This window comes from Paenibacillus algorifonticola (assembly GCF_050481745.1).
Classification (GTDB): Bacteria; Bacillota; Bacilli; order Paenibacillales; family Paenibacillaceae; genus Pristimantibacillus; species Pristimantibacillus algorifonticola_A.
Window position 1 is genome coordinate 57672 of record NZ_JBCNGR010000021.1, and the last position, 56807, is coordinate 114478.

The 56807-nt window shown below is 49.9% G+C and carries 57 protein-coding genes (2 of these 57 cut by a window edge); 28 read left to right on the forward strand and 29 right to left on the reverse strand.

Annotated features, from left to right (window positions below; translation table 11 throughout):
* The 5 genes from ABEW34_RS19070 to ABEW34_RS19090 form a co-directional block, all read left to right on the forward strand.
* On the forward strand, window positions 1-124 hold the 3' portion of the coding sequence (locus tag ABEW34_RS19070; RefSeq protein WP_430160818.1) for a carbohydrate ABC transporter permease. It extends 758 nt beyond the left edge of the window; only the last 124 of its 882 coding nucleotides appear in the window; its start codon lies off the left edge, out of view; the stop codon is at window positions 122-124.
* Window positions 124-957, forward strand: coding sequence for a carbohydrate ABC transporter permease (locus ABEW34_RS19075; RefSeq protein ID WP_430160819.1), 834 nt, complete (start codon window positions 124-126; stop codon window positions 955-957). Before ABEW34_RS19070 ends, ABEW34_RS19075 begins: the two co-directional genes overlap by 1 nt.
* A 144-nt stretch (window positions 958-1101) precedes the next feature.
* Window positions 1102-2400: an ABC transporter substrate-binding protein gene (locus ABEW34_RS19080; RefSeq protein WP_430160821.1), complete on the forward strand. Its 1299-nt coding sequence runs from the start codon at window positions 1102-1104 to the stop codon at window positions 2398-2400.
* Between the two features lie 145 nt (window positions 2401-2545).
* Entirely contained in the window at window positions 2546-3532 is a 987-nt protein-coding gene (locus tag ABEW34_RS19085; protein ID WP_430160823.1) for an EamA family transporter, read from the forward strand.
* Between the two features lie 31 nt (window positions 3533-3563).
* Window positions 3564-5933, forward strand: a complete 2370-nt coding sequence (locus ABEW34_RS19090) for a beta-glucosidase (protein ID WP_430160960.1) — start codon at window positions 3564-3566, stop codon at window positions 5931-5933.
* 116 nt (window positions 5934-6049) lie between these two features.
* On the opposite strand, the gene ABEW34_RS19095 is transcribed toward ABEW34_RS19090, so the two are convergent.
* The gene (locus ABEW34_RS19095) at window positions 6050-6808 is read right to left on the reverse strand and encodes a CPBP family intramembrane glutamic endopeptidase (protein WP_430160825.1); all 759 of its coding nucleotides are present in this window, start codon (window positions 6806-6808) and stop codon (window positions 6050-6052) included.
* Entirely contained in the window at window positions 6771-7337 is a 567-nt protein-coding gene (locus ABEW34_RS19100) for a helix-turn-helix transcriptional regulator (protein WP_430160827.1), read from the reverse strand. The genes ABEW34_RS19095 and ABEW34_RS19100 overlap by 38 nt, the downstream gene beginning before the upstream one ends.
* Window positions 7338-7571: 234 nt before the next feature.
* On the opposite strand from ABEW34_RS19100, the gene ABEW34_RS19105 reads away from it, so the two are divergent.
* The gene (locus ABEW34_RS19105) at window positions 7572-7787 is read left to right on the forward strand and encodes a helix-turn-helix transcriptional regulator (protein ID WP_430160829.1); all 216 of its coding nucleotides are present in this window, start codon (window positions 7572-7574) and stop codon (window positions 7785-7787) included.
* The gene (locus tag ABEW34_RS19110; RefSeq protein ID WP_430160830.1) at window positions 7784-8497 is read left to right on the forward strand and encodes a DUF3169 family protein; all 714 of its coding nucleotides are present in this window, start codon (window positions 7784-7786) and stop codon (window positions 8495-8497) included. The genes ABEW34_RS19105 and ABEW34_RS19110 overlap by 4 nt, the downstream gene beginning before the upstream one ends.
* Window positions 8498-8664: 167 nt before the next feature.
* On the opposite strand, the gene ABEW34_RS19115 is transcribed toward ABEW34_RS19110, so the two are convergent.
* Together ABEW34_RS19115 and ABEW34_RS19120 are read right to left on the reverse strand one after the other, a co-directional pair.
* A complete protein-coding gene (locus ABEW34_RS19115) occupies window positions 8665-8961 on the reverse strand; it encodes a hypothetical protein (RefSeq protein ID WP_430160832.1) in 297 nt (98 codons plus the stop codon).
* Window positions 8962-9074: 113 nt separating this feature from the next.
* On the reverse strand, window positions 9075-9395 hold the full coding sequence (locus ABEW34_RS19120; protein ID WP_430160834.1) for a hypothetical protein: 321 nt from the start codon (window positions 9393-9395) through the stop codon (window positions 9075-9077).
* A gap of 234 nt (window positions 9396-9629) precedes the next feature.
* Here ABEW34_RS19120 and ABEW34_RS19125 point away from each other — a divergent pair, with 234 nt between their 5' ends.
* Both ABEW34_RS19125 and ABEW34_RS19130 read left to right on the forward strand, forming a co-directional pair.
* Window positions 9630-9971: a sigma-70 family RNA polymerase sigma factor gene (locus ABEW34_RS19125; RefSeq protein WP_430160836.1), complete on the forward strand. Its 342-nt coding sequence runs from the start codon at window positions 9630-9632 to the stop codon at window positions 9969-9971.
* On the forward strand, window positions 9923-10147 hold the full coding sequence (locus ABEW34_RS19130; RefSeq protein ID WP_430160838.1) for a hypothetical protein: 225 nt from the start codon (window positions 9923-9925) through the stop codon (window positions 10145-10147). The genes ABEW34_RS19125 and ABEW34_RS19130 overlap by 49 nt, the downstream gene beginning before the upstream one ends.
* A gap of 51 nt (window positions 10148-10198) precedes the next feature.
* Here the strand turns inward: ABEW34_RS19130 and ABEW34_RS19135 are convergent, their stop codons facing one another.
* Window positions 10199-10834: a DUF1361 domain-containing protein gene (locus ABEW34_RS19135; protein ID WP_430160840.1), complete on the reverse strand. Its 636-nt coding sequence runs from the start codon at window positions 10832-10834 to the stop codon at window positions 10199-10201.
* Between the two features lie 802 nt (window positions 10835-11636).
* On the opposite strand from ABEW34_RS19135, the gene ABEW34_RS19140 reads away from it, so the two are divergent.
* Both ABEW34_RS19140 and ABEW34_RS19145 read left to right on the forward strand, forming a co-directional pair.
* Window positions 11637-11924, forward strand: coding sequence for a putative quinol monooxygenase (locus tag ABEW34_RS19140; protein WP_430160842.1), 288 nt, complete (start codon window positions 11637-11639; stop codon window positions 11922-11924).
* 14 nt (window positions 11925-11938) lie between these two features.
* Window positions 11939-12352 carry an organic hydroperoxide resistance protein gene (locus tag ABEW34_RS19145; RefSeq protein ID WP_430160844.1) on the forward strand — a complete coding sequence of 138 codons (414 nt, stop codon included), beginning with the start codon at window positions 11939-11941 and terminating at the stop codon, window positions 12350-12352.
* A 126-nt stretch (window positions 12353-12478) separates the two neighbouring features.
* On the opposite strand, the gene ABEW34_RS19150 is transcribed toward ABEW34_RS19145, so the two are convergent.
* The gene (locus tag ABEW34_RS19150; RefSeq protein ID WP_430160845.1) at window positions 12479-12913 is read right to left on the reverse strand and encodes an Lrp/AsnC family transcriptional regulator; all 435 of its coding nucleotides are present in this window, start codon (window positions 12911-12913) and stop codon (window positions 12479-12481) included.
* Between the two features lie 159 nt (window positions 12914-13072).
* Here ABEW34_RS19150 and ABEW34_RS19155 point away from each other — a divergent pair, with 159 nt between their 5' ends.
* Window positions 13073-13537 carry a VOC family protein gene (locus tag ABEW34_RS19155; protein WP_430160847.1) on the forward strand — a complete coding sequence of 155 codons (465 nt, stop codon included), beginning with the start codon at window positions 13073-13075 and terminating at the stop codon, window positions 13535-13537.
* An 89-nt stretch (window positions 13538-13626) separates the two neighbouring features.
* On the opposite strand, the gene ABEW34_RS19160 is transcribed toward ABEW34_RS19155, so the two are convergent.
* The 4 genes from ABEW34_RS19160 to ABEW34_RS19175 all read right to left on the reverse strand — a co-directional run bounded on the left by ABEW34_RS19160 (window position 13627) and on the right by ABEW34_RS19175 (window position 18027).
* Window positions 13627-15945 (reverse strand): S-layer homology domain-containing protein, encoded by a 2319-nt coding sequence (locus ABEW34_RS19160; RefSeq protein WP_430160848.1) that lies wholly within the window; start codon window positions 15943-15945, stop codon window positions 13627-13629.
* 225 nt (window positions 15946-16170) lie between these two features.
* Entirely contained in the window at window positions 16171-16680 is a 510-nt protein-coding gene (locus tag ABEW34_RS19165; RefSeq protein WP_430160850.1) for a hypothetical protein, read from the reverse strand.
* The gene (locus ABEW34_RS19170; protein ID WP_430160852.1) at window positions 16670-17095 is read right to left on the reverse strand and encodes a YkvA family protein; all 426 of its coding nucleotides are present in this window, start codon (window positions 17093-17095) and stop codon (window positions 16670-16672) included. Before ABEW34_RS19170 ends, ABEW34_RS19165 begins: the two co-directional genes overlap by 11 nt.
* Window positions 17096-17406: 311 nt before the next feature.
* Entirely contained in the window at window positions 17407-18027 is a 621-nt protein-coding gene (locus tag ABEW34_RS19175) for an acetate uptake transporter (RefSeq protein WP_430160853.1), read from the reverse strand.
* Window positions 18028-18305: 278 nt separating this feature from the next.
* Between ABEW34_RS19175 and ABEW34_RS19180 the strand changes: the two genes are divergently transcribed.
* Window positions 18306-18596 (forward strand): hypothetical protein, encoded by a 291-nt coding sequence (locus ABEW34_RS19180; RefSeq protein WP_056036444.1) that lies wholly within the window; start codon window positions 18306-18308, stop codon window positions 18594-18596.
* A gap of 335 nt (window positions 18597-18931) precedes the next feature.
* A complete protein-coding gene (locus ABEW34_RS19185) occupies window positions 18932-21472 on the forward strand; it encodes a glycoside hydrolase family 3 N-terminal domain-containing protein (protein WP_430160854.1) in 2541 nt (846 codons plus the stop codon).
* Between the two features lie 340 nt (window positions 21473-21812).
* Here ABEW34_RS19185 and ABEW34_RS19190 read toward each other — a convergent pair whose 3' ends face one another.
* Entirely contained in the window at window positions 21813-22532 is a 720-nt protein-coding gene (locus tag ABEW34_RS19190) for a 3-ketoacyl-ACP reductase (protein ID WP_430160962.1), read from the reverse strand.
* A gap of 125 nt (window positions 22533-22657) precedes the next feature.
* Between ABEW34_RS19190 and ABEW34_RS19195 the strand changes: the two genes are divergently transcribed.
* Together ABEW34_RS19195 and ABEW34_RS19200 are read left to right on the forward strand one after the other, a co-directional pair.
* Window positions 22658-23590, forward strand: a complete 933-nt coding sequence (locus ABEW34_RS19195) for a helix-turn-helix transcriptional regulator (RefSeq protein WP_430160856.1) — start codon at window positions 22658-22660, stop codon at window positions 23588-23590.
* Window positions 23591-23707: 117 nt separating this feature from the next.
* A complete protein-coding gene (locus ABEW34_RS19200; RefSeq protein WP_430160858.1) occupies window positions 23708-24232 on the forward strand; it encodes a GyrI-like domain-containing protein in 525 nt (174 codons plus the stop codon).
* Between the two features lie 220 nt (window positions 24233-24452).
* On the opposite strand, the gene ABEW34_RS19205 is transcribed toward ABEW34_RS19200, so the two are convergent.
* The 8 genes from ABEW34_RS19205 to ABEW34_RS19240 all read right to left on the reverse strand — a co-directional run bounded on the left by ABEW34_RS19205 (window position 24453) and on the right by ABEW34_RS19240 (window position 34384).
* A complete protein-coding gene (locus ABEW34_RS19205) occupies window positions 24453-25286 on the reverse strand; it encodes a carbohydrate ABC transporter permease (RefSeq protein ID WP_430160859.1) in 834 nt (277 codons plus the stop codon).
* Between the two features lie 26 nt (window positions 25287-25312).
* Window positions 25313-26188, reverse strand: coding sequence for a carbohydrate ABC transporter permease (locus tag ABEW34_RS19210; RefSeq protein WP_430160861.1), 876 nt, complete (start codon window positions 26186-26188; stop codon window positions 25313-25315).
* A gap of 89 nt (window positions 26189-26277) precedes the next feature.
* Complete coding sequence (locus tag ABEW34_RS19215; RefSeq protein ID WP_430160862.1) at window positions 26278-27570, reverse strand: ABC transporter substrate-binding protein; 1293 nt, start codon at window positions 27568-27570, stop codon at window positions 26278-26280.
* Between the two features lie 86 nt (window positions 27571-27656).
* Window positions 27657-29138 carry a DUF5605 domain-containing protein gene (locus ABEW34_RS19220; protein ID WP_430160863.1) on the reverse strand — a complete coding sequence of 494 codons (1482 nt, stop codon included), beginning with the start codon at window positions 29136-29138 and terminating at the stop codon, window positions 27657-27659.
* A 320-nt stretch (window positions 29139-29458) separates the two neighbouring features.
* Complete coding sequence (locus ABEW34_RS19225) at window positions 29459-30691, reverse strand: response regulator transcription factor (RefSeq protein WP_430160865.1); 1233 nt, start codon at window positions 30689-30691, stop codon at window positions 29459-29461.
* Window positions 30669-32492: a cache domain-containing sensor histidine kinase gene (locus ABEW34_RS19230; protein ID WP_430160867.1), complete on the reverse strand. Its 1824-nt coding sequence runs from the start codon at window positions 32490-32492 to the stop codon at window positions 30669-30671. The genes ABEW34_RS19225 and ABEW34_RS19230 overlap by 23 nt, the downstream gene beginning before the upstream one ends.
* A 168-nt stretch (window positions 32493-32660) precedes the next feature.
* On the reverse strand, window positions 32661-33494 hold the full coding sequence (locus tag ABEW34_RS19235) for a carbohydrate ABC transporter permease (RefSeq protein ID WP_430160869.1): 834 nt from the start codon (window positions 33492-33494) through the stop codon (window positions 32661-32663).
* Window positions 33494-34384, reverse strand: a complete 891-nt coding sequence (locus ABEW34_RS19240; protein ID WP_430160871.1) for a carbohydrate ABC transporter permease — start codon at window positions 34382-34384, stop codon at window positions 33494-33496. Before ABEW34_RS19240 ends, ABEW34_RS19235 begins: the two co-directional genes overlap by 1 nt.
* 197 nt (window positions 34385-34581) lie before the next feature.
* Between ABEW34_RS19240 and ABEW34_RS19245 the strand changes: the two genes are divergently transcribed.
* The 6 genes from ABEW34_RS19245 to ABEW34_RS19270 all read left to right on the forward strand — a co-directional run bounded on the left by ABEW34_RS19245 (window position 34582) and on the right by ABEW34_RS19270 (window position 42220).
* Window positions 34582-36447 (forward strand): histidine kinase, encoded by a 1866-nt coding sequence (locus ABEW34_RS19245; protein WP_430160873.1) that lies wholly within the window; start codon window positions 34582-34584, stop codon window positions 36445-36447.
* Complete coding sequence (locus tag ABEW34_RS19250) at window positions 36444-38153, forward strand: response regulator (protein ID WP_430160875.1); 1710 nt, start codon at window positions 36444-36446, stop codon at window positions 38151-38153. Before ABEW34_RS19245 ends, ABEW34_RS19250 begins: the two co-directional genes overlap by 4 nt.
* A 131-nt stretch (window positions 38154-38284) precedes the next feature.
* Window positions 38285-39622, forward strand: coding sequence for an extracellular solute-binding protein (locus tag ABEW34_RS19255; protein WP_430160877.1), 1338 nt, complete (start codon window positions 38285-38287; stop codon window positions 39620-39622).
* A 197-nt stretch (window positions 39623-39819) separates the two neighbouring features.
* Complete coding sequence (locus ABEW34_RS19260) at window positions 39820-39996, forward strand: hypothetical protein (RefSeq protein ID WP_430160879.1); 177 nt, start codon at window positions 39820-39822, stop codon at window positions 39994-39996.
* A 61-nt stretch (window positions 39997-40057) separates the two neighbouring features.
* The gene (locus ABEW34_RS19265; RefSeq protein WP_430160881.1) at window positions 40058-40309 is read left to right on the forward strand and encodes a hypothetical protein; all 252 of its coding nucleotides are present in this window, start codon (window positions 40058-40060) and stop codon (window positions 40307-40309) included.
* 189 nt (window positions 40310-40498) lie between these two features.
* On the forward strand, window positions 40499-42220 hold the full coding sequence (locus tag ABEW34_RS19270) for an ATP-binding protein (protein WP_430160882.1): 1722 nt from the start codon (window positions 40499-40501) through the stop codon (window positions 42218-42220).
* A gap of 200 nt (window positions 42221-42420) precedes the next feature.
* Here ABEW34_RS19270 and ABEW34_RS19275 read toward each other — a convergent pair whose 3' ends face one another.
* Window positions 42421-43434, reverse strand: coding sequence for an LLM class flavin-dependent oxidoreductase (locus ABEW34_RS19275; protein WP_430160884.1), 1014 nt, complete (start codon window positions 43432-43434; stop codon window positions 42421-42423).
* Window positions 43435-43625: 191 nt separating this feature from the next.
* Between ABEW34_RS19275 and ABEW34_RS19280 the strand changes: the two genes are divergently transcribed.
* The 4 genes from ABEW34_RS19280 (at window position 43626) to ABEW34_RS19295 (ending at window position 46384) form a co-directional block, all read left to right on the forward strand.
* The gene (locus ABEW34_RS19280) at window positions 43626-44102 is read left to right on the forward strand and encodes a MarR family winged helix-turn-helix transcriptional regulator (protein WP_430160886.1); all 477 of its coding nucleotides are present in this window, start codon (window positions 43626-43628) and stop codon (window positions 44100-44102) included.
* Window positions 44103-44204: 102 nt separating this feature from the next.
* Window positions 44205-45134, forward strand: coding sequence for a ring-cleaving dioxygenase (locus tag ABEW34_RS19285; RefSeq protein ID WP_430160888.1), 930 nt, complete (start codon window positions 44205-44207; stop codon window positions 45132-45134).
* Window positions 45135-45152: 18 nt separating this feature from the next.
* Complete coding sequence (locus ABEW34_RS19290; RefSeq protein WP_099518058.1) at window positions 45153-45764, forward strand: alpha/beta hydrolase; 612 nt, start codon at window positions 45153-45155, stop codon at window positions 45762-45764.
* Window positions 45764-46384, forward strand: a complete 621-nt coding sequence (locus tag ABEW34_RS19295; protein WP_430160963.1) for a flavin reductase family protein — start codon at window positions 45764-45766, stop codon at window positions 46382-46384. The genes ABEW34_RS19290 and ABEW34_RS19295 overlap by 1 nt, the downstream gene beginning before the upstream one ends.
* A gap of 174 nt (window positions 46385-46558) precedes the next feature.
* Here ABEW34_RS19295 and pepT read toward each other — a convergent pair whose 3' ends face one another.
* Window positions 46559-47794 carry a peptidase T gene (gene pepT, locus ABEW34_RS19300; RefSeq protein WP_430160889.1) on the reverse strand — a complete coding sequence of 412 codons (1236 nt, stop codon included), beginning with the start codon at window positions 47792-47794 and terminating at the stop codon, window positions 46559-46561.
* A 241-nt stretch (window positions 47795-48035) separates the two neighbouring features.
* On the opposite strand from pepT, the gene ABEW34_RS19305 reads away from it, so the two are divergent.
* Window positions 48036-48608, forward strand: a complete 573-nt coding sequence (locus tag ABEW34_RS19305) for a DUF1697 domain-containing protein (RefSeq protein WP_430160891.1) — start codon at window positions 48036-48038, stop codon at window positions 48606-48608.
* A 209-nt stretch (window positions 48609-48817) separates the two neighbouring features.
* On the opposite strand, the gene ABEW34_RS19310 is transcribed toward ABEW34_RS19305, so the two are convergent.
* From ABEW34_RS19310 to ABEW34_RS19335, 6 genes are all read right to left on the reverse strand, one after another.
* On the reverse strand, window positions 48818-50527 hold the full coding sequence (locus ABEW34_RS19310; protein WP_430160893.1) for an alpha/beta fold hydrolase: 1710 nt from the start codon (window positions 50525-50527) through the stop codon (window positions 48818-48820).
* Window positions 50528-50856: 329 nt separating this feature from the next.
* Window positions 50857-51894: a Glu/Leu/Phe/Val family dehydrogenase gene (locus tag ABEW34_RS19315; RefSeq protein ID WP_430160895.1), complete on the reverse strand. Its 1038-nt coding sequence runs from the start codon at window positions 51892-51894 to the stop codon at window positions 50857-50859.
* Window positions 51895-52094: 200 nt separating this feature from the next.
* Window positions 52095-52784 (reverse strand): hypothetical protein, encoded by a 690-nt coding sequence (locus ABEW34_RS19320; RefSeq protein ID WP_430160897.1) that lies wholly within the window; start codon window positions 52782-52784, stop codon window positions 52095-52097.
* Window positions 52781-53677, reverse strand: a complete 897-nt coding sequence (locus ABEW34_RS19325) for an ABC transporter ATP-binding protein (protein ID WP_430160899.1) — start codon at window positions 53675-53677, stop codon at window positions 52781-52783. The genes ABEW34_RS19320 and ABEW34_RS19325 overlap by 4 nt, the downstream gene beginning before the upstream one ends.
* On the reverse strand, window positions 53674-54045 hold the full coding sequence (locus tag ABEW34_RS19330) for a GntR family transcriptional regulator (RefSeq protein ID WP_430160901.1): 372 nt from the start codon (window positions 54043-54045) through the stop codon (window positions 53674-53676). The genes ABEW34_RS19325 and ABEW34_RS19330 overlap by 4 nt, the downstream gene beginning before the upstream one ends.
* A 167-nt stretch (window positions 54046-54212) precedes the next feature.
* Entirely contained in the window at window positions 54213-54662 is a 450-nt protein-coding gene (locus ABEW34_RS19335; RefSeq protein WP_430160903.1) for a MarR family winged helix-turn-helix transcriptional regulator, read from the reverse strand.
* A gap of 239 nt (window positions 54663-54901) precedes the next feature.
* Between ABEW34_RS19335 and ABEW34_RS19340 the strand changes: the two genes are divergently transcribed.
* Entirely contained in the window at window positions 54902-55381 is a 480-nt protein-coding gene (locus ABEW34_RS19340) for a glutathione peroxidase (RefSeq protein WP_430160905.1), read from the forward strand.
* Here ABEW34_RS19340 and ABEW34_RS19345 read toward each other — a convergent pair.
* Window positions 55370-55996, reverse strand: a complete 627-nt coding sequence (locus ABEW34_RS19345; protein ID WP_430160907.1) for an NAD(P)-dependent oxidoreductase — start codon at window positions 55994-55996, stop codon at window positions 55370-55372. The two genes, ABEW34_RS19340 and ABEW34_RS19345, sit on opposite strands and share 12 nt — an antisense overlap.
* Window positions 55997-56006: 10 nt before the next feature.
* Window positions 56007-56807, reverse strand: partial view of a histidine kinase N-terminal 7TM domain-containing diguanylate cyclase gene (locus ABEW34_RS19350; protein ID WP_430160909.1) — the 3' portion only. Its footprint extends 774 nt past the window's final position; the window shows 801 of its 1575 coding nt (coding positions 775-1575); the start codon falls outside the window, past its right edge; its stop codon occupies window positions 56007-56009.

The window sequence follows — 56807 nt, forward strand, 5'->3', positions numbered from 1 at the left end:
CGAGGCATTTAAAAATAATCGCTTCGGGCTAGGCACTGCCAAGGCCGTCGTCTTCTTCCTGACGGTTGCGCTCGTAACGATGCTGCAGGTTTCCATTACAAAAAAACGGGAGGTGGAGATGTAATGAAAGGAAGAGACTACTCCTTCAGACTGTTCTCCCTTGAAGCTTTTACCATACTGCTAGGCCTAATGTTTCTTGTGCCGTTTTATTTCCTGGTGACCAATTCCTTCAAAACGTTCGCGGAGCTGCTGACAGACACGGCAAGCTTCCCAACCAGCTTTAATCTTGACAACTATGTCCGCGCATGGGATACGATTCAGTTCCCACGGGCACTGACGAATTCGCTGATTATCACGGTGGCGAGTGTAGCCATTATGATCCTTATATCGGCTATGGCGGCTTACCGTATGGCTCGAAGGCCGAGTAAATTCAATCAGGCGATGTTCAGTCTGTTCGTTGTAGCAATGGTTATCCCGTTCCAGACGATTATGATTCCGCTGGTGAAGGTAGGGAAATGGCTGCATTTCCTCAACACCTACTCGGGGATTGTGCTTTGCTATGTAGGGCTTGGCCTTTCGTTCTCGATTTTCCTGTATCATGGCTTTATTAAATCCATTCCGCTGGAAATTGAAGAATCGGCAACGATTGACGGCTGTAATCCCTACGGCGTATTCTGGCGCATTATTTTCCCGCTGCTCAAGCCGATGACGGTTACGGTAATGGTGCTGCAAAGCTTGTGGGTATGGAATGATTTCCTGCTGCCGATGCTGGTGCTGCAAGATAAGAGCATGCAGACGATCCAGCTCGCGACCAATGCTCTATTCGGTCAGTACATGAAGCAGTGGGACCTCGCTCTGGCGGCGCTAGTCATGGGAATCCTTCCGATTCTGGCATTCTTCCTGTTTATGCAGCGCCATATTATCGAGGGTATTACCGCTGGTGCGGTAAAGGGATAAGCGGAGAGGGCTGCCAGCTTGCTCCAATCCCTGCGCGTCATTTTTGTCCACCCAATCAGTCAATTATATGAGTGTGTGCAAGCCATCATCCGATTTACAATTTAATTGTAATCGCTAACAAACATCTTGCGGGAGGTCATAGACATGAGAAAAAGAATGTTAAGCATCGCAGCAGTCATTGCTTTGAGCGCAGCGCTTACGGCATGCGGGTCAAGCAACAGCGGCAGTGCTAATAATGGAGCATCAAGCAGTCCGGCAGCAGAAGGCGGCTCGGGCAAGCAGGTGACGGTTAAAATATTGAACTTCAAGGTGGAGATTTCCCAGGAGTTCGACCGTTTGGTTAAAGATTATGAAGCCGCCCATCCAAATGTAAAGCTGGATGTTGTCACTGTAGTCGGCGATGACTACAATACGCTGCTGAAAGCGAAATTTGCTTCGGGCGACATGCCGGATATTTTCAATAACGAAGGTTATCGCCAGCTCGATACATGGCAGGATGAGATCGAGGATCTGTCCGATCAGCCATGGGTGAAGGATGTGCTCGACATCGCGAAGGAACCGATGACCAAGGATGGCAAAATATACGGCATGCCGATGAACATTGAAGGGCTTGGCTTCTTGTACAACAAAGACCAATTCACGAAAGCCGGTATTACGGAGCTGCCGACGACGCTGACAGAGCTGACGCAAGCTTCTGAGAAGCTGAAGGCGGCAGGTCTAACGCCATTCATGAACCACTATGGCAGTCTGTACACGCTGGGCTACCATGCCTTCTATCAAGCGATGGGCAAAGAGGCAGACACGAAGGCCTTTATTGCGGGACTTAGTGATGGAACGGCGAAATTTGCCGGCAACGCAGCATTTATCGATTGGGAGAAGCTGCTGGACCTGCAGGTGAAATACGGCAACAATTCTCCGCTGACGATGGATTACAGCAATGGAACTTCGCAATTCGCAGCGGGTCAAGCGGCAATGACGATTGGCGGCAACTGGGTACAACCGATTATTGATAAGGTTGATCCCAATATGAAGGTCGGCATTTTGCCAATGCCAATCAATGATGACAAAGCGCTAAACGATAAAATTTTCGTAGGCGTGCCGAACAATTGGGTCGTCAACAAAAAATCCCAAGTGAAGCAAGAAGCAAAGGATTTCTTGAACTGGCTCGTGACTTCGGATCAAGGCAAGCAATATTTGACGAAGGATTTCAAATTCATTCCGGCCTTCAAAACGATTCAGGCTGATCCGGCAAGCGTAGGCAGCATCGGCGCGGACGTGGCGAAATATACGGAGGAAGGCAAGGCTCTGGCTTGGCAGTGGGCGAAATATCCGGACGGTGCAACGCAAGAATTTGGAGCATCGATTCAGAAATACGTCGCTGGAAAAATCAATGGCACCCAGCTGCTGGAAGAATTCCAAGCATCATGGGACAAGCTGAACTAACACTTAAGGATCAGCAGAGTATTTATTGGTGAAAAAAAGAACGGGTACCAGCTGACGGGCAAGCCGCCACTGGCGCATAAGGAAATAAGGGCGGGTGCCTGAGCGCGCCCGCCCTTATTCTTTTTCGAAAGGGATGAAGAAATAAATGATCGCTCGCTCACAAGCGACAGTGCTCGTTGCGCTAGGCGCGATAAGCTACGGCTTTCTTGCTACGATAACAAAGCTGGGCTACGCAGCGGGGTTTCATGCGCCGGAGCTGATTGGCAGCCAAATGCTGCTTGGGGTTATCGTACTCTGGCTGCTCGCCGTATGGAAAGGGCAGAATGTTCGTCAGCTTACATTGAAGGCGGCGCTTAGCCTTATAGCTGTAGGCTCGTTCAGCGGCATAACCGGCATGCTGTACTATATCTCGGTGCGGACGATTCCAGCCTCCATTGCCATTATTATGCTTTTTCAGTTTGTTTGGGTGGGGCTGCTGTATGACTGGATTTTTGGGCGAAAAAAGCCAACCGTCGGCTCACTGCTGCTCGTTTTTGCTGCTTTGGCAGGTGCTTATCTGGCTTCGGGTACCGTTTATGGCGGCTGGTCAAAGCTATCCTTGTTGGGCGTGCTGGCTGGCCTGGGCGCAGCCTTTTCTTATGCGGGAACGCTTTACGCCAGCGGCAAAGCCGCCGTTCATATTAACCCCTGGTATCGCAGTGCGCTTATGGGGACGGGGGCATGGGTCATTGTCTGGCTCGTATTTCCTCCGACTTATTTTACGCCGCAGCTGTGGCTGAACGCCCATTGGTGGATACCTGTGACGCTGGGGCTTTTAGGATTGATTGTGCCTATACTGTGCTTTGCCTTCGGTGCACCGCGAATCGGCATTCAAATGACGACGATGCTCTGCTCAATAGAGCTGCCGATTGCGGTGCTGATGGCGCGCATTGTCTTTTTGGAACGGGTCGATGGGCTCCAATGGCTGGGTGTGGCGCTCATTATGGCCGGGCTGATCTTCAAGTTCGTATGGTTCTCGCGGTCGAGTGGAGGCTCCCACGATGTAAGGGACAAAGACGTTAAATGGGGTAAGAGCACTAAAAAATATCAAGCCCATAAAAAAGAATGGAAAGCAGGTGAAAACCTTGAATAATCAGCATCAGGTTGAAGCTTGGCTCAGTGAAATGACGCTGGAGGAGAAAGCGAGCTTATGTGCGGGAGCGGATATGTGGCGGACTGCGGCTGTAGAACGGATTGGCGTGCCTTCGTTATTTATGGCGGACGGGCCGCATGGCATCCGCAAGGAGCAAGCGGATGTGCTGCTTGGAGGAGCAGCGCCTGCAACCTGTTTTCCGACTGGTTCAGCGCTCGGTTCGTCGTGGAATAAACAGCTGTTGGAGGAGGTCGGCGCTTCCCTTGGTCGGGAAGCCCGGCATTTAGGCGTTGATCTGCTGCTGGGGCCAGGCATTAATATGAAGCGCTCACCGCTAAATGGGCGTAATTTTGAATATTATTCGGAAGATCCTTATTTGAGCGGCGAGCTGGGAGCTGGCTTCGTTGCGGGCGTGCAAAGCGAGCATGTGGGCGCGACACTGAAGCATTTTGCGTGCAACAATACCGAGCATGAGCGTATGACCATTAACTCGGTCGTAGACGAGCGCACGCTGCGTGAAATTTATTTGGCGGCTTTTGAGCGAATCGTCAAGCAGGCGAAGCCTTGGGCCATCATGTGCTCCTACAATAAAGTGAACGGGACTTATGCGGCGGAGCATCATGAGCTGCTCACCGCGATTTTACGCGAGGAATGGGGCTTTGAAGGCTTCGTCATGTCCGATTGGCTGGCGGTGGACGACCGGGTAGTCGGCTTGAAGGCCGGCCTCGATCTGGAAATGCCCGGCCCGGCGGAAGCAAATGCCCGCTACATCGTGGAGGCGGTTCGCTCCGGCAAGCTGGAGGAGCGCGTGCTTAATGCGGCGGTGGGCCATGTGCTTGTGGCCGCCGCGAAGCTGGCGGAGCGGCAGGCGGAGCAGGAGTCAGAGCAGGAGCAAGAGCAGGAGCAAGAGCAGGAGCAAGAGCAGGAGCAAGAGCAAGAGCAAGAGCAGGAGCAGGAGCAAGAGCAGGAACGAGCGCGGCGAGGGTGCGACTTCGCCGCGCATCATGCACTGGCGAGGCGGGCAGCGGAGGAATGCATCGTGCTGCTCAAGAACAGCGGCGAGCTGCTCCCGCTTGACCCGATGCAGGCGGGGAAAATCGCCGTCATCGGCGCATTCGCGCAGGCGCCGCTGTATCAGGGCGGCGGCAGCGCCAAGGTGAATCCGACACAGCTGGAATCAGCGTGGGAGGAGATGGGCAGGCTGGCCGCACAAAGTGGCGGGCAGCTGGTTTTGACTTATGCCGCGGGCTATGAAGCGGCAGCGGAGGGCAGTGGCGAGGGCGGCGGAATGCAGCAAGGCGAGCAGTTGATAGGCGAGGCGGTGCAGCTGGCTAGCGAATCGGAGGCTGCGGTTATATTCGTCGGCATGCCGGAGGGCGAGTCGCGGGATCGAACGGATATGGATTTGCCAGCGGCGCATATTCAGCTTATTCAATCGGTAGCAGCGGCCCAGCGCAACTGCATCGTTGTCATTAACGGCGGCTCGGCTATTGCGATGCAGCCATGGATTGAGGCTGTTCCTGCCGTCATAATGGGATGGCTTCCGGGGCAAGCAGGCGGCAGCGCGATAGCCAGCATCCTGTTCGGACAATCGAATCCGTCCGGCAAGCTGTCGGAGACGTTTCCAGTCAAGCTGTCCGACAATCCGTCGTTCTTGAATTTTCCCGGCGAAAATGGCATTACGCTGTACGGAGAAGGTCTGTACGTTGGCTACCGCTATTATGATAAAAAAGCGATTCAGCCGCAGTTCCCATTCGGCCATGGCTTATCTTACTCTACGTTCTCCTATAGCAGCTTAAAGCTGAACAAGGCAATGCTTACCGACCAGGAAACACTAAATGTATCTGCTCAAATTACGAATACAGGCAGCAGAGCGGGCATGGAAGTCGTGCAGCTGTACGTTCATGATCAGGAAAGCGAATGGGGACGCCCGGATAAGGAGCTGAAGGGTTTTGTGAAGGTTTCCTTGCAGGCTGGGCAAACGAAGGAAGTCACGTTTACGCTTGAGAAGCGCGACCTCAGCTATTATAATCCGAAGGTTCGCCAGTGGGTGGCGGAAACCGGTCGCTTCACCCTGCTGGTCGGAAGCTCATCTGCAGATATTCGCCTGCAAGGAGAGGTATTCCTCAAAGCGACGGAAAAGCTGGAGGCACCTAAGGATGCAAATAGCACCATCAGCGAATGGTTGACAGTTCCGTCTGGCCGTGTGGCCTTGCAATATGCAGCGGAGCATTTAGTGAAGGATGAGGTGCTCAAGGGTGAGCTTGAGCGAGGCGATCTGCATGATTTTTATAAGCAAATGCCGCTGTATAAATTCGTAAAGCTGGTGGCTCCAACGGAAGCGGATGCGGTGCGACTGATAGGGATGTTCAATCCGATTAATGCATCTGATCAAACGTAGAACGATTATAGAACCATCTACACACCTATCTTGAAACAAACAGGCTTCCGCTCAAGCTGCTTCAGCTGGCGAAAGTCTGTTTGTTTACGAAGCTATGTAGAACTTTACGTCAGGCGTTATGCCGCCGATGCTTTCCCTTTTCTCAAGCTCATGCCTACCCATACGCAATGCACCGCAAGGATAGCGATTATAAGCAGGTCTGGGCCGATGGCGGTACGCTCATTGCCCAGAAACTGAATCAGGTTATGCACAAAATGAAACAAAATCAGCGGCACAATGCTGCGGTTTTTTACCATTAATAATGCAAGGGAAAGACCGACCGCCAAGGAATAGACGATTTGAATCGTCGTATCAACCGCATTTTGCCCCGATAATGCGTTCAAAATATGAGTCACGCCAAACAACAGGCTGGACACGATGACGGCGACTGTCGCCGATTTGTGCAGCAGGATGTTCAGAATCAGGCCGCGGTAAACCGTCTCCTCTACAAAGCCGACCAGCAAGGTGAAAAAGATGAAAAAATAAATTTCGCCCGGCGTAAGCGCCTTGAGCCCATTTGTTCCGATAACGATCAGTACAGCCACAAGCGGAAGGTAGTACTTCCAGCCGCCTTGCGGAATGGCAGACAGCGGGCGAAAGCCGGCAAAGCCCCATTTTTTTCGCAAAGTTAAGTAGATGATTAAGGCGAGCGCAATTGGGATGAACGATAGCAGCACAGGTGCTGTATAGTCCAGTTTTTTAATGGTGGCGTAGGCTCCGGCAGCGGATACAGCGAACAGCAGCAGCAGCTGGATGATAAGGATAGCGAGCACAGGTCTCTTTTCAGAAAAAGCGGGTTTATTTAGGGGGTTGGTGTTCGTTACGGTTTCGGTCATCGTTTAGATCCTTCCTCTCTTTAATCGCTTGAATCCACTTCTGTTCCATTAGAAAATAGTCGAGCCCGTAGGATAGCACGGACACGCGATAATAGTAGTTCTCCGGATTAGGCACTTCCTTCAGCTCCCCGGCAACAATGCCCTCCACAGCCTTTAGCCTGCCAATTTCCTGCCCCAGCCGCATCTGGTATTCACTAAGGCGCTGCTGTCGGGTATCTTCATCCAAATAGTCGAAAAAGAAAACCTTGAGCAGCAGTTCGCTTCGCGACAGCTGAATCGGTTCAGCCAGCCAGGCGAGAAAGGTGGCTTTGCCTTCTGGCAGCAGCGTGTAGAGCTTTTTATTTTTGCTGTTATCCAGCTCTGCCGAAACGCTTACCCAGTGCTTGGTCTCCAGACGCTTTAAGGCGGGATACAAGCTTCCAAAGCTCGCCCTATAGAAAATGCCGACGGAATGGTCAATCGTCTTCTTCATGTCATAGCCGCTCATCGGCTGCTCCATCAACAGCCCCAGTATTATGTATTCAAGCATCGTGATTCCCCTTCCAGCCAGATGTATGAATTTGTTTATAATATATCTATTCGATATATCTATTTGATATATATGAGTATACCTGGTTTTGGGAATTCGTCAACCCTTTTTTGGAGAGGAAGCAGGCCTGCATGTTCATAAGGCATGGAGATTGTAAGTTTTATTTATTATTATGACAACTTTAGTTTACATTATGTCATGAATCCTGTATATTAATCGCATGGAGGTGGCCATATGAAGCTCGATAATCGGGTTCGCGAATTAAGGGCTCGTTTTCGAATGAGTCAGACGGAGCTGGCGGAAGCCATCGATGTCTCTCGGCAAACGATCAGCTTAATTGAACGAGGCGACTATTCCCCGTCTGTGGTTCTAGCGTTAAAGATGGCGAAGCTGTTTAAGGAGCCGGTGGAATTTATTTTCATATTGAATGATGAGGGGGAACTTCAATGAGCAAGGGGAAATCACGGAAGCTGCAGTGGGTGCTTATTCTTGTCCTTAGTGGACTATTAGGTTTTGGGGTTAGTTATTTTGGTATGTCGAATGCAGGGAAATTGAATTTCGAAGGGATATCGGTGGGCTTTTTTCGCCTTGATATCATTCATATGCTGTTTCTGCTCGCTTCTGTAGGAACTTGGGCTGCGAGTGTAAGGTACTGCCTGAAGTTTAACCAGGAGGAGGATAAGGAAACGGGAGAGAGGCTGCTCAGCTCCAGCATGATGCTGAACACCTTCGGCACGTATACGGCAATCGTAGGCAGCATGACGCTGCTTTCACAGATGATCATTGAGGACTTGCACGGCAAGTCGGTGCTCGCCCTTTTGATTATTTCGATTTTACTGGTGCTGGCTCACATTCGGCTGCAATCGCTGTTATTTAAAGTGTTTAACCGCAATTTTCCGAAGCGGGTTTTTGATACCGGACGTCCTTTTGGAGCAAAGCAGGCCTATATGGACAAGCTGGATGAGGCGGAGAAATTCATTGTGTACAAAGCGTCATATCGCGCCTTCAGCATGATCAACAATACGCTGTATGCGCTCGTATTTGTCACCTTTGCCTACTCCGCGTTAAGCAGCTTTCAATTGTTTCCGTTCCTCCTCCTGCTGGTTTTGTTTATCGTGAACAATTTGGCCTATTTCAAGGAGACGAAGAAGTACCAGTAGCAAGCTGGCGCTTAGTGGCTGAACGGGCTTTAACCAGTAACACATATCCAAGAATGTTAGCGGTGACGGGAACGACGGCTAATTTATAACCTATTTCATAGTAACCGCTTCGTTTGATCAGGGCGATTTCCAGATAATTATCTGTATGCTTGTCTATATCAACCGAACTAGCGGTTACTTGCTGGTCGGGAGAGATATAGACAAGATGGAATGATTTTTTCCCAGGCATCGTTCAGCAGCACTTGCAGCTCGTATCGATTTCCGCTTGGCTTCGTTACAATTTCAACCTTGTTTCCATTCAACTGACCACGGTTTCCGATCATATCGAGCTGATCAATCGTATATTGCTTGGATATCGACTTGGCAATTCTGCTCTCTCTATGCAGCAAATAGATCGGATTCAGCGAGGCTACGGCGATCCAGAGGCCCAATACTAGGAAAAATAAACCGAATATTTTTTTCATGGCGAAAGTTTACAACTCATTTCAGCAATGTGGGGTAATGCCTTAATATTTTTACTCCTAAGGAAAAGGAGACGGCTGTCCCCGTGAAAAAGGCATAGAGCAGAATAGCCATCTCAGAAATATAGTAGCTGGGTGTTAGAAAAATATAGCCGAAACCACCCATGAAAGGGACGAGCGTGGAGGGAATGAACCCGAAAATGGTCAATAATAAGGCGTAAACCAGTAGACTGGATATTCACAGACTTCAGGATGAGAACGATTAAAAAATAAGCAGGAACGACACAGAAAATAAAAAATAAGTTGATTCCCGTATAGAGTAGATCATATTCGCTTCGTTCAGAAATAGAAAGCACAGAATAAGCCACTTTATAAAAAAGCACACCAATTAGATAACTGAAGATAACTACTAAAGAGTACATGCCTGCACGCTTCATATGTTTATTCCTCCTTGTTATTCATTCACCTTCAAATTGCTTTCTTATCTTTAATGTAACCTTTGTTTAAACATTTCCACAGTTCTAACTTTAATAGTACCTATATTCATAATCCGTGCTCGTCCGCTTTCAGTCCGCTTTATGTCCGTCAGGTGTCCTATAATAAGATCCTAAAATTGTTATAATTATCCTAACAGAAGAGGTGAATATAATGATAGAGGAGGCTTTATATAGATGGATGAGACAACGACGGTTATTGATTTTTATAAAAAAGAACTCTACCGCATCGGCTGGCGCATTCAGTATCAGGCGAAAAAGCAGCGTAAGCATGAATGCTCGCTCACCTATGATCCCGTCCGGCCATATAGCGGTTCCGACCAGATGGAGCAGAAAATACTTGTGAAGCAGCTGCTTGCTGCGCTCCCCTCACCGCTGGGCCGAACGGTTATTCATGAGCTGTATTTGCAGGACAAGACGGAAGCCCAGGTAGCCAAGGCGCTGAACATGAGCCAGCAGGCGGTGAATAAATGGAAGCAAAAGATGCTAAAGCAGCTATGTCAGATGATGAGTTCCTGAGGCTGCTCGACTTGGTTCGGCAAAATGACGAGCTGGCGGCGCTTGCGCTGATCCGATTTTTTGAACCTGAGATGAAGCGGATCAGCCTTTTTATCCGCATGCCCCAAGAGGATGCTGTGCAGAGCATGACTGCGGAGCTGCTTGCTTTTTTCAAGGAAGGACAAGAAGCCCCCTAGCCCAAATTGGACAGGGGGTTATAGGCAGTTAGGCATGCGGATAATTGTGCTTTACCGCCTCATCCAAGTAAATGCATATAGCACCACATAAAAAAATAAAGTGAAAGCAAAGATCAACGACGTAAAGGGGATAAGCAGCACCTCTGCCTTCGCATTCGTTACAATCTCATAAAGCTGGCCGAATATGACATGCGGTCTTGTCCATACATCCCAAGTGTTCCAGCGGACAAATCGGCCGATATAGATGCCGAAGCTGCTTAGCAGCAAAATGCCAACAGTGAACAGCCAGCCAGCAACAGCGCCAAAGGCTTGCCGGACAAGCTGGTGCAGCGAATATAGCGAGACGACGCTTAACAGCACGCCAACCGAAGCCGCTGTCAGAAAAATAAAAAGATGCTTCCAAAATTCCATCGTCTGGACAAAATGCCCGCCCCCATCGGCCTGAACCCGCATAAAGGGATGCAGCATGTCCGTAATCAAATAAGCGGAATTTGGGTAGAAGAGCAGCCATGCCAGTCCGAGAGGCAGTAGGATTAGCGTTTTCAACGCTGTATGCTTCTTTTTCAAATAAAAAGCTGCCAGCTCAATGATTAAGGAGAGCCCCAGTGGAACCCAAGCCAGAAATACATCCCAATCCAAAAATAAATAAATTTCGCGGCCCGTTACCGCCCTCAAGTGATCCGCCAAAGTGAGGCTTGCTATAGTAGCCGCCAATAAGACGGCAATAATAACGGCTTTGCTGCGCAGCTGCGTATTTTCCCGAAAATTCAGTGTAAACCCTCCTTATTCGTTTTCCTATATATGTATAACGTTTGTTTTGTGATTTTGTTGCTAGGGCGTGTATGCAAACGTAAGTGTAAGCTTAATTGAGCCAGATCCTGATCGAAGCCCACGTCAACCGTAGTTCCTCTCCTGCTGGGAATGTCGCCCCTCATGGATGTGAATATTTATGAATATGAACATACGTAAATGTGAACGTACTTACTAAAAGCAGCCTCCTGCAATTCGCTTCATGGGCCTGCTCCCAGCGAATAAAGCTAGACTTGGCGGACACAGCAGCAGCTATTTCAAACGAATCAAGGGTTAAAGCATAGTTCGCGGACTCAGGAGCCGCTAATGCGCTGCAAATGGCCATTTTGTTGGGATCATGTAGGCAATAACGGATTTCCTGTCCGCTTACGGCCCGAATTCGATTCAAAAGCCAAAATAGCGGAACCTCAGTCCTTGAAAAAAAAGGAGTCGGTATCTCGAACTGTGGGCAAGCTGCTGAAGCCCAGCAACCGTGTTCTCTGCAGCATTTTTTGTTAAAGGCAGTTGACAGTGGCGCAGCGATGCGCTAATATTGGTTTTATCAAATTAAATTTTATACAACTTATTTGCGAGCCCAACAGATATTCAGCCTGTATTTCCAATTTATTGGGATAGCAATTAGCAATTTGGGTAATAAGAAAGTAGGGTGTCGCAGCACACAGCATGGAGGTAGGCGCAGATGATTATTGTACAAGCATTTTTGAAGGTACAAGCAGACGCACGTGAGGCTTTTATCGAGCAGGCGAAGATTCTTATCGCCGCGACGCAGAGGGAGCCGGGCAATATAAGCTACAAGCTGTATGAGGATGCGGAGCAGCCTAGTCATTTTGTCATGCTGGAGGAATGGCGAGATCAGCAGGCGATTGACGAGCATAATGAATCGGCGCATTACACAGCATTTGCTGGCTTTGCACGCGGCGTATTGGCGGCACCGCCAGAACTTAAGCTTTCTATACCAAAACAATAACGGAGGCGATTGATATGCAAAATTTATACACAGCAACAGTAACAGCAGTAGGCGGAAGAGACGGTCAGCTTAAATCCGAGGACGGCATTTTGGAATTAGCGATTCGCGCACCTAAGGAGCTGGGCGGCCCAGGCGGCGCAACGAATCCGGAGCAGCTTTTTGCTGGCGGCTATGCGGCTTGCTTTGAAAGTGCGTTGAACGTTGTAGCTAGAATGAAAAAGATCAAGGTTGAGAAGACGCAGGTTACAGCGCATGTCACGCTCGGCAAAGAAGACGATGGCGGCTACGGTCTGGAAGCGAAGCTGGACATTTCCGTAGTCGGTGTAGATGCGGATGTGGCGAAGGAGCTTGTTGAAGCAGCGCATCAGGTTTGTCCGTATTCGAGAGCAACAAGAGGCAATATGAAAGTTGAATTGAACATCGTTTAATTGCAGAACAAGCCATCCTAAGCGGGATGGCTTGTTTTCGTAAACAGGCATGTAGAATACTCATCGAATAGCCAGCAGCCAGCAGCCAGCAGCCAACAGCCAACAGCCAACAGCAAGCAGCAAGCGTTAGAGCAAAACCCTGTTCTCAATTATATTTTTCATACTAATATGGGATTTGGATGCGCCAAGCTGGGTCAGTGTGTCTTGAAATGCGGCAACCTCTCCGATAGAGGCGGTCTGTATTTTAATTAAATAATTATATTCCCCGCTAATTCGAAATAAATCCGTTACTTCGCCAGCGTTGTGGCAAAAATCGACCAGCTCTTGGCATTGCTCTGTTTTCACGAGAATAAAGGTGGTCATTCCGCGATCCAGCTCCTGCAAGCGAAACACGGTTGTGTATGAAGCGATAATATTTTTCTCTTCCAGCTTCATTATTCTTTCTTTAACCGAAGGAGAGGACATGGCGATTTGTTTGCTGATCTGTGAGATGGGCATTCTTGCATTTTGCTGAAGCAGCTGCATAATTTTATTATCAATTTCATCAAGTTGATGATCCATTATAAGCACCCCCAAGCTGAACTTTAAAAAATAAGTTCATTTCGCTTAATTAACTGCGATACATAAACCATTTTAACCGAAAATCCTCTTCTATCCTATGTATTTATTGCTATATTCCCCGTAAAATAAACGGCATATTCGAAACGGGAGCGATGGCAGATGAGTATAAAAGGACTTGCCCATGTAGCAATTCAAGCTAAAAATTATCAAGAAACGATTGCTTTTTACACGCTCGCTTTAGGTTTTAAGGTGGGGCATCATTGGAGCTTGCCATCCTTTCAGATTGAAGAAGCTTCGATGCTGATCTCGCCTGATGGACGGACTTGTCTGGAAATTTTCGATAATGAGGCCGTCATTCCAGCACAAGGAAAAAAAGCAGCTTCTGACGAGGAAATAGCTCATGGGGCGCTGCTGCATCTGGCCTTTTATGTCGAGCAAGTCGATGTCATCTATGAGAAGTCGCTTGCCCACGGGGCCACGGCGTATATCGAGCCGAGCGAGCTTTCCCTTGGGGAACCGCCGCTGCTCGTACGAAATGCACTCGTCTATAGCCCAAACGGCGAGGTTATTGAGTTTATTGAGGATGTGGATTTTGATCGCTCGGGGTATTTGACTGAGGCTTAGAGGCTGCTTAAAATGCAACAGGTCTCATTATGTAAAAATAAACCAGCCTCATGAGAGACTGGTTTATTTGCTTCATATTAATTAGAAAGCTAGGACTTGTTGCTGCTTAATAATTGCCACAGTATCGTAATAGCCTCCGCACGAGAAGCCTCCGCATGCCCGTCAAACTGCCCGTCCTTACGTCCTTGCAATACCCCTTTTTGTTTCAGTGCCTCGGCTGCGCCGCTGGCCCAGCTAGGAATGCTCGCACTATCTGTGAAGCTAGAGTCGCCTTGAACAGCATCAATATTAAATGCTCTGGCAACCATGGTCACAAGCTCCGAACGCGTAATACGTTCTTTTGGCCGGAAGCTTCCGTCTGAATAGCCGCTTACGATGCCCTTGCTGACCGCCTCTTCAATTGCAGACTTTGCCCAAGTGCTAATTGTTGTACCGTCAGTGAAGCTTGCAGTTCCTCCGCTGTTGCCTGTGATTGCTCCTGCGGCTTTCATGATCATGACTACGAACTCTGCTCGTGTTACGGGGGCATTTGGACGGAATGATCCATCAGGATAGCCGCTGACGATGCCGCTCGCAGTCATTTCCTGAATGGCTTTCGAAGCCCAGTGCTCGTTCACATCAGTGAACGTAGACGTATTAGGAGCGGAAGGCTGGGCTTTGCGGACAATGGTAATAGTGTAAGTCTTTGTCGCTCCGTCTGCTGCCTGTACAGTCACTTCAATTCGGTTATCGCCTTCTTTGAGATCAATAGGGCTGTCCAGACTAACGGACTTTCCATTAATATACGCCGTAACTTTCGTTGCGTTAGCAGCAACATCAGGGCTGAGGGTAATCTGGCTGGCTTCTGTTTCTGCGGTATAGGCCGTATCACTGGTTTTATTCAGTACTAATGCTTTACCATTTACCAGGACATTGACCTGTTTAATATCTGTGTTGCCGGAAACAATAGGAAGGCTTCCTCCGCCAGCTCCGCCACTGCTAGGTAATGGAGAAGGGGAGACAATTTGCACCTGTTTTACATACTCGTTTCCTGCTTGATCTTTGACATAGATGCTCAGCCAGCTATTTTCCGCTATGCTCAATGTTGCTTTATTATCGATTAAGGTAAGTGTAGTTCCGCTTTGTTCAAAATAGGAGACGGATTGAATGCCGGTTGCCCATTTCGTTTCAACGGTTCCGCTATGCGAATCATATACGGAAGCAGTGACACTAACCGACTGGTTCGATGAAGGTGTAGCAGTCGTCAATACAATATCAGGTAGTGTAACATCAATAAAAAAAGGATGGGACACATAATAGAAGTCAAACCCGTTAGAATCCTTTGCCCATACATGTAAATGCCATTGGCCAGTTTGCGTAGGAGCGGCAATAGAACCATTGGAGTCAAATGTATTCCATGCTCCGGACAAAGGAATAGCAGCGCTTGTAGACCACTGGTATTTCATTATTTCAGTACCGGGTAAAGAGGGAAGAGATATATTTACATCTGTTGAATGCGTCTTTTGCCAATTCAAGTTTCCATCTGGGCTAAAATCGACATTAATCGGTGCGAATCGCTCAAATGAATATCCTTGGGCATCGGCAAATTGCTCTGCATTGTCGTATCCAATTAGGGTGAGTCCTGATGGATTATCGCTAAAAGCAGCGTGATTAATGTATGTTGAATCGCCTTTAACAAGTATCTTTGATAATTGATTATTGGAAAAAGCCTCCCCTGCAACACCGAAGACACCCACAGGGAGAGTAAGAGAGGTTAGTTGATTATATGAAAAAGCATTCTGATAAATTTCATAGATGCTATCAGGTAGAGAAATACTAGTTAATTGATTGTGTGAAAAAACATTATATTGAAGGGTCCTCACACTATCAGGAATAGAGATGCTGGTTAGTTGGTTGTAGGAAAACGCCCCTGAATCAATATTAGTAACACCTTCAGGAATAACAAGACTCGTTAACTGATTATGCGAAAAGGCATCGTTGAAAATTCTTTTAACACTATCCGATATAGTAACACTTCTTAATTGGCTATTAGAGAAAGCCCCCACTCCAATTGCATAAACACCGCTTGGAATAGAAACGCTAGTCAACTGACTGAAGTAAAAGGCCTGAACACCAATAAATGTTACACTATCAGGAATAGTAACGCTTGTTAATGGATTATGAGCAAATGACCCTGATCCAATTATCGTTACATTCAGTCCATTAATGGATTTTGGAATATCGACATGCCCCGCACTTCCTATGTATTTTGTAATGGTGGCTGTACCATTTCCATTATTTTCATACTCAAAATCACCTGAAACTAAAGCAGCAGCATGTATTTGTTGCATAGGAGAGCCTGGCCATGCCATTTGTAGAAATAAAGCGAGAACAATCAGCATGATCAAATTAGCAGATTTCATTTTCATAAACAGTGATCCCATCCCTCTTATAAATTAAACAATATATCTAGTTGCAAACAGATAGTCCCAATGTAACATACCCATTATTTTGATAGCAATAAAATTAATAGAGAAACAAAAGAGCAATATAAATTTTTGAATATTATAGAATATTAAATGTTTTATCTCTCAAAGGGATTCCACTAATATTAAAAAAATGCGATTCAATGATCGCATTTTTAAAAACTTATATTAAGTTTCACTTTGTTTCCCTCGGTTCCTTTTACCCACCCTACTAACATTTCGAGTTATCATTAACAGCTCTCCCAGCACCCACCCATAAACAGCATGGCCAACGAGCCACCAAGTCCACGCGGCACCGCTTCCGATGGACGGTGTGCGATCCGACAGAAGCGTAGTCGGAAAAAGCACCAATCCGATCAACAGGCTGATCGCAATTACCGCATAGGTTTGCCGAACCGCAGACCAGCGAACGCTCCTAAAGAAGAGAGCTAGTCCGATGCCGACGAGTGCAGATACGACCAAGTGCAAGACGAATTCCCCTAGCTCGGATAGCGCCAGCTCGTTCAGCAGCGGAATATAATCGACATTGAGCAGCAGCGTATAGACAGTCTCTCCAGTCAACTGCTGAACCGCCTTCATATACAATCCGAGCAGCACGCCAGCCACAGCGCCGACGGCAGCAGCCAGGGCAAGCGTTCGAGCTAAGCCGCTTTTATCCGACCGGCGTTTAATTCGCAAACCATTGCTCCGCCATCTCGCTATGCGCGTCTGTCACATGCATGCTGATGCTGCGGTATGCCGCCCAGAAAGCTGCTGCATCATCGGTGTAGCCGACGCCGAGCACGAAATCCGGGATTAAATCGATCGGCATCAAAATATAAGCGAGCGCGCCAACGGCAATGACTTTAGCCGAAGTAGGCGTATGGGCATCAATGGCGCAGTAGTACATGGCGACGGCATGCTTTGCAAAAGGGATCTTTTTGGCATGCTTTTTAATTTTCCGCAGAAAGCCTTGCTTCACATACTTCTCTTGTTTGGTGGAATCGCCAAGTTTGGACGTCCACTCATTGACATTCGGCGTATCCTCGGGTGCTGTCTGCTGCTCCTGTTCATCCTTAAAGCGGTAAGGCTGGCCTGTAATCAAGTTATCCATTATCATTTGCCCCTTTCATCGATAAAATCCATCTATTGCTTAACAGCTTCAAAGCCTCAACCATCCAGATTTTAAACCTGCAAAACTCAAACCCACAAATGCAGGCTGTAATGCTTATACGTAGTTATACCCAAGTTTGATTCGTTTTGAAAATAAACCAAAAAAACCGCCCCCGCGAATCGGCGCGGGAGGCGGTTTAATGAAAATATAAGCGGAGTATAAGATGCCTCTTTATACTCTGCTTATATTTCTCGGACTGAAACGCGCCGAGGCGCCAAAGGACGGCGACAGCCGTTTCACCTTGAGCGCAGCTAAGCGCGCGGTTTGAAAATGCCGAACGGCTTGCCAATCGGCAGGAAGCTTCGGCCGAAATGAGCGTTCAGCACGGAAGCGCCGCAGCCGTAAAGCGATACGATGCCAATGGCGAGCTCCGAGTAGGCAGCCAGCGTATGGAAAATTTCGGGTGCAACGCTGAAAGCATCGAGCGTAAGCCCCAGGAATAATAGATCAATCAAGCAGAAAATGATCAGCAGCACACGATTTGTCTCCACCGCGCCAATCGTCATAAACAGCGTAAATATGAGATACCCGGCGAACGCGAAGCCGAGCTGCTTGCCATCGACATCGCCTGCGAGTGCGGTGCCGAAGACACCCATTTTAAACATCCAGCTTGTGGCGACTGCGAACCAGAAAAAGGCGTAAGCGCCGAAAGCGGTCGTACCAAATGTATTGTTCCGCTTGGAATCTTGCATGCAAGCGAATAACTGGGCGAATGCGCCCAGGAAGATGGCCCATGGGATGACGAAGCTGTAGCCCGTCGTAATGCCAAGCTTTTGAGATGATGCGACCAAGGTGACGATTGCTAGTCCGAATAAGCCTAGGGCACTCGGATCAGCATTCATAATTTTGACGTTCGATGATTCCTTTTGCATATAAGCCTCCAATAATCCTGCGATTTCCTTTTGTTTCATGCGTATTTGCCGACTACTAACACACATTGAAATATTCTAACTGAATTCGAAACAAGAAGAAAGGGTATAATTCGTGTCCAAAAGTCGAAATTTGTTGGATTCAGGTGTTTCGTCACGGTTTAAATGGTTTACTTTCGAGAAAGAGCCGGCTTAAGTTGTTTAGCTGCGGAGCATGCTTAGATACGAAGAGGCCGTTGTGATACAATAACAGTAGACAGCCCATGAGGAGATGATGACAGATGAGCGAGCAAGAAAATGACCAAATCGACGAGCAACAGCTAATCGCCTACATAACGAGTAAAGCGAAGGCATCCGAAGCGGATGTAAAGCTGGTGCTTAAGCATGAAATGACCTTCATTAACAACGCGCAGGAGAACGCTTCTGGCGAGGTCGAAGTTGACAGCGACGAGCTGGTCGATTACATCCTGAAGCAGCGTGATGTGAAGCTGGACGAGCTTGCGGTTGAGACGATTCTTGATCTGGAAATGGAATATTTGATGGATCAGGGCGTAGCCGGGTATGTTGATTAAGCGGTATAATTAAAGGAAGCTTTCGAAGCGCTATTTTAGCGTATTCGGAAGCTTTTTTTATTATAAAGCAATGGAATTCCATTTTAATATAAATGTACGTTTTTTATGAATGAATAAACAATTAAATATCCAAAACCGCTACATAGTAATGCATTTAAAAGATGATAATGAGGAGATTACTGGGTTTATGAAAAAGTGTGTGGGCTTGCTGATGCCGCATTCTAGTCGCAATTGTGCTAACAAAAAGTCGTCTTATCGGTAGTGAGTGCGCAGGCATACGGGTTATAGTCAAACTAATCTGATACAGCACTTTCAATGAAGAGAGGACGATGGCGATGAAGGGTGTATGGCATGGGCATGTGAAAATGGGAGAAGCCTCTACTTTGTTTATTTTTACGGTAGAGGAATGGGCTGGCGACTACCGGCTTGCGGTGCATTCTGTACCGGGCATATACAGCTTTGAGGCGGGCGGCCTGAAAGCGGAGGGAAGCAACGGCAATGAGCTTAAGGCAACCGGACATCTGGCGATGTTTGGAGCCGATATGATGGTTCAGCTAATATTTGGGGAAACATTGCTCACAGGCACGGTGACTTTGCCATTTGGCGGTCCATTTCCGCTTGAAGGCAAGAAGGGACAGCCGACCTTCCGCAATGCATCACTTCTAGCGAAAGCTGCTGAGGTACAGGGCGGGGCAGTCGTTGAGCGAACGGATTTGGAAATTCGCGAGCAGGTAGAGCTGCTGCTGGGCCGAATGAGCGTGGAGGAGAAAATCGGGCAAATGAGCCAGGTCGGAGCGTCGAACTTCTCGTTCGGCGGCGATGTGGAGAGCGAGCCGGTAGAGGTGCTGATCGCAAAAGGGAAGATTGGCTCCATATTGGGCGCATTCGATATGAACCAGGTGCTGGAGCTGCAAAAAATTGCGGTCGAGCAGTCGCCGCTTCGTATTCCGCTGCTGTTTAATGCCGATGTGATCCACGGCTATCAGACGATTTTTCCAGTGCCGTTAGCTTGGTCGTGCAGCTGGGATATGGAGGCGATTCGCAAAGCCTGCGCAATTGCAGCCAAAGAAGCCGCCGCTTCCGGCATTACGTACAATCATGCACCGATGGTCGATGTTACACGCGATGCCAGATGGGGCAGGGTAGTCGAGGGAGCGGGCGAGGACCCTTATCTTGGTGCTGCCATTGCCAAAGCGCAAGTAGAGGGATTTCAGGGCGGAAGCTTGCTTGATCAGGACACGCTGATTGCCTGCTTGAAGCATTTTATTGCTTATGGAGCAGCAGAGGCAGGCCGTGATTACAATACGGTCGATATTTCCGAGCGTACGCTGCGTGACGTGTTTTTGCCGCCATTCCGTGCGGGCATTGAGGCGGGAGCCGGATCGGTCATGAATGCTTTTAATTTGTATGACGGCATCCCGATTGCTGGAAATGCCCGCATCTTGCGCGATCTGCTGCGCGAGGAGCTTGGGTTCGAGGGCATGCTGATCTCTGATTATGCGGCCATTGATGAGCTGGTCATTCATGGCGCTGCTGAGGATGGCAAAGAGGCTGCCGCACAAGCGCTGCATGCGACGATGGATATTGAAATGGTTACCAGACTGTATGAGGAGCATCTCCCGGCGCTTCTTGCAGAAGGAAAAGTGACGGAAGAGCAGTTGAATGCGGCGGTGCGCCGGATCTTGACCTATAAATTTAAAATCGGCATTATGGATGCCCCATATCGTTATGTGAGGCCGGAAGAAGCTTATGAGCATTATTTGTCTCCCGAGCATTTGGAAGCAAGCCGTGACGTAGCCCGCAAATCCATCGTGCTGCTGAAAAATAACGGCGTGCTGCCGCTTGCGAATGGCTCCAAGCTGGCGGTTATCGGGCCGTTCGCGGCAAGTCGGGATTTGCTCGGGCCGTGGCAGTTTTCCAATTACGCGAGTGAAACGGCGACGCTGCTGCAAGGCTTGGCAGCGAAGGGCTTTGCACCGGAGCAGCTGCTGTATGCAGAAGGCTGCGGCGTGCATGAGCCGCTGACTGGAGGCATCGAGCGTGCCGTGGAGCAGGCGCGCAAAGCAGATATCGTGCTGCTGGCGCTGGGCGAGAGCAGCGATATGTCTGGCGAGGCGGCATCTCGTATGGATGTGACGCTGCCGGAAGCCCAATTGGAGCTGGCTAAGGTCATTGCACAGACAGGCAAGCCCGTCGTGCTTCTTTTGACCAATGGCCGTCCACTGGTGCTGGAATGGTTTGATAACCACATGGCTGCGATAGTGGAAAGCTGGTTCCTCGGCTCGCAAGCTGGACACGCTCTAGCGGATGTTCTTATGGGCGATTACAATCCATCGGGCAAGCTGACGATGAGCTTTCCATACAAGACGGGACAAGTGCCCGTGTATTACAATCATTACCGAACCGGCCGTCCGCTTACGGAAAGCAACAGCGGCCAGAAGTTTATTTCCAAATACATCGATGGCCCGAATGAGCCCTTGTATCCGTTCGGCTACGGCCTCAGCTATACGACATTTGCTTATTCAGAGCTTGCGCTTAGCCGCTCTGGGCTGAGGGCGGGCGACATGCTGGAGGTCGCCGTCACGGTGACGAATACAGGCAGCAGAGCTGGGGAAGAAATCGTACAGCTGTACGTTCAGGACGTTCATGGCAGTGTCGTTCGTCCGGTGAAGGAGCTGAAAGGGTTCCAGAAGCTTACGCTGGGGGTGGGAGAAAGTCGTAAAGCGGTCTTCACCATCTCGGAAGAGCATTTGAAATTTACGACAGCAGCTATGACTCACGAGGTGGAAGCAGGGCAGTTTAAGGTATACGTAGGAGGAAGCTCAAGAGAGACGCTGGAAGCGGGGTTTGAATGGCTGGCGCAGCCTCAAGTTTAAGAACGCTTTTAGCCTCACGGAAGTGGAAGCATAACGTTTAGAGCAAGAGGAACCATCAGCCCAAGACAGCTATGAAATAGACAATGAAATAGACAAGGAAAAAGACAAGGAAAAAGACAAGGAAGAGGATTAATCCCTCGCTCTTTGTCTTTTTTTGCATCGTTATATTGTGCGAATGGTGTCACGCTGCGGATGCCAATATCCGGATGAACACGCGCCTGTCAAAAGAAAATAAAGATTTAGACTGGATATGGGCGTTAAGCTAACGAATACGTTAATTCAATAAAAACAGCGGCTGTCTAAGACTTTATTTCTCAGTCTTAGTCCGCCGCTATTTCATTTATTGCGGGTTCGTCGTCCAAATACCCGCTGTCTTAATGAAGACGCGTGGCGGAAGCGATATAGCTGCGAGCGCCAAAGCTGCAACATCCTCGGGCTGCATCATACGGTCCTCGTCACCGATTTTGAGGCCAGCTTTCGTAGCAAGCTCAGTGTTGACCGTGCTTGGCGTAAGAGCCGTTACGCGAATATTGTGCTTGCGCACCTCTTGCAGCAGCGATTCGGTGAAGCCCAGCACTGCGAATTTGGAAGCACAGTATGCCGAACCCGTTGCGAAACCGCGCTCTCCTGCTGTGGAGGCCACATTAATAATTTCCCCGCTATTTCTGGCAACCATATCTGGCAGTACAGCGCGAGTCACGTTGTAGGTGCCATATAAGTTGACATCCATCATACTTTTCCACTCTTCCGGGTCCATATCCAGGACAGTGCCGAATTTGGCAATGCCTGCATTATTGATTAGAATATCAATAGGGCCAAGCTGCTCCGTAATCGAAGCAACAGCTGCTTGTACTTCTTGATTAACCGATACATCGGCAGCCGCAAGGCTAACCTGTATAGAATAGCTGGCTTTCAGCGTATCGGCGAGCGTCTCCAAATCGGATACGGTTCGGGAAATAAGTCCAAGGCTTACGCCCTCCTTCGCGAGTGCATGGGCAATAGCAAGCCCGATGCCTTTGCCCGCGCCGGTAATGATCGCTGTTTTTCCGCTTAGTGTCATCATTAGTCTCTCCATTCTTTAGGGGAATTGCTTCTCATTTCTCCTCTCCATTATAAAGCTGTCAATAACCGGAATACAAATAAGCCCTAATAAGCGGGCGAATGCAATAAGTCAGGTGGGTACATATGAAAATAGATCGATTGCTCGGCATCGTCGTCCTGCTGCTTGGCAGGAAGCGGTGGAATGCGACCGAGCTTGCTGAGCGTTTTGAAGTATCTGTAAAAACGATTTACCGCGATATGGAGACGCTCGGTTTAGCTGGCATTCCTGTGGCCTCGCATCACGGTGCAGCCGGCGGTTATGAAATTATGGAGCAATACACGCTGAATCGGCAGCTTGCAAGCGCGAAGGAATGGAAGGCGCTGCTTGCTGCAGTGAAGGGAATTGCCTCGGCGCTAGATGATCAAGCTTATTATGAGCTGCTCGCCAAGGTGAACGCCCTGCTGCCGCAAGCCGCTCATGAAGAGCATGCCAGACTGGGCGAAGAACTCGTATTCGATTTGCAGTCGTGGGGGTCGGGACTGGAATTGAAGCCCAAGCTGGCCTTGCTCCAACAAGCGATTACAGAGAGCAAGGTGGCTCGCCTGCGTTATGCCAGCTCGGCGGGGACAGAAAGTGAGCGGGAGGTCGAGCCGGCAGCCCTTATCATGAAAGGCTCGATTTGGTATTTGCAGGCGTATTGTCGCAGGAAGCAGGGCTTTCGCATGTTTCGTTTGACGCGAATACTGAGCCTGTCGCTCATGCTGGAGGGCTTTGAGCCGCGGCAGTCGCCGCAGCTGGAAGGGCTGGTCTGGCGCAGCGACTGGGGGGCAGACCAGGAGACGCTGATGCTTCTGCACTTTCAGCCGCAGGTCAAGCATCGGGTATATGATGCTTTTCCAAACGTGTTTATTACTGAGCTGGCAGATGGCAGCTTGCAGGTGACGGGTTCTTTTTCGCTGGATGAGTGGTTTTACGGCTTGCTGCTGAGCTTCTGTCATCATGTTAAGGTGCTGGAGCCCTCTTGGGCTGCTGAAGAGATAAAGCGCAGAGCGCAGCTTATTTTTGAAATATATTAATTTATAATCCGGACATATAGCTGTCTGATAAGGTGCGATAAGCTTTGGGTAAGTCTAGGTAAGCATGGTGAACAGCTCATGCCTTAGCCGCTGTGCTTATGGAAAAGAGGAATTGACATGATGAAATCGATATTAGAGCAGCAAGAGGCCTTGAAGCTGGCGGGCATTGGCGTTCGGACAACGAATCAGGAGGAAGCGGGGCCGAATGGGCGCATTCCTGCGCTCTGGACACAATATTTTCAGCTGGAGGGTGCACACGCGAATAAGGCTCAGGCTCAAGATGATTTTATTTATGGGGTATATACGGACTATGAAACGGATGCAAGCGGCGCTTACACGGCTTTCATCGGACATACCTATGATTTAGACCTGCCAATTGCAGTAGAAACAAAAGAAACAACAGGGGCCTATGCCGCAGCAAACATGCAGCAAATCGTTGTGCCAAGCTCCCTGTACCGGGTTTTCGAGACGAGAAGAGGGCCTATGCCGCAGGTTGTCATCGAAGCTTGGCAGGAAATTTGGGCTTATTATGAGACAGCTGCCGAGCAGCGGGCGTATACGGGCGATTTTGAGCGGTATGATAAAAACGATTTTCAGGACGGGGAAGCAGTCGTTCGTATTTATATCGCCATAAGCAAGTAATCGGGATTGGTATCCTCGGGCACAACAGCGGAAACGTAGGCAACAAACTCAGGGTAGGATGGGGGAGCATTACAGCCTTAAGATCCAGGCAAGCTGGCGGCAGCGGGGCCGAGGAAGTGGAGTAAAGAAACCGTTTCTCGGCAAAATGGGGGCGCGAAGCTGCCATATGCCGAGGAGACGGTTTCTTTGCTTTTTACGTGTTCAATTGTGCGTAGGCAGCCTAGCCTTTCACGGAACCAGCAAGGCCGGATACGAAGTATTTCTGAAATGCGACATAGACGATGAGCACCGGTACGACCGAAATGAGCACTCCCGCGTTCATCAGCGGGTAGTTCGCCGAATATTGCCCCCGAAACGCCAGCAGCCCTGTCGTGATGGTGCGCATTGAATCCTTTGTAATAAAAATTTGGGCCAGCAGAAATTCATTCCACGTCGCCATAAAATCAAAAATAAACAGCGTTGCAATGGCGGGCATCGATAGTGGAATAATGATTTTGAAAAATTTCCCCATAACCCCGCAGCCGTCAATTAGCGCAGCCTCGTCAATTTCCTTGGGGATCGTGCGGAAAAATCCGCGCAAAATCAAAATGCCGAACGGGATGCCGAAGCCCAAATAAATAAGAATGATGCCGGGGTACGTATCGACAAGCCCGAGCTTGTTGAGAATCATATTGAGCGGAACGAGCGTAGCCTGCATGGGAACCATCATGCCGATGAGAAACAAGGCGAACAGCCACTCGCTTCCCTTGAAAGCCAGCCGCGTTAGGGCAAAGGCGGCTAGCGCTTCAATCAAAATGCCAAGGGGAACCTTTATTAAGGCGATAAATGCTGTATTTTTCATATACATGCTCATGCGCCCTTGCTCCCAAGCCTGCACAAAATTGTGCCACTGCAGCTTTTCGGGGAACATATAAAACGGGCGTGTCAGCAAGTCGCTGCTCGACTTTAGCGCCGTAAAGGCAATGAATAAAACGGGCAGCAGAAAGATGGCTGCTAATGCTGCAATCAGGGCATATTTAAGTGCCTTACTGACGGGATGAACGCGCTGTTCCATCGGATGGACACCATCCTTCCTCTACATTACAAATGCGATTTTTTAGTCGTGTAATAAACATACGGAATAATAATGATCAGTGAAATGAGAACTAAAAACATGGAAATGGCTGAGCCTGTGCCGATATTGGCAAATTTGAACGTCTGAATATACATCCACGAAGCCAGCACATGGGTGCTTTCCGCGGGACCTCCGCCCGTCATGGCATAAATCAAATCGTATACCTTCATGGAGGATACCATCGTGATGGCGATGACAATAACAAACGTTTCCCGCAGCAGAGGAACGGTAATAAACCAGAACATTTGCCGGGGCTTGGCACCATCAATCGTTGCGGCTTCATAAGGGTCCTGTGGAATCGTCTGTAGTCCAGCGAGAAACAGCACCATCGGCTGCCCAACGCCATTCCAGACAGCTGCGACGAACACGGCATAGAGGGCGAATTTAGGTTCCGCCAGCCAAGCCTGCGCCCAGCTGCCAAGTCCAATCAGCTCCAGCGCTTTATTGAAAAATCCTTGCATGGGATTATACATCCATGTCCAGATCGTCGCGACGATGACCCCGGATAATACGTAAGGGAAATAAAAAATACCGCGAAACATAATGCGGCCCTTCAGCTTTTGATTCAATAAAATCGCAAGCATCAGGCCGATTCCCATAATGATTGTCAAAGAGCCGAGCGTCCATAATAGATTGTTGGCGACTGCTCTTGGAAAGACGGAATCATGCAGCAAAAGATCGGTATAATTGCTTAAGCCGACAAATGTTTTCACTGGCGCAACGCCGTTCCAGTTAAAGAAGCTGAGATACAGCGTGTAGAGTGTCGGGATAAAGATAATCGCTATATAAATGAAAAGAGCGGGAAACACGAACAGCCAGGGCTTTAATACGCCGATTTTCAAGCTTCATTCCTCCTTGCGAATCAAGACGGAGCGGGCAAAGCAGCCGCGCTCCATCTCTCTTCTCTTTTGCAGCGCTTCATGGATGCTTCTTAGCTTGTTTTATTTTTAGCTTTGTAATCAGCTGCGGCCTTCTCCATTCCTTCAGCTGCCTGCTCAGGCGTCCATTCTTTCAAAGCGACTTTATCCTGCGCCTCAAACAGCTTCTGCACGACTTCCTGCGGAAGTGCTTGGTCGGTAATGAGGAAGCTGCCCTTCGTCGCCATATCAAGCAGAGGCTTCAGGTGAGGCGTGTTTTCCGAATAGGTGACATTAAGAGCAGCGGGGGTGCCGTAGGTATCAATATATTTATTGACTACCTCAGCACCAGTCAAATATTCGCCTACTTTAATGGTAGCCTCAAGCGTCGCTTGATCAAGGTCAGCGCTGACTTGGAACATTTCGGCAAATACGGATGAACGGCCGGTAGGGAATTTGAATACATCAAAATCATTGACATTAAACCCGGCTGCTGCAATATTGCCGTCGAGCCATGTGCCTTCAATGTCGATTCCCGTCGTACCCGGATAGAAGAGATTTACAGCCTCTGTTGGATCAAGAGCAACGTAACCTTTAGGGAAATAGCCCTTATCGTTGTATTCCTTGAGCTTTGCGAACGTTTGAACAACGGCCGGATCGTTCCACGAGGCAGTCAGGCTGTTCAGCTTGTCATGCAGCTCAGGTCCTGCAAAATGCTCCAGCAGCTGCTCTGTCAGACGCATGACGTGCCAGCCGTTTTTCCCGCCAAGCGAGAGTGGAGTAATACCGCCATCCTTCAATGCCTGCAGATGCCCTTCAAACTCCTCGAAGGAGGTAGGAGCGGTAAGCTTAACCTTGTCAAAGGCTGTTTTGGAGTACCACATATCTACGGCATTTAAGTGATAGGGGATGCCAGACACTTTACCGTTGTAGGTTCCCATATCAATAGCAGCTTGATTGTAAAGCGAAGGCCAATTATGATCCTTGGCAATCTGAGTCAAATCAGCTGTAAGTCCATTTTCGGCATAAAAGGAACCTAGAGAACCGCCCCATGTAAACCACATATTAGGGAGCGTTCCTGAATTAGCAGCTACCTTTAGCGCCTCTTTCAGCGGATCAACGGCATATTTGCTAACCTCGATTTGAATATCGGAATGAGCCGCGTTAAAATCAGCAGCAGCTCCGTCAATCCAGGTATGCTCCTGCAAAGCCCACACGGATACGACGGTTTTCTTTGCACTGCTGCCTGTACCGCTTGTACCGCTCGTACTGCCAGCCTCTGCATTTGTGCCGCCGCTGGAAGAGCAGCCGGCTGCAATAAGTGCGATTATTAATAAGCCAATAAATGCTTGCCATCTTTTTGTCATGAGAATCCCCCTCTAGTGGTCAATCAAATAGTCGTTAATCAATGTGTGGTTCATCAAATGGTGGTCCATCAAAATAACCGTTTCACTTAAATCTTGCTGATGCGCAGCGCTTGATAAGGAATGCCGGGAAGCGGAACGTTGCATTCCCCCGCAAATTCCCCTTCCAGCGGCGATATCGACATCGCCCAGGTATCAATTAAATCCATTCGGAATGCTGCGCCTTCCGGAAGCGTTAAGCTGCGGAACGCGGGGCGGCTGGCGCCAAAATAAATCAAATAATATTCGCCCTCCACGCCGCCAGCAGAAGCATCCCATTTGAAATTAATGCGGCTCGTATCAAGTCTTGGCCCTTCTTCCATGATGCGGCGCAGAAACGCAATGCGCTCCGCGCTGCTGCCATGCAGCTCGCCTCCGTGCGACCACCAAATGATATCGTCAGCGTGAACGTAAGTCTCTCCATGAGTGACATAGCCGCCTTGAGCCATTCCTTCCCAGAAGCACTCTACCATTCGCTCTGCGGTAAGATTGCCCCAGCCGTGATTCAGATTGCCTTCATAGCGGCATTCATCAATGACGATCGGCTTACGGTACAGCTCACGCCATTCCGTTACGAAATTCAAGTCGGCATGCTGGATGCTGGCATGTGTAACCCAGGGCTTTCCGTGATCATACCAATGCAGGTTGCTTCTATAATGGATCTCGGGATTATGCCAATTATGAATGGAGCGAAGATGCTGGTAAGGGTCATGCTCCTGAATGATGCGGAAAAACCGGTCCCAGTCCGTCATCTTCTTCTCAAACAGCAGGTCATATTCATTGGCAAGCGACCACCATATGTTGCGGAAGGAGGCTAGCCTTGCCAGCGCGTATCGCAAATAATAATCGTCGGATTCAGCAGTCATGCACGAGAAGCCCCAGCGGTCATAGGGATGGAATAAAATCAGATCCGCTTCAATGCCGAGAAGCTGCAATTGCTCCAGCTGCGATTCCAGGCGGCGCCAAAAATCAGGATTGAACGCCTCCCAATCAAAGCCCTCCTGCAAGGAGCCTGCGAAAGCAAAATGCTCCGGCTCGGCGGCGTTATAATCATAATGCTTGGGAAACACGCACATTCTAATTTTGTTGAACGGTGCTTTGCTTAGCGAGCGCAGCGTTTGCTGTTCAAGCTGCTCCCCTTGATGGTTCCAGACATAAGCGGTTGTTCCAACCGGATAGAAGGGTGTTCCATCGGCATAGCTGAAATGATAAATGTGATCCACCTTCACAGGCCCATGATTTTGGGCCGACGTGGGGGCGGTACAGATGAGTGTTCCTTGCAGGCCATCCAGCTGCGCCGTGCTGCTGCTCGTGGTGAAGGACCATTTGCCTGTGCAATCCGGCATGAAGCGAATGACGTATTGTCCATCGCCATCATAGAAGCCGTCGACCTTAATGCTCCGATGCCCGAATTGAAATTCGGCGCCGAGTACAACTTCCTTATAGGGATTTCCTTCCTGCGGCCCTTCTATGCGAAGCTCAAAACGATTCCACTGCTCAGCCTCGAAAGGCTCTGACCATGTGCGAGTCATGCTGTTCCTCCTTCTCTGATCATAAAAGTACATGGTAATTGGTGAATGGCTCCATTCTATAGGATGCTGAAACCCATTCGTAGCCGTCCAAAGTATCCTTTTGTGCGTTAATATGACTCTTTGCTTGTGCTAAGCTTGCCAATACGCCTCTGTAAGTAGACGAACGATGCTTTTTCCTATGCTTTTATGCCCATATGCTGCAATAGGGACAAACGCAGCGCCGAATGCAAGGAGAAAAAGCCCCCTGTGTTCTTCTCTTGGAGGGAAGAGTCAGGAGGCGGAAGGCAGAAGGCAGAAGGCAGAAGGCTTTAAAAAAAAGCTTATTGATTGCGATATTCTAATGGAGAAACACCAGTGCGCTCTTTGAACAGCTTGCTAAAATAATGCGGGTTCATATAACCGATAGCAGCGGATATTTCATATACTTTGCAATTTGTCGTGCGCAGAAGCTGCTGCGCATGCTCGATTTTGTGACGAATGACATATTCGCTGAAGCTTTCTCCAATCTCCTTTTGAAAAATGCGGCTTAAATAGCTTGGGCTGACATGGATGGAAGCCGCTACTTTTACGAGCGATAAGTCCTCCAGCAAATGCTGGTCGATAAAAGCCTTCGACTTTCGAACGATAAAATTATCGCTTTGTTCGTTTAAAGGCAGCTGCAGCAGCGTTTCCATATAGGCTTTTGGCAGCTCTTGAAGGGAGCTGTAGCACGAGCTGACCGAGCAGATAATGGCAACGTTCAGCAGCTCCAGCGTTTTCTGCCGCACCATATCGAGCAGCTTGTTTAATTCGGCGGGGCACTTTTTGCCCTCTTTGTCGGCATCGCCGTATTCACCAGGCCTCCGAGTCTGAACAGCGTCGGTTGAGCGAGCATATTGCGGGCAAAGCCAGACCACTTCACGGTAATTGCGATGAAAGACAAGCCCGCCCCATTCCTTCGTGACAAATTCGGCAATGAGATGCTGGAGGGAACGAAAACGCAAATGCCCAGCGTCCTGCATAGGGGCGGCATCGTCGCGTTTGCGGAAGACGGTTAACCGAAAGCCTGTCTCAAAGGCAGGCTGCGCAAGCTCTGTCAGCAGCGGCTGCTCAGGAAACGTGTGCTCATCGAGCAGCGACAGCAGATATTGATTTCTCTCCTCCTCCGTATAGGCGGGCTGGGGGGCTGAGGTGTGTTCCAGATTCGTCGCAGCTTTGAGTAGGGAAGCGCCAATTTCCTCTTCATCCATCGTGGGCTTGTGCAAATAGTTGACGGCGCCGAGGCGAATCGCCTCTTTGGCATAGGTGAAGTTATCATAGCTGCTGATGAAAATGATTTGTACGCCCGGATAGCGCTCCAGCGCCTTCTTGGCAAAAGCGAGCCCGTCCATGCCGGGCATTCGGATATCCGTAAGAATAATATGGATAGGCTGCTGGGTCTCCATTGCAAGCAGCGCTTCTTCACCATTTGAGGCTTCGGCTTTCCAATGAACGCCGTATTTTTCCCAATCTACCATATAGCGCAGTCCTAGTCTTGCTATCGATTCATCTTCAACGACGAGCAGATTCCACATCCGCATTCTCCTCCTTCTCCAATATCCGATAGGGCATTCTAACCGTCACGATCGTATGTGCCGCTGAACGCTCAAAGGATAAGCCGTATTCCTCGCCAAAACGCAGCCGGATGCGGTCCTGCACATTGCGCAGTCCAATATTTTGTGTGCCGGTATCGCTTTGCGGCCACTTCAGCAGCTCCAAGGCTTGCTGGTTGAAGCCGCTTCCATCATCGCGCAGCTCAATGACCAGCAGACGGTTATCCTTTCCTTCAAGCCGGGCTTCCAGCGTAATATGCAGCTTTCTTTCCAGCCCCTTGGCCCCGTGAAAAATCGCATTTTCAAGCAGCGGCTGCAGCAGCATGGGCGGTATGGACGCTTGATTCAGCTCGGGCGGAATATGCCACTCCATATCAAATACATTCGTATAGCGTAAATCCATTAACGTCGCATAGTCGCGCAGCAGCCGAATTTCCTCCTCAAACGTAACGAGCTCGCTGTCGAGCTTCATATTCGCATGGAGCAGCTTATTCAGCGATTGAATCAGCTTGGCGATTTGCCCCGATTGCTGGAGAACGGCCAGCATGCGAATAGAATTGAGTGTATTGTATAAAAAATGGGGCTGAATACGGGCCCGCAGCGCATAAAGCTCGGCATGCCGCTTCTGCCGTTCCTTCTCTTCAATCGATTGAATGAGCTCTTGCAGTCGAATGACCATTCGGCCGTAGCTGCTTTCCAGCTGGCCGATTTCGTCGGCGCGGCCATGCGCCTCGGGCGTGAAAAACTGCCCTTTTTCTACTTTGCGCATCGAGCGTATAAGTCTGGAGATGGGCTGGGAAAATCCTCGTGCGATTAAGAGGGAGGCAACAGCCGCCAGTACAGCAACGCAAATAATAATGACGATCGTAAAGCTCTGAATGGAACGGCTGCTTTGCAATATAGCGTCCTTATCCACACCCATGTAAATTTGCCATTCCAAATAATCGCTCTTCAAGGAAACACCGCTAAAGGTTTTGCTTCCAGCCTGTTCTTTAATGGCAAATTCCCACTCGTCATGCGGTACATTCTGGCTTGCGTGCTTCTGGAGCTCAGCTGCCAGCGCTGCATTCGAGGCATAAATCAAATTGCCGTCCCGGTCTACGACGATGACCTGCGCATTTGGCAGCTCGAGCGAATCGACAAGATTCGAAATAAAGCGCGGGGAGATAAACATCGTCGTGACGGCCAGCGGCTTATAGTCCTCGTCCATTAGCAGCCGGGCACCAATAATAGCGTCAAAGGAATTGGTTTTAAACTGCTGAATGTTCTGAATGCCCGTCACGGTAAAATGACCCTTGCCCGCCATTACCTCTTGATACCAATCCTCATCCTTGGCGTCATAATTCCCATTAATAGTGCTGTCCCCATCCAGCCGATAACCATTAATCGACCCGTTCATGCCATAAACCATGAGCCCTTTAATGGACGAATTAATGGATGGATAGGCGCTCATGAGCCGAGCCATCGTTTTTTGGGCGTTAATTTCCTCTGTCCCCCACTGTTCAGGCGAGAGTGCTGGCTTGTTCAGAAAGGAAAACACTTCCGGCATAAAATAAGGCAGCATGCTGAAGCGGTCAAAGTCGCTGATTTGTCGTTCAATTGAAGCATTGAACTGCGCCAAAATGACCTTCAAGTCCTGCGTCGTCTGCGCTTCCAATGTACCCGATGATTTCGTCGAGCCGATAGCTCCTATAATGAAAGCGGGAATACTGCTGAGCAGAAAAAATAAAATGAGCAGCTTAGTCTGATAACGTGCGTTTCTCCAGCGTCCCAATTTGCCCACCCTTTCCTGAATGCTAGGGAGTAGTTGCCGATTATAGCGCTTTCATTCCGCGCAGTGTTCAAGCATTTTAACATGATTGCTTCCAGAAGACAAAACTAAATCACTAAACAGAAAAATAAGGAAAAAGCCCATCCTTCGTAAAGGACGGGCTCCTTCCCTATGCTTATTTTAGCCTTTTACCGCTCCGGCAACGACGCCTTTGACGATGTATTTTTGCAGGAAGATAAAAACGATAATCGAAGGCAGCACCGCCATGACCATGGCGGTCATTGCATATTGCCAGTCGGATGTATATTGGCCGACGAAGGTGTACGCGGCAAGCGTAAGCGTCTTCGTGTCCGGCGAGCCGTTCACCATAAGCAGCGGCAGCAGGAAGTCATTCCAGATCCACATCACATCAATAATAATGATAGTCGTCGTGACCGATTGCAGCAGCGGAAAAATAACGAGGAAAAACAGCCGAAAGCCAGATGCGCCATCCATCGTTGCGCTTTCGTCGATTTCCTGCGGAATGCCCTTCACGAAGCCGTGATAGATAAAGACGGCAAGCGGGGCGCCAAAGCCCCAATACAGCACGCCAAGTCCCCAGGTGCTCTCCGACAAATGCAGCTGTTTGGCGAATTGGAGCACCATCAGCATAATCGATTGGAACGGAATAAGCATGGGCATAATGCAGAACATATAGATCAGGCCGCTCATCCGCGTTTTTGTACGCGCCAGCTTATAGGCTGCAATAGACGAGACGAGAATAATGCCTGCGAGACCGACGATCGTAATGACCAGATTGTTCATGAACAGCTTCGGATAATTGATAAACTGCCACACATAAGCATAATTTTCAAAAATAATTTTCTCCGGCAGCGCGATGACGTCGCTCATTACTTCTCCAAAGCTTTTAAAGGAGTTGTTAATAGCCAGAAACAGCGGGTACAGAAACAGCAGCGAGAGCAGAAGCATGACGGCTTCCAGCGCGTAGCGTCCGACTGGGCGATTTTTTCTCATTAGGCCTCTACCTCCCGGCGTTTGAACAGCGTTAATTGAATGATCGTAATGAACAGTACGGCAACGAACAGAATGAGTGCCTTCGCCGTACCGTAGCCGTACAGATTGTTCTGGAATGTATCGCGGTAAATGTCATAGGCGATGCTGTAGGTCGAGCCGCCCGGCCCGCCGCCGGTGAGCGACAAAATCACATCAAACACTTTAATCGAATTCGTCAGCGCCATAAAGACGGCAATCGTAATCGAAGGGGCAAGCAGCGGCAGCGTAATGTTGAAAAAGGTGCGGAAGGGCCCTGCGCCGTCTACCGTTGCCGCCTCCTTCAAATCTCCCGGCACCGATTGCAGTCCCGCGATATAGATCACGAGGTAGAAGCCAATCGATTGCCAGATCGACACGAGCAAAATCGAAACAAAGGCAAGCCCGGGCGTGCCAAGCCAGCTTAAGTCAAAAATCCCCCAGCCTGTACTTTCCCCCAGCGACTCAAAGCCCTGCATGAAAATAAACTTCCAGATAAAGCCGACGATGACGAGGCTCAAAATGTAGGGAATAAAGAAGGCCGCCCGCAGCCAACTGGTCGTGCGCAGCTTCATGTCTAGCAGAACCGCGAGCCCAATCGCCAGCACATTGACAAGCACGATGTACAGTACGGCGTATTTGATCGTAAACCACGCCGAGCTGGTGAAATTCGCGTCATTCAGAAAAATTTGCTTGAAATTATCGAGCCCAATAAATTTCGGGTGCTTGGAAATGCCGTTCCATTTGGTCAAGGAATAACGGATGGTCATGGCAAATGGAATATAGAAGGCAACGGCAATACAAATCAGAACAGGCAGGCTGAACAAGGTGAATTCCAGCTTCCCGCCCCATTTTTTACCTAATGCTTTAAACATATGATGCACCCCAATTCGTCTATTGTATCCACGCCCGCGAGCTCTGCAGCCAGAGGACGGCGCGAGCCGCTTGCGCTGGAAAAAGCATTTTCCAATTTAGCTTTAATGTGTATTATAGAGCAGACGGTTGCCCGTCTAAATGGATTATAGAAAACAGTTAGGGGTAAAAAGGTGAACTGTATGCGGAGCGTGAAACGATGATGAAAGCGATTGCGGGCAAGGCGTGGGAGCTGCTTTCTTTTTGGCGGGGGCGGGTTGCCAGAAGGCTGGTCAATAAGCTGGTTTTGCTGTTTACGGGCGTTATTGTGCTCGTTGTGGCATCGCTGAACTTTATCTCTTACCAGATGCTTGAGAAGGAGTCGGTCGGCAACAGCATTGATAGCACGACGAACAACCTGCTGCTCGTTGGCCGCAATTTGGAGGATTATTTGAAGGGCATCGAGCAAATATCCTTGCCGCAAATCGGCTACGATGAAATTACCTATGCCATTATGCATGAATCAGAGGACTATTCCTCCAAGATGTATGTTGAAAATTATTTGCGCAATCTGTTTTATTCCCGCAGCGACTTGGAGGCTATCTACTTGTATGTCGTAGAGAAGCAGAAGTATTATGCGATTACGAGAGAAAATTACAATATAACGGTGCGGACGGGGACGAACACCATCATTGCAGAGCAGCCATGGTATGCCAAGGCGATGGCAGACCCGAGCAATCAAGCCTATCAATCGCTGTCGGGGCCTGATGTGGAAGCGGAATCCGGTTATTCGGCTGAAATTCAGCAGGCCAGCTTTATGGCGTACCACCGGGTCATGCGTTCGATTAAGACGCGCAAGCCGCAGGCGGTGCTCTCTTTTTATTACAACGCTTCAGTCAAGGACGAGATTGTGAAGGATATACCGTTTAGCGAAGGCCAGCATTTGCTGTATGTCAGCCCGGATAATGAGCCTTTTGAGCTGGATGATAAAGCATTCTACACGGAGCTGCGGGACGCAGGTGTACTGAAAAGGCTGGACGGAGGAGCAGGGCTGACGGGAACCTCCAGTGGGCCGTTTACTTGGGTGCAGGGGGAGCAGAAATATTTAATTATTTACAACGTGGCGGAGAAAAGCGGCTGGAAGCTGATTAAGCCGATTCCTTATTCACAAATTTATGAGGCCGCGACGAAGACGCGCAATCTGAACTATGCCATTGGCGTGCTGTTTTTGCTGCTCGCCGTCATTCTCGTCAGCTTGATGTCGAGTGCCATTACGAAGCCGCTCAAGAAGCTTTCCCACCAAATGAGCCGGTTCAGCGCAGGCAGCTTTGACGCGGAGGCCGAGGTGAAGGGGCGAGACGAAATTGCTTATTTATCGCGTCATTTCAATTTGATGGTCAGGCGGACCAATGAGCTGATTAATGAGCGCTACAAGATGAAGCTGGCGGAAAACCATGCGATTTTAAAGGCGCTGGAGGCGGAGATCAATCCGCATTTTCTGTATAATGCGCTGCAAGCCATCTCCACCAAGGCGCTTAAGCATCAAACGTATGACGTCGCGGATATGATCGATGCGCTGGCGCTGACGTTCCGCTATTGCATCAGCGGGAAGGATATTGTGTTTGCGAGCGAGGAGCTGAAGCATATCGAGCGTTATATGGCGCTGCAAACGGCGCGGTTCGGCGCCAGATTGCAGGTCGTCTATGAGTGGGAGGAAGCGCTGATGGAGCTTGAGATTCCGAAGCTTTCGGTGCAGACGCTGGTCGAGAATGCGATCAAGCATGGACTGGAAAAGGTGACGAGCACCGTCACCATTGGCATTAAGGCGTCCATTCAAGAGGACGGAACAGCGCTGATCGCCGTTCAGGATGACGGGCCGGGCTTCACGCAAGACAGGCTTGGGCAGGTGGAGGCTTCGCTGCGGCGCGAATGGGGCCAGAGGGAGAGCGACAACATTGGGCTCGTCAACCTTTATACGAGACTGAAGCTGCTGTATGGGGAAGAGGCTGAGCTGCTCATTAAAAGCGAACAAGCGGGGACGGAGCTGGCGATGCGGCTGCCCCGCCGAGGAGGGAACGGTTCATGAATTATACGGTGCTGATCATAGATGATGAAGAGCCGCTGCGCGAAGCCATACGGCTGCTTGGCGACTGGGAGGGACTTGGCGTAGGGCAGGTGCTGGAGGCGGCAGATGGGTTAAGCGGATTGCGTATGCTTGCGGAGCATAAAGTGGACCTGGCTATCGTCGATATGAAGATGCCTGGCCTGAATGGGGCGGAGCTGCTGCAAACCGTGGAGCAGCAGTACCCGGGGCTGCTGACCATGGTCGTCAGCGGCTACAATGACTTTGAATATACGCGGCAGGCGATTCGCTCCAAGGTCGTCGATTATTTGCTCAAGCCCGTAAACCGGATAGAGCTGAATCAGGCGCTGCGCAAGGCGATGGATGTGCTTGAAGCGAAGCGCAGGCAGGAGAGCGATTTTATCGCGCAAAATATTACCCTTAACCTGTCGCTGCCAGGGCTCAAGGAAAAGATGTATTTGTCCATTCTTGAACGCAGCTTTAAGCAGCAGGCGAATGAAGCGTTTTTGCCGCTTATTGGTGCGGACGACAAGGCCAACCGCTTCGTTGTTGTGCTGCTGCGCATTTTGAATCTAGACCAGGTCAGGCGCAGCCGCTTCCACGGCGATACGGAGCTGCTCCATTTCGCCGTCACCAACGTCGTCAATGAGGTGGCGGGCGCACACTTTCAAGCGTTCAGCTTCGCGAATCCGAAGCAGGAGCGCGAGCTGCTTGCCATTCTGACGATGAATGGCGGGGGAGCTGCCGATGCAGCCTATCGGGCGCTGCATCAGGTGAATGCCATAGCCGCTACGCTACAGCGGCTATTCGGCATTAGGGTCGCCGCAGGCATCGGCGGCCCGGTGAAGGCGGCGCTGGACATGGCCGCCTCCTTTGAAGAAGCGCGCTCAGCGCTGGGCGAGATGGACCTGCTGCGTTTGAATGGAGCAGCAGCCGTTAGAGCCGCCGCGGCTGATCATCGCGGCAGCGGCAATGGCAGTGGCAGCCGCACGCCGGGAGCGGGTGCCGCGGGTGCAGAGAAGCGGCAGCCGAAGGAGGGGCTGTCGCTGCCTGGGCGGATGGCGGCCATTCGCCAGGCGCTGGCGGGCGACAACCTCCAGCAGGCTAGCAGCATTATTAGCGAGCTGGCCCGCAGCTGGCAGGAGGCGGACAAGCTGAGCTTGGGCGAAGCCGATCGCATCATTCGCGAGAGCATCGTGCTGCTTGGCGACCTGTCGCTTGCGCTTGGCGTTCCCCAGGAGCGGCTGCCGGCCGGCAGCGAGGAAAGCTTGCGCAGCTGGGGGCTTTCACTCGATTTTGCCACCTTCGAGCAGTTTGCCGCGCTGCTTCAGCGGCTGCTCGGCTTCTACCATGAGCAGCTGCGGGCGGCACAGGCTGTCCAGAAGCCGTTCGATATAGCCGATATTAAAGCTCACATCGACCGTTATTATTTTGAGGATATTAAAATCTCGCTGTATACCGATAAATATTTTCTCAGCCGCGAGTATTTGATGAAGCTGTTCAAGCAGCAGTTTGGCTGCGGCATTCATGAATATGTGCAGAAGGTGCGGATGGATAAGGCGCGGGAGCTGCTGGACGATTCGGCGCTCAAAATTCAAGATATTTCCGAGCTGCTCGGCTACAAGGACAAAAACTATTTCAGCAAGGCATTTCGCAATTATTACAGCCTGTCGCCTTCGGAATATCGGAGCAGCAAGGGGAATGGTTAGGGGAGTCCACAGCCATATACCACTTTTTTACCCTTAATACACCACTTATCTGCATTTTTATCTCCTATCCTTTTCTTTAGAATAAGCAGCGAAGACTTGTATTCCAAGCGAAAAGAAATGGGGGCCCTACCATGTTAAAAAAAATCATGTCCATGTCCACCAGTATCGTCCTGGCTTCGGTCATGCTGGCTGCTTGCGGCAGCGGCAATGGCAGCACTACCAGCACAAACAGCACTACGCCAGAAGCGAGCAGCACAGCTGACGCTGGCGGAGCCGCGAATGAGGCTAAGCCGGTTACGATCAACATGTTTACCGCTTCTCCCGAATATACCGATGCGTTTAATGCTTACATTGCCGAATACAAAAAAGTAAAGCCGAACGTCACGATCAACCTGGAAATTATGCAAGCCGATTACAATACGGTGCTGAAGTCGAAAATCGCGTCCGGAAGCACGCCGGATGTATTCCAGACGACAGCGGGCGGCGACATTGACACCTTTGCCGAATACAGCGCAGATTTGACGAATGAGCCGCTGGCGGCAGCTATGACGGATGCGGTACGTGTTAATATGACATCGAGCGACGGCAAGGTGCTCGGACTTCCGGTCAAGGGCAATTTAATGATGATGATTTATAATAAAAAGCTGCTCGCGGATGCGGGCATTACGGCCGCCCCGAAGACGACAGCAGAGCTTGAGGATGCCGTTGCCAAGCTGGAAGCGAAGGGCATCACGCCATTTGCCAACGCGTACAAAGAGTGGTGGGTATGGAAGCATATTTTCCAAAACTTCGTCAACGCAGCTGCGGAAGATGCGGGCACCACGCCGAAAGAGCTGGTGGGCCAGTTCATCGCGGGTGAAACGACATTTAAAGACCATCCTATGCTGAGCGACAATTTCTTTCATTTCATCGACCTTACCGTGAAGCACGGGACAGACAAGCCGCTGGAGCGTGACAGCAACGCCGAAGTAAGTGACTTTGCTTCAGGCAAAGCGGCCTTCATGACGGGCAAGGGCGCATGGGACGAGGAAGCGATCAAGAAAATTACACCTGACATCGAGATCGGCATCGCAGGCTATCCGGTCAGCGGCAAGCCAGAGCAAGCGCTGCTTGTAACGGGAGCCGATCAGGCGCTGCGCATTAACAAGGATTCCGCTGTTGCGGCGGAAACGATTGAATTTTTCAACTGGCTGTATACCTCCGACTACGGTAAAAAATGGTTCTCGGAAGTCGCGAAGGTCATTCCGCCGATTAAAGATGCGGCGCTGCCGGATCTGGATATGCCGAAGCAGATGGAAGAGATTTTAAAGACGGAGAAATCCGGTGATCTGTCGGTTAACTATTCTCTCGACACATTCCATCAAAAATTTGGCGAGCTGATGCAGAGCTACATTAGTGGCGGGAAAACGAAGGAGCAGGCGATTACCGAAATCCAGCAAGCGTGGATTCAATTCGGCTCCTCGATGTAAGCAAGCGGTCAAGCACAGGGACGGAAGCGTTCCCTGTGTTTTTTGTTATGAAATGATGTGTTGATTAGCGCCTTGCAATCGCAAGGCTATTCTACAATAAATGTTTTAAATAATGGGCTTGGCGCTTACTATCCTTCTTGAGTTAACCGATATAACTAGGTACAAGGGTTAACTTTAAGCTAGAGGAGAATGACGAGATGAAGGCGTCTAGTCCATTAAAATTTTTAACTAATCTGTCATTTCGGGTTAAGCTTCCCGTCATGATCTGTTTGCTTGTATGTATCGTGCTTGCGGCAACGGGCACTTTAAGCTATCGCATTGCAGCGGAAATTACAATTTGGAGCAGTTTTTCACAGCGGACAATACCGCTCTAACGAGCGTGAATGAACGATTAACAACGAGTATTCAAGGCATGCTGGCGACAATCAAACCATTTTGGTTATGGACAAAAATGGTTTGATTGTCGCCAGCAGCAACGAGTCTGTATTGAACAGCAGCCGCTCTGACCGTGATTATTTTCAACAGGCGATTAAAGGAAAAGCGGCGGTGAGCGATGCACTGGAGGAAGTAACAGCAACGGTACAGGAGCAATCGGCAATGGTACAGAACCTTGCGGAGATGGTTGAAACGATCGAAAGCTTGAGCAATGAGCTGGCACAAGCAGCTGGCGAATTCAAAGTAGAATAACGATACAGTTCATAAACACCCCTGTTCTATTAGTAGAACAGGGGTGTTTGGTTCGCCTAAATAAAGGAACTCATAGAGCGTGAAAATAAGCTATAATATAACAATAATCGATAAATATCGGGTTGAAGCGTGTGCGCTAGTTGCCTGCCAGGCAGGAAAACAGTTTGTTGCGAAAAGGAGATTGCGGCGGTGGATCACTTCAAAAATTTATTTGAGCTATCTTTTGACATGCTTGTGGTCATGGACTGCAACGGCCGCGTTGTGCACTATAACAGTGGCTTGCAGAAGATGCTGGGCTATCCTGTCTTTTTGAATAGTATGAAAGATTTTTATTCGTATATGCATCCCGACGATATAGCTTCAATGGATGCTTTAGTTCCACAATTAATACAGGGTAGAGAGCTGAGCGGATACTTGAATCGATTCCGCTGCGCAGACGGCTCTTATAAATGGCTGCAATGGAATGTCTCGCTGGATCAAATCAATATGTATTTTTATGTCATAGGTCGTGATGTGCATCATCAGAAAAACTTCGAGCAGCACCTGGCGGCACAGGAGCTTTGGTACCGTTCCTGCCTCGACAATTTGCTGGATGGCTTCAGCTATTACAAGGCAGTCCGGGACGAAGGCGGCGATATTATTGATTATCGGTCGGAGTACATGAATGATACCTTTTGCCGCATGATGAATTATTCGAAAGATGAAGCTGTGGGCCGGCTGTGGTCGCAGCTTTTTCCTGATTTTACAGAAGAGATCCAAATGGTGCTGAAACAGGTGACGAGCAGCGGCAAACCCGTTCTAAGGCAGGAGCGGGTATACAATAAGTGGCTGACGGATGAGGAAAGCTATGATGTGCTCTATTATAAAATGGGTGATGGCTTCGCCTGCAGCTGGCGCAATGTGACCGAATACCGCCGGGCTCAGGAGCATCTGGAGCTTTCAAACCTGAAATTTACGAGTGCCTTTCACACGAATGCAACAATGAACTTTCTAATAGATTTGGAAACAGCGACCATTATAGAGATGAATCAGAAGTTCTCGCAGACGATCCGGCGGGGGCATTATTCCCATTTTGTAAGCAGTATTATGCAAGCGATTCCAGCTCAGGGGTTATTAGAAAATATTGAGCTTCCCTTCCTGCGGCAGTCTGGGGATACGGGCTATGGCGTTATATCAGGCGAGGTGCTGGAGCTGAAGGACAAGCGTTATTTTCTCGCCTTTGCCATCGATATTACGGAGCTGCGCAAAGCCAAAAAGCATCTTCTGCTCATGGACAAGCTAAATTTACTCAGCTCCATGGCGGCAAGCATTGCCCATGAGGTGCGCAATCCGATGACGACGATTAAAGGATTTTTACAGCTGATGCAGAAAAATACGACGCTCGCCTCTTACCGCGATACGTTGAATTTAATGATTAGCGAGCTCGATCGCGCTAACGGCATTATCTCAGAATATTTATCGCTGGCGAATACCCGTTTTGTGCAGAAGGAACAGAAGCAGCTGGATGTTCTCGTTTCGAATATACTGCCGCTGCTGGAAGCGGATGCGGCTTATTCCAACATTTTAATTGTGCTTGATCTGCATGCCACGGAGCCCGTTACCGTCGAGGAGAAGGAAATCCGCCAGCTGCTGCTGAATTTGACGCGCAATGCCATTGAAGCGATGGAGAGCGGCGGCGAGCTGACGATTCGGACGAGAATGAATCAGGGCGATGTCATACTGGAAGTAGCCGATCAAGGACATGGCATTCCGAAGGAGCATATAGAGGCGATTTTCACCCCTTTTTATACGACGAAGGAAACGGGAACCGGGCTTGGGCTTGCGGTGTGCCGCAGTATTGCGGAGCATCATGGCGCCGATATCGAGATTGAATCAAGCGAGGAGGGTACGACATTCCGGGTCGTATTTTAGCAGCCCTCCAAGCAGCGTACAATCTCATGATAAGCAGCCAATCGTTTGGGTGGATTAGGATATTTTCCCACACTAACGTTTTTTTGCTGATGAATGGTTTCGTTTTGGCCTATATATAGAAGAAATCCCCCTGATTACGCGAAAGCGCCCAGGGGGATTGTTTGTTTTGGCATAGTGCGAGCTAGAGAGATGAATCAGCCTTAGCCCTCATTCATGATTTCAGCAATCAATTCAAAAGAACGAAGGCGTGCCTGATGATCATAAGCAGAGCCGGTAATCATCAGCTCATCAGCGCCTGTTTTTTCAATAATGTCGGCCATTCTGCTGCGGACCGTTTCCTTGCTTCCGGCTACGCCGAAGCTGAATTTGCTGCGGACGACAACCTTCTCCTGTTCATTCCACAGTTCATCCATATTGGCAACGGGCGGTTTCAGCTTGCTCGTCTGGCCGCGGATGAGGTTCAGGAACTGCTGCTCCTGCGAGGAGGCGAGGAAGCGCGCTTCTTCATCTGTATCGGCCGCAAGAATGTTTACGCCAATCATGACATGAGGCTGCTCAAGCGCCGCCGAAGGGCGGAAGCTGCTGCGGTACAAATGCAGAGCCTGCATTAAATAGTCTGGCGCAAAATGGCTGGCGAAAGCAAACGGCAATCCCAGCTGCCCCGCTAGCTGAGCGCTAAAGCCGCTGGAGCCTAGCAGCCAGATCGGAATATCGAGTCCTTCGCCGGGGAAGGCGCGAACCGCAGGAACTCCTTCTTCTATAGAAGGATTTAGAAAACTGCGAAGCTCGCCAAGCAGCTCAGGGAAGTCTTGGCCGTTATTGCTATTAAGTCCACGGCGCAGCGCGCGGGCAGTGGCCTGATCTGAGCCTGGCGCACGCCCGAGTCCAAGATCAATGCGCCTTGGATACATCGAGGCGAGTGTGCCGAATTGCTCGGCTATCATAAGCGGCGCATGGTTGGGCAGCATAATACCACCGGAACCGACACGGATCGTGCTCGTGCCTTCGGCCACATAGCCGATGAGTACTGAGGTAGCGGCGCTGGCAATGCCTTGCATATTGTGATGCTCAGCCAGCCAATAGCGCTGATAGCCCCAACGCTCAGCATGCTGGGCGAGATCGCGTGTATTTTTGAAAGCGTCGGTTGCATTGCCGCCTTCAACAACGGGAGCCAGATCAAGAATGGAAAGGGGAACGGTATGTAAATGGGTCATGATAACAATAACCTCCTGTACAGTAAATTGACTTGTAGGTCATACTCTCCATTATATCATAATGAACGCCAAGGATAGAGTGGACAGGCAGGCGCGAAAGAGGGTGAAAAAAAGTTGAAGCAAAAGCTTGCATTTTATCTTTAATTGTAGTATCTTAAATTTAAGATAATAAATGCAAGGAGGTGAGGGCAATGAAAGAGGCAGACAGCATAACGAAAGTGTCACAGCAGGAAGCCGAAGACAGTGCTTTGAAGCTCTACATTGCGCTCAATCGGGCCAGCCAATGGATTAACGCCCACGGCGACCGGGACATTCGCAAGCATGGCTTGAATCGTACGGAATTCGGCGTACTGGAAATGCTATATCACAAAGGTCCACAGCCTTTGCAGCAAATTGGCGGCAAGGTGCTGATGAGCAGCGGCAACATTACCTACGTCATAGATAAGCTTGAGAAGAAGCAGCTTGTGCAGCGTAGAGCTTCAGCTGATGATCGCCGGCTCATCTTCGCAGAAATAACTAGCCAAGGCACACAGTTTATTGAAGAAGTATTTCCAGCACATGCAAACATTATTACAGAAGCGGTTAGCGGCTTGACGACAGAGGAACAGAAGCTGGCAAGCGAGCTGCTCAAGAAGCTTGGCAGACACGCGCAGGATGCTTTTAAGTAGAAGAGGCTTGGTATCCTGTATCGTCACTTATTTCTATCACTCAGCCCCAATATCTTAATTTAAAGACTCTCAAATCCATGATATAATAGAGGAGTGTTCATAATGACACAACAAACAGCAGGCATTCACCACATTACAGCTTTCGTATCGAACGCACAAGCAACGGTTACTTTCTACGCAGGCGTATTAGCCCAGCGGCTCGTGAAAAAAACAATCAACTTTGATGCTCCGGAAGTGTATCATCTGTATTTCGGAGATCAAGCCGGCAGCCCAGGCACGATCATGACTTTCTTCCCTTTTGCACACGGTCGTAAAGGTGTGATTGGAGGCGGTCAGGTTGGGGTAACCACTTATGTTGTTCCTGCGGGAGCGCTGGATTTTTGGAAAGAGCGCTTGGCAAAATATGAAGTGCCATTCACCGAAACGCAGCGGTTCGGCGAGTCGTATGTACAATTCGTTGACCCTGATGGCTTGCAGCTTGAGCTTGTAGCCCGGGAGGAAGGCCCGCTAAGCGACTGGTCTTATGCGGGAGTACCGACTGATAAAGCCATTAAAGGCTTTGGCGGCGCGATTTTGTACAGCTCTGCTCCGCAGAAAACGTTCCGTTTGCTGGAAGAGGTAATGGGACTGAGCAAAATCGGCGAGGATGCTGGTTATGCGCGTTTCAGATCATCGGCAGAAATCGGCAATATCATTGATCTTCCGATTGAGCGTGTTGAGCCTGGTCATGGCGGCTCCGGTACGGTCCATCATATTGCATGGCGTGCGAAAGACGATGCAGAGCATGCGCTGTGGAGAAGCCATGTGGAGACGAATGGCTACCACCCTACACCAATAATCGACAGACAATATTTCCATGCGATTTATTTCCGCGAAGAAGGCGGCATATTATTCGAGATTGCGACAGATCCTCCAGGCTTTGCACGTGACGAGGAGCCGGAACATCTCGGTGAAAAACTGATGCTGCCAGAATGGTTTGAACAGCATCGCGAGGACATTGTGCGGCTGCTTCCGCCTATCCAAGTACCGTAAGTGAGAGGAGAATGGACAATGAAACATATTTATCAGCAAGGCACGAATGCGGCGGCGCCAGTTTTGGTGCTGCTGCACGGTACCGGAGGAACGGAGCGCGATTTGCTGCCGCTGGCTGGCCGAATTGACCCTACAGCATCGGTGTTAAGCATTAGAGGCAATGTACTGGAAAACGGGTTGTCCCGCTATTTCCGCAGACTGGCCGAAGGTGTTTTTGACGAGGAGGATTTAGTGCTCCGTACGAAGGAGCTCCATGATTTTCTAGACCAGGCGGCAGTCGACTATGGCTTTGATCGTGAAAATCTCGTCGCTATCGGCTACTCCAATGGAGCCAACATCGCGGGCAGCCTAATGTTCCATTACAAGGATGCTTTCCGGGGAGCGATTTTGCATCATCCGATGGTTCCGCTTCGCAGCGTAGAGCTTCCCGATATGACCGGCATTTCCTGTTTCATCGGTGCAGGCCGCAATGACCAGATGTGCCCGCCGCAAGAGACGGAAGAGCTGCAAGCGATGCTGTCCGGCGCGGGAGCTGCGGTTAGCGTACATTGGGAAAACTACGGCCATCAGTTGACGGGCAGCGAAGTCGAAGCAGCCGCAGCCTGGTATGCCAAGGTCATTTGCCCATGATGGTTACGATTGATCCGTCTGAGCGCTCGGCCCGTGATAATTATAAGCTGCTTTCGGGCAGCATTATACCACGGCCGATTGCTTTCGTGACGACGCTGTCTTCATGCGGCGTACTCAATGCTGCGCCATACAGCTATTTCAATGTTGTATCGTCCAATCCGCCGCTGCTATCGGTTTCGGTACAGCGGAAGCCGGATGGACAGCAGAAGGATACTGCCCGCAATGCAATAGAGGCAGGGGCTTTCGTCGTGCATATTGCCGACCAATCGTATATTGAACAGCTGAATGTAACGGCGGCTAATTTGCCGCCAGAGGTAAGCGAGGTCGCAGCAGCAGGACTTACGCCGGTTCCTAGCGTTAGGGTTGCCGTGCCTGGTGTAGCTGAAGCGAAAATTCGGATGGAATGCGTCCTGGAGAAGGCCATTCCGCTCGGCGGAACGAACGATGCGCCTGCCTGCGATTTACTGATCGGCAAGGTCGTATTTTATCATCTCGATGAGACGGTTTACGATGAGCGCGGTTATATTGATGCCGACCAGCTTGCGCCTATTGCCAGGCTTGCAGGCAGCGATTATGCAGGGCTTGGCGCACGTTTTTCCATTGACCGTCCAACCTCGTGATGGCATACACATACGCAGATATTCGTTGTATCTGTTTGACCAAAAATGGCAGCAGATGTGAGCTGCAAGCTTGACACTTGAAACTGCAAAGTAAAAGAACCCTCGACTACACCGTATCGGCGTAGCACGAAGGTTCTTTTACTTTTGAAAGTGTAAGCCAATGCTGAGGGAGCTCTATTTAGCCTCTGCTTCCGCAAGCTTAGCAATTTCCACGATAACCTGAACGGCTTTCAGCATATTGTCGACCGAAGCGTATTCGTAGCGGCCATGATAATTTTCCCCACCGGTGAACACATTAGGCGTAGGAAGCCCCATGTAGGAAAGCTGCGAGCCATCAGTTCCGCCGCGAATCGGCTTAATATCCGGCTTAATGCCGAGATTCTCCATTGCCAGCTTCGCTTGATTTACGATGCCGATAACCGGTTCGATTTTATCCCGCATATTAAAATATTGATCCCGAATATTCAGTTCTATACTCGATTCACCATATTTAAGCTTTAGCCTGCTGACGATGTCTGCCAGCTTCTGCTTGCGTCCCGCAAAGCCTTCTTGGTCAAAATCGCGAATAATATAACGCAGCTCGGACTTCTCCACATCGCCGCTCATTTGAATCAAATGATAAAAGCCTTCGTAGCCTTCCGTGAACTCCGGCGCTTCATCGGCAGGAAGCTGACCGTGCAATTCCATGGCGATTTTCGCCGAATGGACCATTTTGCCCTTGGCCGTGCCGGGATGGACGTTCGTGCCTTTGCAAATAATGTGAGCAGCGGCAGCATTAAAGCTTTCGTATTGCAGCTCGCCAAGCGGCCCGCCATCCATCGTATAGGCATAATCTGCACCGAATGCGGCAACGTCGAAACGATGCGGCCCACGGCCGATTTCCTCATCCGGGGTAAAGGAGACGCGGATTTTTCCATGCTTCACTTCAGGATGCTGAATCAAATACACCATCGCTGTCATAATTTCGGCAATGCCCGCTTTATTGTCTGCACCCAGCAGCGTCGTGCCATCGGTCGTAATTAGCGTATGTCCCACATATTGGCTCAGCTCAGGCGAAGCGGATGGAGACAATACGATAGACAACGCTTCGTTCAGTATGATATCGCCGCCGTCGTAGTTATCGACCACTTGCGGTTTTACATTTTCACCCGTGAAATCCAGCGCGGTATCAATATGGGCGAGAAAGCCAATCGTCGGCACCGTTTTGTCCGTATTGGCAGGCAGTGTAGCCATCACATAGCCGTTCTCATCCACGGTTACCTCCTCCATGCCGATCTTCATCAGCTCTTCCACCAACTGGTCGGCAAGCAGCAGTTGGCCCGGGGTCGTCGGACAAGTCTCGCTGCGGTCATCGGATTGCGTGTTCACCTTGACATAAGAAATAAAGCGTTCCATCAGTTCCTGTTTCATGCTTCCATGCTCCTTTTTCCTCTATTTCAAAATATAAGAATTTATAAGTTTACACGTATAAATAGGCTTATATTTCTCGGACTGAAACGCGCCGCGCCGCCAGAGGACGGCGACAGCCGTTTCACCTTGTCAGTATGTATCTCTAGGTTTATTTCTATTTTATCACAATTACAGCAGCGTTCGCGCGCGGGGCCGTACATGCTATACTTAGGATTATTGAGATGAGGGCAGGTGCTGTTGGATGGCCATTTATATAGCGTTGCTTCGTGGGATTAATGTCGGCGGGCATAAAATAATCAAAATGCAGGATTTGCAGCGGATGTTCGAGCAGCTTGGCTTGCAGCAGGTTAAAACGTATATTCAAAGCGGCAATGTGCTGTTCGAATCGGATGCTCCAGCCGAGCAGCTGCGCCTGCAAATTCAGAAGGAAATTACGGCTGTATTCGGATTTGACGTTCCAGTCGTCATGCGTACCTATACGGAGCTGGCCGCGATTGTCGCAAGCAGCCCTTTTGATGCCGATCAGCTTCAGAAGGGTGAAAATGTTTATGTTGCGCTGCTCGCAGGTATGCCTACGGAAGAAGGAAAGCAGCGGCTGCTCGCATGCAGCAGCGAGGTGGACGACTATCGCCTGTGCGATAGCGAAGTGTATATTTATTGCCGCCAAAGCGTGCGCAAGTCGATGTTTTCGAACAATTTGCTGGAAAAAAAGCTGGGCGTAGCTGCTACTTCGCGGAACTGGCAGACGATGAACAAGCTGCTTAGCCTCGCTGCAGGCATGGAGGAGCTGCTCAAGGCGAATAAGCCTGGATAGCGTTACGATACTTTCCTATATTTCAAGGTGAAACGGCTGTCGCCGTCCTTTGGCAGCGCGGCGCGTTTCATTCCGTGAAATATAGAGAAAGGATGGCGTTAGAATATCCTTTCCTATATTTCAATAAGAAACCGCCAGCTTGGCAGCAAGGAAGTATAAAGCTTCCCTGTCCAAGCTGGCGGTTCGTTGTATGTGATGAATAATAAGTGCTAAGCGTGCTGTTTCAGCCATTTGGCGATATCGGAAATGACGGGTGCAGCAAAGCTGCCTGGATGGTTGTATTCGGCTAACGTGCCTTCTCCTTCACCACTGTAATCGACGAAAAAGTGGTTAAGGCCTGGGTACAGCTTGAAGGAAGCATTAGATTTCCCTTTGAACAGCTCCTCCCACAGCACATAGTCTTTATTCGCAAATACTTGGAAATCATCCTTGCCCTGCAGGACAAGCACCGGTTTCGTTAGTTTTGCGGCATATCCGCTCGCGGGATGATTGTCCATTTCCTTAAAGTAATAGGCGGGCAGGGAGAAAACCGTCGTCGCCTGCGCCTGCGCATCAGTCAATGTATCCAGTGCTTGCGCCTTTTTGTATTCAGCTTCTACGAGCTGCACATTTGCCTGTTTGGCGGGGTCTTTATCATCCATGGCAGTGATAAAAGCTTGGTTCTGGTCATAGACGATTTCCCACAGCGAGCGTGGCGAGCCAGCAAGCAGCACGAGCCCGGCAAAGTCGCCGCCTTCTGCATCAATACGCGGGGCAAGCATGCCGCCAAGGCTATGTCCAATAACATACACTTTGGAGGCGTCAATCCGTTTATCCGCTTTTAGCAGCTTGGCTGCGACAATAGCGTCATCAATGGTTTCTTCCTTCACCGTCATTTTCATATAAGCTTCTGTCGTCATGCTGCTGCCGTAAACAAATGTGCGTTTATCATAACGCAGTACGGCAATTCCTTGCTGAGCTAGTCCCCAAGCGATATCGCGAAATGGCGTATAACCGCTTACCGTCTCATTGCGATCGGATGCGCCCGAGCCCTGGACCAATACGACCGCAGTCAGCGGGCCAGTGGCATTTTTCGGAAGAGTCAAGGTTCCACCGAGCTCATAAGGAGTGCCCTCGCCAACGGTAACCTCTTCTTCAACAATCGTAGCTGGAGCTTCTTTGTCGATGGGCTTTGGCGTAATCAGCATGCCTTCGAGCAGCGTACTCTCCATGTTGACGTAAAGCGTAAGGTTAAAGCTAATCTTTTCAAATACAGCAGTTGCGGTAATCATCGTCATCCCTTCGTCCGCTCCAGATACTACAATATGCTCTGCGCGAACGTAGCTGCCTGCTTGAACCTTTGTGCTTTCCCACGTTTTTCCTAGTACATCTACAGAAACCTGTTTCTTGAGTGTATCCGAGAAGTAATCGTCCCAAAGCATTTGGTAATCGCCTTTATCCAAAGCAGCGGTAACTTTATTTATCCAACGCTCGGCTTCAGACAAGGGGGTAGCAATGGAGACTTGCATCTTGCTTCTTTCATAATTGTACTGACAACCCAGAACTTTATTGAAGAAAGCGAGCGGGACATACAGATGTCCCTGCCGCTGAACCGAAGCGGTGTCGAAGGTGCGCTTCTCCCCGTTCACTAGTGCTTCGGAGCTGCCGGAGCTGAACGTAACCTTGAGGTCCTGCCCTTCGAGCAGAACCTTGCTGCTCGCTTTATGGTAGGTAACTTTCAGACCAAGTCCTTCGACTGCGCTCCGCAGCGGTATCATGACCTCATCGCTGCTGCTCAAGTAAGCCTGATTGCCAGCAGACGTCGTGATGACTTTGCCATTAACGAGCAGCTTGAGGGTTTCTGCGGCAGCTGTCATAGCGGGAAATGCAGCCATGAGCAGCAAGGAAAATACGATCGTAGATGCCAAATGCTTTTTCAAAATAAATTCAGTCCTCCTTTAGAGTGCGCCTGTCCCATCGAGGGAATCAGGCATAAGATGCTGTAGAAAAATAGCTGGATGCATGGGGTCAATTATGTAGGGCGGTTAAATAACCGCAGCTCTATTTCATACGAATGGAGCTTGTTCATGGTTTCCTAATTGTTGGACATCTTAGTTTGGGGGCTTAATCGGGTTCAAGCATAGTTTCCATGCGTTTATGAAAAAAAGAGAGCGCCAGCCGATCGCCGCCGCATTCCGCCGAAGCGGATATGACGCCAGTCGGCTGTTCATGGCGGAATGCTGGGTGACATTCAATCGTGTGCGCGGCCTTATTTCGCGAGCAGTCTTCGCGTGATGGCGTCTGCTGCCGCCGCTGGCGGAAGCGTGCTGGATAGCGCATAAATATGAGCCAGCCGATCGCTGATGCGCTCCACCTGGCTGCGGGCATAGGAAGCGGAGCTGCCGTCAAGCTCAGCCGCCGTAACAATAATGCCGCCCGCATTGATGGCATAGTCCGGGGCATACAATATGCCAGCCTGCTGCAAGGCGGCATCATGCTTGGCGTTCGCCAGCTGATTGTTGGCGGCACCCGCAATGATGGGGCACTTCAGCTCCGGAAGAGTCACGTCGTTCAATATGCCGCCGAGTGCGCAAGGCGAAAAAATATCGCAGCTTTGCTTATGAATGCTGTTGACGGAAACAGCTGTGGCCCCGAACTGTGCGGCCGCCTGCTTGACTAGCCCGTCGTTCAAATCAGCGACAATAAGCCGGGCTCCTGCTTGATGCAAATAACGGCACAAGGCGTAGCCAACCTTGCCCAGACCTTGGACAGCGACCGTTCGCTGCTGCAGCTGCTCAGAGCCATATTTTTGCTTAAGCGATGTGCGGATTGCGATATATACGCCATACGCGGTCATTTTCGCTGTGAAATTTCCCTTTGCTCCCAGCGAGCCGGTAACATCGGTCACATAACGTGTTTCTTTGGCGATCTCATCCATGTCACCTGGAGTTGTGCCCAGATCCATACCGGTAATATAGCGACCGTTAAGCCGCTCAATAAAGCGCCCAAGCGAGCGGAACAGCTTGCTGCTTTTGTCTGTGGCAGGATTGCCGATAATGACGGCTTTGCCTCCACCGTAGGGGATATCGGCAAGAGCTGATTTGTACGTCATGCCGCGCGCCAGCCGAAGGGCGTCGCTGATCGCCGCCTCTTCAGAGGCGTAGGTCCACATTCTGCAGCCGCCCAGTGCCGGACCAAGCTTGGTCTGATCAATGGCAATGATCGCTTTGAGCCCGCTAGATGCATCCTCCATCACATCCAACTGCTCGAAGCCTTCGAAGCTTGCGCTCACGCTATGCCCGTCCATAGATAGCAGCCCCCCCATTTGCTAAAGTGCATAGTCGTTATGCGGTTTACTATTGATGTATTCAACAGCAGCTTAACTTGATACCGCATATGCACGAGTCGGGGGAAATGCATAGCTTAGATGGGCGCAGTGTGAACAAGAAAAAAAGCCGCTTTCACCAGCTGTCTGGAGTGATGAAGCGGCCCCTTTCAAGTAAGCTTTTATACGGTTGATCTTCTAAGCATAAGGAAGGATAGCAGAGCATTCAGCAGGATGAAAGGAAGGAGCCACAGGGAGAGGCCGAGTGCGGTATGCTTGATAAGCCACGCCCAAATATCGAGCCATCCATGATTCTGAGTGATGATATAGGAGCTAAGGGTGAGTACGACACCGGATGCAAGAAACAAAATCAGCATGCCCGTTTTCTTGAATTTTCGATAGAAGCTGCCTAAGACAAAGCCCCACAGAAACAAATGCAGAGCGATCAGGAACAGGGTAAGCAGCTGTACGAGCAAATTTCCATCACTCAAATACGGCAGGTAGAAAAAATACAAGCCCGACCACCAGTGGTTCGTAAGCTGATTTTCAATAATAGACATTAGCAGCAGCAGGAGCGCCGAGCCGAGGCTCATCAGAAGGGCCATTACGATGGTGCCTGCAAAATAATTGAAGCGGCTAATGCTGAAGCTGATCGCAAAGGGAAAGGTCTGTGCGACGACGATAATGCCCAGCACGAATATATAAACCAATAGGGACGAGATTCCGCCTGTATACATGTTCTCCGTATCGGCGATCAACCAACTAATGAGCAAATTTACAACAAAACTGGAGCTGAGAATGAGAAGAGGAATGAAAAACCAGCTAAATCGATCGCGTCGATGAAGCTTGATTACGCTTAATGTGCGATTCATAACAAATCTGCCGCCTTTCGTTCAGTTTTGCCATTCGTCAGATGAATAATCAGCTGTTGTAGAGATACGGAGCCAAACTCCAGCCCTCTCGTAGCCGCCTGCTTGCGATCACCTGCGCTGAGCATGCCGTCTACTGTGGCGGAGAGTAAGGCACCAAAGGGCTCGCGGGAAACAACGATTCTGCCGTTGAGAAAAGATTCAACCTCAGATGCAGATCCAGCCACTGTGTAGGCGCGACCCCGCAGCAGTTCGGCGTCCTCGTTAATCAGAATGCTGCCCTTGTCGATGACGATTACATGCTCCAGCAGCTGGCTGACCTCATCAATGAGATGGGAGGAAAGCACGACCGTGCGGGGGTGCTCGGCATAATCAGTGAGCAGATGATCGTAAAATAAGTTTCGGGCAACGGCGTCAAGTCCCAAATAAGGCTCGTCAAAAATCGTCAGCGGGGCGCGGCTCGCGAGCCCGACAATGATGCCGACAGAGGAGTGCATGCCGCGCGACATTTTTTTGATTTTACGCTTCAAGGGCAGCTGGAATTCCTCGACTAATGTATTAGCGAAGGTGCGGTCCCAGTTTGGAAACAAAGAGGCGGATAGCTCCAATACATCGAGCAGGCTGTAATTGTCCGGGTATTTCTGGCTCTCCTTAATGAAGCAAATTTGGCGCAGTACACGGTTGTTTTCATAAGGGGCTTCGCCGAAGACGGTCAGCTCGCCGCTCGTCGCGAACAACTGGGCAGTCAGCATATGCATAATCGTCGTTTTCCCGGCGCCGTTGCGTCCGAGCAAACCGTATATTTTATCCGGCTCCAGCACGAAGCTCACTTCGTTTACGGCATTGAAATTCCCATAAGCTTTCGTTACCCGCTTTAGCTCGACAATTGGACTCATGGCTTGGTTCCTCCTCTTCTGATCATATCTGACAACTGCTCTGGCGTAATGCCCAGCTTCTCGGCCTCATGCATCATCGTCACCACATACTGTTCGAAAAACTGCTCACGCCGCTTCTCCATCAATATCGCTCTGGAACCTGTTGCGACAAACATGCCAATCCCTCGTTTCTTATAAAGAATGCCTTGATCCGCTAATTGATTGACGCCTTTCGCTGCGGTGGCGGGGTTGATTTGGTAAAAGGCTGCAAATTGATTTTTCGAAGGCACCTGCGACTCTTCCGGCAGCAGGCCTTGAATGATATCGTCCTCGATGCGCTCGGCAATTTGCATGAAAATGGGTCTGCTATCGTCGATGCTTATGCTCACATTGTCCACCACCAAACTGGTTAGTTACTCATGTAACCAACTATACATGCGATCAACCAACGCGTCAATAGGCATCCGATATGAAAAAATACAAAAAAGGATAGAAGAGGCAGTGTAGTATCTGCTCTTCTATCCTTTTTGGGGTGAAATGGGCCGGATGCCCTTTGTTAAATCGGCTGCTGTGCGGCTTCTATTTTGCCAAGCAGGCCTCGTACCTGCTGATGAACGGCATGAAATTCCTCAGGTGTAATGTCCAAGCCGCCATAAACGCGTTTGGGAACATCGGCGGCCCGTTTTTTAAGCTCGCGGCCATCCTCCGTCAGCTGAATAACGAGATTGCGCTCGTCGGCTTTATCGCGAATGCGGGTGATCAGGTTCATGCCTTCCAGCTTCTTAAGCAGCGGGGTCAGCGTACCAGAGTCGAGCAGCAGTCTCGCTCCCAGCTCTTTCATCGTCACCTTGTCCTGTTCCCATAAGGACAGCAGGGTGACATATTGCGTATACGTTAAGCCAAGCTCCGTTAGTACAGGACGGTAAAGCTTTGTTATTTCCCGCGAGCAGGCATATAAGGAAAAGCAAACTTGATTATCGAGCTTCATCCATTCATCTTCATTCATGCTAATTGTCTCTCCCTTCGGACCAAGGTTATGCGCAGCAATCAATTGTGTGCAATTAATTAAGCTATTGTAGCATTGCCTGCGAAACCTGTCAAAAGAAGACGCAGTGTGCGCAGCAGCAAATTTCAGCCATCCTATTTGACAATTGAAATTAAATTGTATAAAATTAAATTTATCAAAATTAATTGCTATATTTTCAGCCTGACCGTTGTTTTTAAAATTTTAAGGAGGTTATTATGATGTCCATTTATGATATCGAAGTGAAGAAGATTACAGGTGCGCAGGAGACGCTGGCTCCCTATAAAGGCAAAGTGATGTTAATCGTAAATACAGCTACCAAATGCGGCTTTGCACCGCAATTCAAAGGCTTGCAGCAATTGCAGGATACGTATGGCGAGCAAGGGCTTGCGGTACTAGGATTTCCAAGCGGGCAGTTTATGAATCAGGAGCTGGAGGGCGATGCGGAAATTGCGCAGGCTTGCGAGCTTAACCATGGGGTATCTTTTCCGTTGTTTGGCAAAATCGATGTAAATGGCAGCAGCGCACACCCGCTGTACCAGCACCTGACGAATGAGGCTCGCGGGGTGCTGGGCTCGAAGGCGATCAAGTGGAATTTTACGAAGTTTCTAGTGGATCGGGATGGCAAAGTGGTCAAACGGTTTGGGCCGAATGATAAGCCGGAGGATCTCGTAGAAGATATCAAAAAGCTACTCGGCTAAGCCAACCCTGCAGCGGGTGAAGGCTCCACCAATCGCTTCCTTGTAAGTGAAGTCGGCGGTATCGCCTACCGTAATTTGCAGCCCGCCTTCGGGCAAATAGTCTTGCTCGCTGCGATAAACGCCAGTGTAAGGCCCATCCGGCAAATAAGTTGGGCATACGAGCGTCCAATTTAATGGCTCTGCAGATGCCTCCAGAAGTCGCAGTACAGCATGATGCTCCTCGGCAGCCCGTGTAGACCGGCGTTTCGATTCGCTGGATTGATAGCGCAGCAGGCCAGGCTCGGTGCGGCTCTCCAGAATGCCAGCCGTTCCGACCGTCACGAGACGATGGATGGCTTGCTGCGCCATGACGGCAAGCAGGCCCGGAAAGCAGGAGGAGAGCGTATTTCCGCCATCCGTGCCCAGTGCGCTAATGACTACGCTGCTGCCTGCAACAGCTTGCTTGAGCACGGCTTCTTCGCGAGCATCTCCGACGATGGCTGTCAATTGCGGATGCGAAAGCTCAAGCTTCTCTATCGAACGCACCAAGGCATGGACGCTATGTCCATCTGCAAGGGCGCGCAGCATGACTTCGCGCCCGACGCGTCCTGTGGCGCCTAATATCGTAATTTGCATGTGATGTCCCTCATTTGCTAAAAATATGAACGGCATTGCGTCCCATATTCTTGGATTGGTACAGCGCCTTATCGGCCTCGCGAATCATCTCGTCCAGTTCAGCATGCTCCGCAATTGTTATGCCAGCTGCACCGAAGCTTGCTGACAAAGGAACGGAGCCGGCCTGTGTCTGCAACGGGCTGCCAGCAAGAGCCCGGCGCAGCTTCTCGGCGATCTCCCCTGCCTCATTGGGCGCAGCAGCTGGAAGGCAAATAATAAATTCCTCTCCACCGTATCGCCCAAATAAATCGCTATCGCTAAGCTGTTCCTGACAGACCGCTACGACATGACAAAGGGCTAAATCGCCAATGTCATGGCCGAAGCGGTCATTTATCGATTTAAAATGGTCAATATCGAACAAAATAAGTGAAAACGGCTGTTGATTGAGCATCGCTTGGTGAAGCAGCAAGCGGGCTTGCTCTAAAAAGTAAGCGCGGTTGTATATGCCAGTCAGTCCATCTATAGTAGCCATTTGCTTCAGCTTCTCTTGCAGAATCGCCTTCTCCGTAATATCCATCAGGACAATCGTTCTTCCGATCAGCTCGCCTTTGCGGCTGTGAACAGGGGATGAGCGCACAAGGTAGAACGACGGCAGGCTCGTATGCTGCTGAATCCACCTTACTTCCCGCTCATGATGCTTGAATTCCTCATCATAATGAATAAAATCAGCAGCTTGTCCCGTATGGAGCAGCCATATATCCTTGAAATCCGTCCCAATCGCCGTAGGCCTCAGCGATGCGATCATCTGTGACGCAGATCGATTATAATCTGC

Bases quoted from the DNA above. Each gene is read 5' to 3' on its own strand.
- ABEW34_RS19280 (WP_430160886.1), top strand. From the start codon at position 43,626: ATGAAAGAGGCAGACAGCATAACGAAAGTGTCACAGCAGGAAGCCGAA.
- ABEW34_RS19150 (WP_430160845.1), bottom strand. From the start codon at position 12,913: ATGGATCATCAACTTGATGAAATTGATAATAAAATTATGCAGCTGCTT.
- ABEW34_RS19120 (WP_430160834.1), bottom strand. From the start codon at position 9,395: ATGAAGCGTGCAGGCATGTACTCTTTAGTAGTTATCTTCAGTTATCTA.
- ABEW34_RS19205 (WP_430160859.1), bottom strand. From the start codon at position 25,286: ATGGAACAGCGCGTTCATCCCGTCAGTAAGGCACTTAAATATGCCCTG.
- ABEW34_RS19315 (WP_430160895.1), bottom strand. From the start codon at position 51,894: ATGGACGGGCATAGCGTGAGCGCAAGCTTCGAAGGCTTCGAGCAGTTG.
- ABEW34_RS19235 (WP_430160869.1), bottom strand. From the start codon at position 33,494: ATGAGAAAAAATCGCCCAGTCGGACGCTACGCGCTGGAAGCCGTCATG.
- pepT (WP_430160889.1), bottom strand. From the start codon at position 47,794: ATGAAACAGGAACTGATGGAACGCTTTATTTCTTATGTCAAGGTGAAC.
- ABEW34_RS19190 (WP_430160962.1), bottom strand. From the start codon at position 22,532: ATGACACTAAGCGGAAAAACAGCGATCATTACCGGCGCGGGCAAAGGC.
- ABEW34_RS19140 (WP_430160842.1), top strand. From the start codon at position 11,637: ATGATTATTGTACAAGCATTTTTGAAGGTACAAGCAGACGCACGTGAG.
- ABEW34_RS19100 (WP_430160827.1), bottom strand. From the start codon at position 7,337: ATGCTTGAATACATAATACTGGGGCTGTTGATGGAGCAGCCGATGAGC.
- ABEW34_RS19180 (WP_056036444.1), top strand. From the start codon at position 18,306: ATGAGCGAGCAAGAAAATGACCAAATCGACGAGCAACAGCTAATCGCC.
- ABEW34_RS19245 (WP_430160873.1), top strand. From the start codon at position 34,582: ATGATGAAAGCGATTGCGGGCAAGGCGTGGGAGCTGCTTTCTTTTTGG.
- ABEW34_RS19215 (WP_430160862.1), bottom strand. From the start codon at position 27,570: ATGACAAAAAGATGGCAAGCATTTATTGGCTTATTAATAATCGCACTT.
- ABEW34_RS19200 (WP_430160858.1), top strand. From the start codon at position 23,708: ATGATGAAATCGATATTAGAGCAGCAAGAGGCCTTGAAGCTGGCGGGC.
- ABEW34_RS19275 (WP_430160884.1), bottom strand. From the start codon at position 43,434: ATGACCCATTTACATACCGTTCCCCTTTCCATTCTTGATCTGGCTCCC.
- ABEW34_RS19305 (WP_430160891.1), top strand. From the start codon at position 48,036: ATGGCCATTTATATAGCGTTGCTTCGTGGGATTAATGTCGGCGGGCAT.
- ABEW34_RS19160 (WP_430160848.1), bottom strand. From the start codon at position 15,945: ATGAAAATGAAATCTGCTAATTTGATCATGCTGATTGTTCTCGCTTTA.
- ABEW34_RS19340 (WP_430160905.1), top strand. From the start codon at position 54,902: ATGTCCATTTATGATATCGAAGTGAAGAAGATTACAGGTGCGCAGGAG.
- ABEW34_RS19145 (WP_430160844.1), top strand. From the start codon at position 11,939: ATGCAAAATTTATACACAGCAACAGTAACAGCAGTAGGCGGAAGAGAC.
- ABEW34_RS19295 (WP_430160963.1), top strand. From the start codon at position 45,764: ATGGTTACGATTGATCCGTCTGAGCGCTCGGCCCGTGATAATTATAAG.
- ABEW34_RS19115 (WP_430160832.1), bottom strand. From the start codon at position 8,961: ATGAAAAAAATATTCGGTTTATTTTTCCTAGTATTGGGCCTCTGGATC.
- ABEW34_RS19335 (WP_430160903.1), bottom strand. From the start codon at position 54,662: ATGAATGAAGATGAATGGATGAAGCTCGATAATCAAGTTTGCTTTTCC.
- ABEW34_RS19125 (WP_430160836.1), top strand. From the start codon at position 9,630: ATGGATGAGACAACGACGGTTATTGATTTTTATAAAAAAGAACTCTAC.
- ABEW34_RS19175 (WP_430160853.1), bottom strand. From the start codon at position 18,027: ATGCAAAAGGAATCATCGAACGTCAAAATTATGAATGCTGATCCGAGT.
- ABEW34_RS19255 (WP_430160877.1), top strand. From the start codon at position 38,285: ATGTTAAAAAAAATCATGTCCATGTCCACCAGTATCGTCCTGGCTTCG.
- ABEW34_RS19195 (WP_430160856.1), top strand. From the start codon at position 22,658: ATGAAAATAGATCGATTGCTCGGCATCGTCGTCCTGCTGCTTGGCAGG.
- ABEW34_RS19105 (WP_430160829.1), top strand. From the start codon at position 7,572: ATGAAGCTCGATAATCGGGTTCGCGAATTAAGGGCTCGTTTTCGAATG.
- ABEW34_RS19250 (WP_430160875.1), top strand. From the start codon at position 36,444: ATGAATTATACGGTGCTGATCATAGATGATGAAGAGCCGCTGCGCGAA.
- ABEW34_RS19240 (WP_430160871.1), bottom strand. From the start codon at position 34,384: ATGTTTAAAGCATTAGGTAAAAAATGGGGCGGGAAGCTGGAATTCACC.
- ABEW34_RS19170 (WP_430160852.1), bottom strand. From the start codon at position 17,095: ATGGATAACTTGATTACAGGCCAGCCTTACCGCTTTAAGGATGAACAG.
- ABEW34_RS19155 (WP_430160847.1), top strand. From the start codon at position 13,073: ATGAGTATAAAAGGACTTGCCCATGTAGCAATTCAAGCTAAAAATTAT.
- ABEW34_RS19080 (WP_430160821.1), top strand. From the start codon at position 1,102: ATGAGAAAAAGAATGTTAAGCATCGCAGCAGTCATTGCTTTGAGCGCA.
- ABEW34_RS19320 (WP_430160897.1), bottom strand. From the start codon at position 52,784: ATGAATCGCACATTAAGCGTAATCAAGCTTCATCGACGCGATCGATTT.
- ABEW34_RS19185 (WP_430160854.1), top strand. From the start codon at position 18,932: ATGAAGGGTGTATGGCATGGGCATGTGAAAATGGGAGAAGCCTCTACT.
- ABEW34_RS19220 (WP_430160863.1), bottom strand. From the start codon at position 29,138: ATGACTCGCACATGGTCAGAGCCTTTCGAGGCTGAGCAGTGGAATCGT.
- ABEW34_RS19085 (WP_430160823.1), top strand. From the start codon at position 2,546: ATGATCGCTCGCTCACAAGCGACAGTGCTCGTTGCGCTAGGCGCGATA.
- ABEW34_RS19095 (WP_430160825.1), bottom strand. From the start codon at position 6,808: ATGACCGAAACCGTAACGAACACCAACCCCCTAAATAAACCCGCTTTT.
- ABEW34_RS19290 (WP_099518058.1), top strand. From the start codon at position 45,153: ATGAAACATATTTATCAGCAAGGCACGAATGCGGCGGCGCCAGTTTTG.
- ABEW34_RS19345 (WP_430160907.1), bottom strand. From the start codon at position 55,996: ATGCAAATTACGATATTAGGCGCCACAGGACGCGTCGGGCGCGAAGTC.
- ABEW34_RS19325 (WP_430160899.1), bottom strand. From the start codon at position 53,677: ATGAGTCCAATTGTCGAGCTAAAGCGGGTAACGAAAGCTTATGGGAAT.
- ABEW34_RS19260 (WP_430160879.1), top strand. From the start codon at position 39,820: ATGAAGGCGTCTAGTCCATTAAAATTTTTAACTAATCTGTCATTTCGG.
- ABEW34_RS19075 (WP_430160819.1), top strand. From the start codon at position 124: ATGAAAGGAAGAGACTACTCCTTCAGACTGTTCTCCCTTGAAGCTTTT.
- ABEW34_RS19110 (WP_430160830.1), top strand. From the start codon at position 7,784: ATGAGCAAGGGGAAATCACGGAAGCTGCAGTGGGTGCTTATTCTTGTC.
- ABEW34_RS19285 (WP_430160888.1), top strand. From the start codon at position 44,205: ATGACACAACAAACAGCAGGCATTCACCACATTACAGCTTTCGTATCG.
- ABEW34_RS19130 (WP_430160838.1), top strand. From the start codon at position 9,923: ATGGAAGCAAAAGATGCTAAAGCAGCTATGTCAGATGATGAGTTCCTG.
- ABEW34_RS19090 (WP_430160960.1), top strand. From the start codon at position 3,564: ATGACGCTGGAGGAGAAAGCGAGCTTATGTGCGGGAGCGGATATGTGG.
- ABEW34_RS19225 (WP_430160865.1), bottom strand. From the start codon at position 30,691: ATGTGGAATCTGCTCGTCGTTGAAGATGAATCGATAGCAAGACTAGGA.